Annotated in this window: 54 protein-coding genes (1 of these 54 running past the window's edge); 31 read left to right on the top strand and 23 right to left on the bottom strand. The window is 42.2% G+C overall.

Features of this window, described 5'->3' with window-relative positions; genetic code table 11:
* Positions 1–726, bottom strand: the 5' portion of a protein-coding gene (gene aroA, locus KDK67_RS00885; protein WP_250866960.1) for a 3-phosphoshikimate 1-carboxyvinyltransferase. It extends 558 nt beyond the left edge of the window; only the first 726 of its 1,284 coding nucleotides appear in the window; it begins with the start codon at positions 724–726; the stop codon falls past the left edge of the window.
* Positions 727–1,380: a thymidylate synthase gene (locus KDK67_RS00880; protein ID WP_250866959.1), complete on the bottom strand. Its 654-nt coding sequence runs from the start codon at positions 1,378–1,380 to the stop codon at positions 727–729. It lies immediately after the preceding gene.
* 95 nt (positions 1,381–1,475) lie between these two features.
* Here KDK67_RS00880 and KDK67_RS00875 point away from each other — a divergent pair, with 95 nt between their 5' ends.
* Together KDK67_RS00875 and hypF are read left to right on the top strand one after the other, a co-directional pair.
* Complete coding sequence (locus KDK67_RS00875; RefSeq protein ID WP_250866958.1) at positions 1,476–1,787, top strand: acylphosphatase; 312 nt, start codon at positions 1,476–1,478, stop codon at positions 1,785–1,787.
* A gap of 9 nt (positions 1,788–1,796) precedes the next feature.
* A complete protein-coding gene (hypF, locus tag KDK67_RS00870; RefSeq protein ID WP_338101218.1) occupies positions 1,797–3,752 on the top strand; it encodes a carbamoyltransferase HypF in 1,956 nt (651 codons plus the stop codon).
* A gap of 22 nt (positions 3,753–3,774) precedes the next feature.
* Here hypF and tatC (KDK67_RS00865) read toward each other — a convergent pair whose 3' ends face one another.
* Positions 3,775–4,500 carry a twin-arginine translocase subunit TatC gene (tatC, locus tag KDK67_RS00865; protein WP_250866956.1) on the bottom strand — a complete coding sequence of 242 codons (726 nt, stop codon included), beginning with the start codon at positions 4,498–4,500 and terminating at the stop codon, positions 3,775–3,777.
* A gap of 66 nt (positions 4,501–4,566) precedes the next feature.
* On the opposite strand from tatC (KDK67_RS00865), the gene tatC (KDK67_RS00860) reads away from it, so the two are divergent.
* From tatC (KDK67_RS00860) to tatA, 3 genes are all read left to right on the top strand, one after another.
* A complete protein-coding gene (gene tatC, locus KDK67_RS00860; RefSeq protein WP_250866955.1) occupies positions 4,567–5,319 on the top strand; it encodes a twin-arginine translocase subunit TatC in 753 nt (250 codons plus the stop codon).
* A 55-nt stretch (positions 5,320–5,374) separates the two neighbouring features.
* Positions 5,375–5,665: a twin-arginine translocase TatA/TatE family subunit gene (locus KDK67_RS00855; protein ID WP_250866954.1), complete on the top strand. Its 291-nt coding sequence runs from the start codon at positions 5,375–5,377 to the stop codon at positions 5,663–5,665.
* A gap of 75 nt (positions 5,666–5,740) precedes the next feature.
* On the top strand, positions 5,741–6,043 hold the full coding sequence (gene tatA / locus KDK67_RS00850) for a twin-arginine translocase TatA/TatE family subunit (protein WP_250866953.1): 303 nt from the start codon (positions 5,741–5,743) through the stop codon (positions 6,041–6,043).
* Between the two features lie 22 nt (positions 6,044–6,065).
* Here the strand turns inward: tatA and hypE are convergent, their stop codons facing one another.
* The 5 genes from hypE to KDK67_RS00825 are packed head-to-tail and all read right to left on the bottom strand — an operon-like array spanning position 6,066 to position 9,537.
* A complete protein-coding gene (gene hypE / locus KDK67_RS00845) occupies positions 6,066–7,118 on the bottom strand; it encodes a hydrogenase expression/formation protein HypE (RefSeq protein WP_250866952.1) in 1,053 nt (350 codons plus the stop codon).
* 23 nt (positions 7,119–7,141) lie between these two features.
* Positions 7,142–7,786: a hydrogenase nickel incorporation protein HypB gene (gene hypB, locus KDK67_RS00840; RefSeq protein WP_250866951.1), complete on the bottom strand. Its 645-nt coding sequence runs from the start codon at positions 7,784–7,786 to the stop codon at positions 7,142–7,144.
* A gap of 26 nt (positions 7,787–7,812) precedes the next feature.
* Positions 7,813–8,244: a hydrogenase/urease maturation nickel metallochaperone HypA gene (locus KDK67_RS00835; protein ID WP_250866950.1), complete on the bottom strand. Its 432-nt coding sequence runs from the start codon at positions 8,242–8,244 to the stop codon at positions 7,813–7,815.
* Between the two features lie 2 nt (positions 8,245–8,246).
* Entirely contained in the window at positions 8,247–9,317 is a 1,071-nt protein-coding gene (gene hypD / locus KDK67_RS00830) for a hydrogenase formation protein HypD (RefSeq protein WP_250866949.1), read from the bottom strand.
* The gene (locus KDK67_RS00825; RefSeq protein WP_250866948.1) at positions 9,307–9,537 is read right to left on the bottom strand and encodes a HypC/HybG/HupF family hydrogenase formation chaperone; all 231 of its coding nucleotides are present in this window, start codon (positions 9,535–9,537) and stop codon (positions 9,307–9,309) included. Before KDK67_RS00825 ends, hypD begins: the two co-directional genes overlap by 11 nt.
* Positions 9,538–9,699: 162 nt before the next feature.
* Between KDK67_RS00825 and KDK67_RS00820 the strand changes: the two genes are divergently transcribed.
* From KDK67_RS00820 to KDK67_RS00800, 5 genes are all read left to right on the top strand, one after another.
* Positions 9,700–10,821, top strand: a complete 1,122-nt coding sequence (locus KDK67_RS00820) for a hydrogenase small subunit (RefSeq protein WP_250866947.1) — start codon at positions 9,700–9,702, stop codon at positions 10,819–10,821.
* The gene (locus tag KDK67_RS00815; protein WP_250866946.1) at positions 10,818–12,611 is read left to right on the top strand and encodes a nickel-dependent hydrogenase large subunit; all 1,794 of its coding nucleotides are present in this window, start codon (positions 10,818–10,820) and stop codon (positions 12,609–12,611) included. Before KDK67_RS00820 ends, KDK67_RS00815 begins: the two co-directional genes overlap by 4 nt.
* Before the next feature lie 346 nt (positions 12,612–12,957).
* Positions 12,958–13,413, top strand: coding sequence for a hypothetical protein (locus tag KDK67_RS00810; RefSeq protein WP_250866945.1), 456 nt, complete (start codon positions 12,958–12,960; stop codon positions 13,411–13,413).
* On the top strand, positions 13,388–13,903 hold the full coding sequence (locus tag KDK67_RS00805; protein ID WP_250866944.1) for a hydrogenase maturation protease: 516 nt from the start codon (positions 13,388–13,390) through the stop codon (positions 13,901–13,903). Before KDK67_RS00810 ends, KDK67_RS00805 begins: the two co-directional genes overlap by 26 nt.
* Before the next feature lie 37 nt (positions 13,904–13,940).
* Positions 13,941–14,387: a DUF488 domain-containing protein gene (locus KDK67_RS00800; protein ID WP_250866943.1), complete on the top strand. Its 447-nt coding sequence runs from the start codon at positions 13,941–13,943 to the stop codon at positions 14,385–14,387.
* A gap of 4 nt (positions 14,388–14,391) precedes the next feature.
* Here the strand turns inward: KDK67_RS00800 and htpX are convergent, their stop codons facing one another.
* From htpX to KDK67_RS00785, 3 genes are all read right to left on the bottom strand, one after another.
* Positions 14,392–15,249: a zinc metalloprotease HtpX gene (gene htpX, locus KDK67_RS00795; RefSeq protein WP_250866942.1), complete on the bottom strand. Its 858-nt coding sequence runs from the start codon at positions 15,247–15,249 to the stop codon at positions 14,392–14,394.
* Between the two features lie 394 nt (positions 15,250–15,643).
* Positions 15,644–15,898 (bottom strand): hypothetical protein, encoded by a 255-nt coding sequence (locus KDK67_RS00790; RefSeq protein ID WP_250866941.1) that lies wholly within the window; start codon positions 15,896–15,898, stop codon positions 15,644–15,646.
* A 2-nt stretch (positions 15,899–15,900) separates the two neighbouring features.
* Complete coding sequence (locus KDK67_RS00785; protein WP_250866940.1) at positions 15,901–17,475, bottom strand: hypothetical protein; 1,575 nt, start codon at positions 17,473–17,475, stop codon at positions 15,901–15,903.
* 400 nt (positions 17,476–17,875) lie between these two features.
* On the opposite strand from KDK67_RS00785, the gene KDK67_RS00780 reads away from it, so the two are divergent.
* From KDK67_RS00780 to KDK67_RS00765, 4 genes are all read left to right on the top strand, one after another.
* Entirely contained in the window at positions 17,876–18,745 is an 870-nt protein-coding gene (locus KDK67_RS00780) for a helix-turn-helix transcriptional regulator (protein ID WP_250866939.1), read from the top strand.
* A gap of 83 nt (positions 18,746–18,828) precedes the next feature.
* Positions 18,829–19,335, top strand: coding sequence for an amino acid-binding protein (locus tag KDK67_RS00775; protein ID WP_250866938.1), 507 nt, complete (start codon positions 18,829–18,831; stop codon positions 19,333–19,335).
* Positions 19,336–19,347: 12 nt separating this feature from the next.
* Positions 19,348–20,343 carry a homoserine dehydrogenase gene (locus tag KDK67_RS00770; protein WP_250866937.1) on the top strand — a complete coding sequence of 332 codons (996 nt, stop codon included), beginning with the start codon at positions 19,348–19,350 and terminating at the stop codon, positions 20,341–20,343.
* A gap of 43 nt (positions 20,344–20,386) precedes the next feature.
* Positions 20,387–22,072, top strand: a complete 1,686-nt coding sequence (locus KDK67_RS00765; protein ID WP_250866936.1) for an ATP-dependent DNA ligase — start codon at positions 20,387–20,389, stop codon at positions 22,070–22,072.
* A gap of 47 nt (positions 22,073–22,119) precedes the next feature.
* Here the strand turns inward: KDK67_RS00765 and hmgA are convergent, their stop codons facing one another.
* The gene (hmgA, locus tag KDK67_RS00760; protein WP_250866935.1) at positions 22,120–23,364 is read right to left on the bottom strand and encodes a hydroxymethylglutaryl-CoA reductase (NADPH); all 1,245 of its coding nucleotides are present in this window, start codon (positions 23,362–23,364) and stop codon (positions 22,120–22,122) included.
* Between the two features lie 451 nt (positions 23,365–23,815).
* Here hmgA and KDK67_RS00755 point away from each other — a divergent pair, with 451 nt between their 5' ends.
* From KDK67_RS00755 to ahbC, 10 genes are all read left to right on the top strand, one after another.
* Positions 23,816–24,385: a hypothetical protein gene (locus KDK67_RS00755; RefSeq protein WP_250866934.1), complete on the top strand. Its 570-nt coding sequence runs from the start codon at positions 23,816–23,818 to the stop codon at positions 24,383–24,385.
* Between the two features lie 184 nt (positions 24,386–24,569).
* Positions 24,570–25,874, top strand: coding sequence for a TrpB-like pyridoxal phosphate-dependent enzyme (locus KDK67_RS00750; RefSeq protein WP_250866933.1), 1,305 nt, complete (start codon positions 24,570–24,572; stop codon positions 25,872–25,874).
* A 195-nt stretch (positions 25,875–26,069) separates the two neighbouring features.
* The gene (locus tag KDK67_RS00745; RefSeq protein WP_250866932.1) at positions 26,070–27,356 is read left to right on the top strand and encodes a DUF2157 domain-containing protein; all 1,287 of its coding nucleotides are present in this window, start codon (positions 26,070–26,072) and stop codon (positions 27,354–27,356) included.
* Positions 27,353–27,874: a GDYXXLXY domain-containing protein gene (locus tag KDK67_RS00740; RefSeq protein WP_250866931.1), complete on the top strand. Its 522-nt coding sequence runs from the start codon at positions 27,353–27,355 to the stop codon at positions 27,872–27,874. Before KDK67_RS00745 ends, KDK67_RS00740 begins: the two co-directional genes overlap by 4 nt.
* Before the next feature lie 244 nt (positions 27,875–28,118).
* Complete coding sequence (locus KDK67_RS00735; protein ID WP_250866930.1) at positions 28,119–30,359, top strand: ATP-dependent DNA helicase; 2,241 nt, start codon at positions 28,119–28,121, stop codon at positions 30,357–30,359.
* A gap of 82 nt (positions 30,360–30,441) precedes the next feature.
* The gene (gene hisD / locus KDK67_RS00730; protein ID WP_250866929.1) at positions 30,442–31,722 is read left to right on the top strand and encodes a histidinol dehydrogenase; all 1,281 of its coding nucleotides are present in this window, start codon (positions 30,442–30,444) and stop codon (positions 31,720–31,722) included.
* 156 nt (positions 31,723–31,878) lie between these two features.
* Positions 31,879–32,277, top strand: coding sequence for a DUF1699 family protein (locus KDK67_RS00725; RefSeq protein ID WP_250866928.1), 399 nt, complete (start codon positions 31,879–31,881; stop codon positions 32,275–32,277).
* Between the two features lie 206 nt (positions 32,278–32,483).
* Positions 32,484–33,236 (top strand): uroporphyrinogen-III C-methyltransferase, encoded by a 753-nt coding sequence (gene cobA / locus KDK67_RS00720; protein WP_250866927.1) that lies wholly within the window; start codon positions 32,484–32,486, stop codon positions 33,234–33,236.
* 29 nt (positions 33,237–33,265) lie between these two features.
* Positions 33,266–34,066, top strand: coding sequence for a uroporphyrinogen-III synthase (locus tag KDK67_RS00715; RefSeq protein WP_250866926.1), 801 nt, complete (start codon positions 33,266–33,268; stop codon positions 34,064–34,066).
* Positions 34,067–34,105: 39 nt separating this feature from the next.
* The gene (ahbC, locus tag KDK67_RS00710) at positions 34,106–35,305 is read left to right on the top strand and encodes a 12,18-didecarboxysiroheme deacetylase (RefSeq protein WP_250866925.1); all 1,200 of its coding nucleotides are present in this window, start codon (positions 34,106–34,108) and stop codon (positions 35,303–35,305) included.
* A gap of 53 nt (positions 35,306–35,358) precedes the next feature.
* Here ahbC and KDK67_RS00705 read toward each other — a convergent pair whose 3' ends face one another.
* From KDK67_RS00705 to KDK67_RS00690, 4 genes are all read right to left on the bottom strand, one after another.
* Positions 35,359–35,718, bottom strand: a complete 360-nt coding sequence (locus tag KDK67_RS00705) for a carboxymuconolactone decarboxylase family protein (protein ID WP_250866924.1) — start codon at positions 35,716–35,718, stop codon at positions 35,359–35,361.
* A gap of 6 nt (positions 35,719–35,724) precedes the next feature.
* Positions 35,725–36,255, bottom strand: a complete 531-nt coding sequence (locus tag KDK67_RS00700) for a ferritin (protein WP_250866923.1) — start codon at positions 36,253–36,255, stop codon at positions 35,725–35,727.
* A gap of 378 nt (positions 36,256–36,633) precedes the next feature.
* Entirely contained in the window at positions 36,634–37,506 is an 873-nt protein-coding gene (locus KDK67_RS00695; protein WP_250866922.1) for a DNA adenine methylase, read from the bottom strand.
* A gap of 196 nt (positions 37,507–37,702) precedes the next feature.
* Positions 37,703–39,247, bottom strand: a complete 1,545-nt coding sequence (locus KDK67_RS00690; RefSeq protein ID WP_250866921.1) for an ATP-dependent nuclease — start codon at positions 39,245–39,247, stop codon at positions 37,703–37,705.
* 389 nt (positions 39,248–39,636) lie between these two features.
* On the opposite strand from KDK67_RS00690, the gene cca reads away from it, so the two are divergent.
* Positions 39,637–40,977 (top strand): CCA tRNA nucleotidyltransferase, encoded by a 1,341-nt coding sequence (gene cca, locus KDK67_RS00685; protein ID WP_250866996.1) that lies wholly within the window; start codon positions 39,637–39,639, stop codon positions 40,975–40,977.
* A 9-nt stretch (positions 40,978–40,986) separates the two neighbouring features.
* On the opposite strand, the gene KDK67_RS00680 is transcribed toward cca, so the two are convergent.
* The 4 genes from KDK67_RS00680 to KDK67_RS00665 form a co-directional block, all read right to left on the bottom strand.
* Positions 40,987–41,826, bottom strand: coding sequence for a DNA-3-methyladenine glycosylase family protein (locus tag KDK67_RS00680; protein WP_250866920.1), 840 nt, complete (start codon positions 41,824–41,826; stop codon positions 40,987–40,989).
* A 57-nt stretch (positions 41,827–41,883) separates the two neighbouring features.
* Entirely contained in the window at positions 41,884–42,474 is a 591-nt protein-coding gene (locus tag KDK67_RS00675; protein ID WP_250866919.1) for an indolepyruvate oxidoreductase subunit beta, read from the bottom strand.
* On the bottom strand, positions 42,471–44,276 hold the full coding sequence (gene iorA, locus KDK67_RS00670) for an indolepyruvate ferredoxin oxidoreductase subunit alpha (protein ID WP_250866918.1): 1,806 nt from the start codon (positions 44,274–44,276) through the stop codon (positions 42,471–42,473). The genes KDK67_RS00675 and iorA overlap by 4 nt, the downstream gene beginning before the upstream one ends.
* 544 nt (positions 44,277–44,820) lie before the next feature.
* The gene (locus tag KDK67_RS00665; RefSeq protein ID WP_250866917.1) at positions 44,821–45,279 is read right to left on the bottom strand and encodes a pyridoxamine 5'-phosphate oxidase family protein; all 459 of its coding nucleotides are present in this window, start codon (positions 45,277–45,279) and stop codon (positions 44,821–44,823) included.
* A gap of 237 nt (positions 45,280–45,516) precedes the next feature.
* Between KDK67_RS00665 and KDK67_RS00660 the strand changes: the two genes are divergently transcribed.
* Positions 45,517–45,786 carry a hypothetical protein gene (locus KDK67_RS00660; protein WP_250866916.1) on the top strand — a complete coding sequence of 90 codons (270 nt, stop codon included), beginning with the start codon at positions 45,517–45,519 and terminating at the stop codon, positions 45,784–45,786.
* Between the two features lie 558 nt (positions 45,787–46,344).
* Here the strand turns inward: KDK67_RS00660 and acs are convergent.
* Positions 46,345–48,234, bottom strand: coding sequence for an acetate--CoA ligase (gene acs, locus KDK67_RS00655; protein ID WP_250866915.1), 1,890 nt, complete (start codon positions 48,232–48,234; stop codon positions 46,345–46,347).
* A 601-nt stretch (positions 48,235–48,835) separates the two neighbouring features.
* Complete coding sequence (locus tag KDK67_RS00650; RefSeq protein WP_250866914.1) at positions 48,836–49,714, bottom strand: glycine betaine ABC transporter substrate-binding protein; 879 nt, start codon at positions 49,712–49,714, stop codon at positions 48,836–48,838.
* A 776-nt stretch (positions 49,715–50,490) separates the two neighbouring features.
* Between KDK67_RS00650 and KDK67_RS00640 the strand changes: the two genes are divergently transcribed.
* The 5 genes from KDK67_RS00640 to KDK67_RS00620 all read left to right on the top strand — a co-directional run bounded on the left by KDK67_RS00640 (position 50,491) and on the right by KDK67_RS00620 (position 56,800).
* Positions 50,491–51,807, top strand: coding sequence for an AAA family ATPase (locus KDK67_RS00640; protein ID WP_250866913.1), 1,317 nt, complete (start codon positions 50,491–50,493; stop codon positions 51,805–51,807).
* A 19-nt stretch (positions 51,808–51,826) separates the two neighbouring features.
* Positions 51,827–52,426 (top strand): RloB family protein, encoded by a 600-nt coding sequence (locus KDK67_RS00635; protein WP_250866912.1) that lies wholly within the window; start codon positions 51,827–51,829, stop codon positions 52,424–52,426.
* 249 nt (positions 52,427–52,675) lie between these two features.
* Positions 52,676–53,023 (top strand): MarR family transcriptional regulator, encoded by a 348-nt coding sequence (locus KDK67_RS00630; RefSeq protein ID WP_250866911.1) that lies wholly within the window; start codon positions 52,676–52,678, stop codon positions 53,021–53,023.
* Positions 53,024–53,641 (top strand): 4Fe-4S binding protein, encoded by a 618-nt coding sequence (locus tag KDK67_RS00625; RefSeq protein WP_250866910.1) that lies wholly within the window; start codon positions 53,024–53,026, stop codon positions 53,639–53,641.
* A 111-nt stretch (positions 53,642–53,752) separates the two neighbouring features.
* On the top strand, positions 53,753–56,800 hold the full coding sequence (locus KDK67_RS00620; RefSeq protein WP_250866909.1) for an FAD-binding and (Fe-S)-binding domain-containing protein: 3,048 nt from the start codon (positions 53,753–53,755) through the stop codon (positions 56,798–56,800).
* 320 nt (positions 56,801–57,120) lie between these two features.
* On the opposite strand, the gene KDK67_RS00615 is transcribed toward KDK67_RS00620, so the two are convergent.
* The coding region (locus tag KDK67_RS00615; RefSeq protein WP_250866908.1) for an IS66 family transposase at positions 57,121–57,671 on the bottom strand (551 nt) is incomplete at its 5' end.

The following is a 57,671-nucleotide window of genomic DNA, read 5'->3' as shown; positions in this document are numbered from 1 at the left end:
TGAAGCCGAGGAAAAGTCTCCGGGAACTGTATACTCCTTGAGCCTGTACTTCTGGCTACCAGGTATTATAAACTTAAGGCTATGATTCTCTTCCAGATATATCTCAGCACCGGCTTTCTCCAGAATGTCCAATGTGACATCGATATAAGGTTTGGATTTCAGTTCTCCCTTTATTGAGAGTGTCGTACTGTTCTTTGTCAGTGGGCATGCAAGCAGAAGTGCGGATATGAACTGTGAACTTATGGAACCGTCTATCTTTGCGATAGCACCTTTTAATCCTCCGGTCACCACAATAGGTGCACACCCATTCCCTCGTGTTGATATGGACTGAACTCCAAGGTCGTTCAATACATTGAGCAGTGGTCCATTAGGCCTTGATCTTATGGAATTATCTCCTGTAAGAACGGTAGTTCCCTGGCCAAGGGCAGAAACGGCTGTCATAAAACGAAGCGTTGTTCCGGAATTGCCAACATCGATAACGTTATCAGGAGTTTGTGGTTCTCCATCAATACCGCTTATCAATAATTTATCTCCATCCTTCTCTATGTATGCACCTAACATCTCACAGGCCTTTATCGTTGATTGGGTGTCTGCTGAGATCAAAGGTCTGTGGATAATGGATTCTTTTGAGAGGGCTGCAACTGTGATAGCCCTGTGAGTGTAACTTTTTGAAGGAGGGGCAAAGATCTCTCCGTGCACTCCTGATCTTCCTACTGTAACTTTCATTTACTGCACCCCTTTAATGATCTTCTCGATCTTGTCCCAGTCATGGTCGTATATATGTGCGGAAACACTCATGGTCGTTATCGTTCCTGGGGCAAGGTCTACTTCCTCTGCAACATATTCGAGCAGTTTTGAAAGCCCATACAGGTTTGCAGGATATGCGCCGGCAAAATCATGGCTTCTGAACAATGTTGTAAGATGTACTTTTTCATCCCGTATTTTAAAATCATCAATTATCATGCATGGCACTTCATCCACTTCGGTATCGATCGTTGGTACCCATGTGACGGCAGTAGCCCTGCGTGTTGTCTTGTTGTCTGTCAGTTTCTCGATGACATACTCTATCTGGTCGACCTTACCATCCCAGTTCCTGAGCCGTTGACCGTAGGTGTATTCGAAATCCTGTGCATTTTCACCTGTAATAAGCTGTTTTGCATATTCCTCCAGCCTCTCATGGTTCCAGGCGCTATCCTCAGGTATCTCATTACTGTATGGGTCCTCGATAACCACCATAAGGTTCATGAATTCGCGTATCTGGCTCCCACGCTCATCGGTAATCACACTTCCATGGTTCCATATGACATTGAGTCCTCGATACCATGCATCGCTTATAGTCCGGGCTTTTATGATCCTTCCAATTGCAGCATCATGCGTCATGACAAATTCTCCACTAATGAACTTAAATAGGCATTATCCTTCTAATATAGGTATCTATTAAAAACATCTTAAAACATCGGGACGAATAAAAAACAATGGCTGGGGGTTGCAAGAGGATACTGGTAAGGGGTGTCGTACAGGGTGTGGGATTTCGCCCGTTCATCTATCGCATTGCTAAAAAATATGGTCTGCATGGTTATGTCAGAAACACCGGAGGGCGTGTGGAGATCGTAGTCGAAGGTAATATGTCAAATATCGATCGATTTCTATATGACCTCAATTTTAAAAATCCACCTCGGAGCAAGATCGATACAGTTGAGGTGAATGGATCGATCAATTCCAATTACAGGGATTTTTCTATCCTTGACAGTAGATCCGAAACAACTCCTGATTCGATAATGATATAGGATGTTGGTATATGCCCTAAGTGTCTCAATGAATTGTTCGATCCTTATGACAGGCGCTATCAGTACCCTTTCATATCCTGCACGGAATGCGGGCCTCGCTATACATTCTCACATGCACTTCCCTATGATCGGCAAAATACATCCATGGGTGCTTTTATTCCATGCGCTTATTGTGCTCAGGAATACATCTCCTGTTCAGATCGTCGTTTCCATGGGCAAACAATTTGCTGTTCGAACTGTGGTCCCAACATCACCTTTGCAGATAAAAATGGCAACTCCAGCTCTTTTGGTAATAGTGCGATCGTGGATTGTGCAAAAGCGATCGATTCAGGTAAGATCATTGCCGTTAAAGGATATGGAGGGTTCCACATTATATGTGATGCTTCAAAGGACAATGTGGTGGAATTGCTAAGGAGAAAACTCCAAAGACCACAGCAACCATTTGCAGTCATGGCAAAGGACATTGGGCATGTGAGGTCATTTGCCTTTGTTAATTCCGAAGAAGAAGAACTGTTGTGTGATGTAAGCAATCCTATAGTTGTTTTAGATAAAAGGGAAAATATACTGTCTCTGTCGTCGATCTCTCCGCAATTGTGCAATGTTGGTGTGATGTTGCCTTATTCTGGTATCCATCATCTTCTTTTCCATAACACTTTGGCTTCTGTGTATGTAATGACCTCGGCAAACCTACCCGATCTTCCAATGGTTCTGGACAATGATATTGCCATAAAGGCTATGGCAAAAATAGCGGACAATTATCTCCTGCATGATCTGAAAATAGAGAACCGGGTTGACGATTCTGTGAGAAGGTCCACTTCAAGGGGTCCGCTATTCGTTCGTCGCTCACGTGGATATGTGCCACGATCTTTAGATCTGCCTTTTATGATAGACCCCTCTGTGGGGGTAGGAGCGGAACTGAACACCACAATGACTTTTGCAACAGGTAATAAAGCTTACATATCCCAGCACATAGGCAACATGGCTCATTTTGAGGTGGCAACGTATTATCAGAAGTTATTCAATAGATTTGGAGAACTGACTTCGATCACACCTGAATCTTGGGGCTGTGACCTTCATCCCCAGTTCAGTACAACTAAATTTGCATTGGAGCATGGTGTTGATAATGTTGTGCCTGTTCAGCATCATCATGCACATGTTGTATCCCTTATGGCGGATGCTCAATTGGAAAAGGATTCTAGGATAATTGGTATAGCTCTTGATGGGGTCGGATATGGTGGGGATGGCAGTGTTTGGGGCGGGGAAATCTTAGAGACGACCTATACGGATTACAATAGACAGGCTCACTTAAAACCACAACCCATGGCAGGAGGGGATATTGCTTCATATTATCCCGGACGAATGGTTCTGGGGATGCTGAAGGATATTGTGGGTCGGGATGAACTATTGAAATTGGATCTGGGATTGAAGAATGGTCCAAAGGAAGCAAATGTTGTGCTGGACCAATTGGATAAGGATCTAAATACGGTCATGTCTACCAGTGCTGGAAGGGTTTTGGATGCAGCATCTGCACTTTTGGGAATCTGTAGTTATCGAAGTTATCAAGGTGAACCTGCCATGAAACTGGAATCAGTTGCAAGGGGGGGTATTAACTCTGATGTTGAGTTGCCGCTTGTCTTAAATAATGGGGTATTTGATTCCGGGATGCTTTTGCATGAGCTGTATGATCGGATCGGGGAGCATTCTGTTTCAGAGCTTGCATACGCCTTTGAAGACGCTTTTGCTTTGGGGGTGGCAGAGCTTGCACTAAGGTCGGCAAAAAAATGTGATGTTGATATCATTGGATTGACAGGTGGAGTTGCGTATAATGAACACATTGCTAAAAGGATAGCTGATGAGGTGAATGCTTCTGAAATAAGGTTTATTTCTCACAGAAGGTTGCCATGCGGAGATGGGGGTATATCACTTGGACAAGCCATCGTAGCAGGGCTGAGCAGGTGGGAATAATGATATTCGGCTCGATCTGACCTTAGTTCCTGTTACCACCGGTATATCTGACTATTAAAAGGCTCAGTTCAAAGAAGATGATAAGTGGAATTCCTACCATTATCTGGCTAATAATATCCGGTGGTGTTATTATTGCACCTGCAATAAGGCAGAATACATAGACATGTTTGCGGTACTCAAGGAGTACTTTATATTGTACGATGCCGGACCTTGTTAGCAGGGTAAGGAAAAGCGGTGTTTCGAACACTATTCCAAATATGAAGGATGCTTGTACTGCAAAAGAAATGAAACTGAATATCGAGTAAGTAGCAATGACCCCTGATGTGCTTGCGTTAAGGTATAGATAGTTAATGAACAGTGGTAACATGATGTAGTATGCATAGGCCACACCTGTAACGAACAAAGCTATCGCAAAAAATGCTGACATCGTCAACCATCGTTTGCTTATCTGTATCTGTATATTTCTGTTCTTTATAAGGGGGCTTATCACAAAAAAAAGCACAAGCGGAAGTAGGGCAAATAGTCCTATCACCAATGCTATCTTTATTTTGAGCAAGATCACTTCAAGGGGTGAGACATAGACAAGTTTTGCACCTTCTGGCAGCAGTCCTTCCTTGATATTTCTTATCAATGGGTTTGTAAACTGAAAAGATACTGAAAAAGTAGTAAAAAGGACGATTATGAATAGGTATAGCTTCTTTCGCATTTCAGCAGCTATTATGTTCATATCTTCTGTATAAGATGTCAACTTATTCTGCTCCTCTTATCATGTACTATGTTTTTATTGCATATATTCCAAACCTATTATGGTTATATGGAAAAGCAAAGATGTCTTGAAAGCGGATCTCGTGATATTTTTATTGGTGGTGTAGATGGCGACTTCGAAGAGCCGTTGATCTCCCATCTGGCAGAATTACGTGATCGTTCCATTGCGATCATCCTTGTCATGTTCCTCTTCATATGTGTTTTTTATCCGTTTTCTGAATTGATCTTGCAACAGATGTGGCATAAGTTCTTTCCTGATGTTATCGGGATGACCGTATACTCTCCGTTGGAATGGATATTCCTCAGGATCCGACTTTCGTTCTTGATGGCAGTCATATTTGTTTTCCCTTTAGTATTCTATGAAGGGTTCAGGTTTGCAGCAAGAGGCCTTTATCCCAATGAGCGGAGATTCTGCATAAGCATCGTTCCTGTATCATTCATTTTCTTTCTTTTAGGTGCGGGCCTTGCTTTTTTGTTCATGGTGCCAATGATATTTGATAATGTGGTGTTGTATTCCGGGATGATCGCAGATGATCAGATCTCGGTAGCAAAAGCCATTTCAGTGGTCATAACTCTGATCCTGGGGTCAGGTCTGATCTTCCAGATACCTGTATTGATGTTCTTTGCAACAAAAATGAATATTGTGGAGTGCAGATCACTGCGCAAAATGCGCATCCTTGTGTATAGTTCGATCCTGGCATTTGCATTTTCACTGTCTCCTGATCTAACTTTTATAGCACAGTTTGTTTGTGCACTTCTGATTGTTATTTTATTTGAGATTGGATTGCTGGTATCCAGATAAGTTTACAGGCAAAACAATATTTATTTAAAGAACGAACATCATTATTTTAATAAAGATGATAGGTTCTCTTGAAGTATTTGTTGTGCTGATCGCAACATTACTTATTTTTGGTCCTGACAAGATCCCGGAATTTGCACACTCACTTGGTAAAGCAGTAGGTGATTTTAAGAAAGCACAGCGTGCCACAGAATTGGGCTTGAACGATCTTGATCTTTATCATGATGTTGACAGAAAGGATGTTGACAGGAAGATCATGGAAATGGCAATATCTTCTGGTATAGATGTGCGTGGGAAGTCCAGTGATGAACTATTAGATCTTCTTGCGGATGTTGTGAAGGCGAAGTGATGGGTAAACCGACATTTTATAAGCAATATGTTCACAAATATATGTAACAGAATTATGTAATGGAGGGTGAAATTAATGATCGGAGGATTGGGGTCTGGCGAACTATTACTTATATTCGCAGGATTATTGTTACTTTTTGGTGCAAGTAAGTTGCCGGAACTGGCACGCTCAATGGGAACTTCCATGGGTGAGTTTAAAAAAGCACAGAAAGAATCGGAACTTTCATTAAAGGACTTTGAACGTTCTCTTGAAGATTCGTATTCCGGGGTTGAAAATAAGCCCGATGTGAATAAGGTGGCAGCAAACCTTGGTATCGATACTAAGGACAAGACCGATGAGCAACTTCTTTCTGAGATAAATGTACTGTTGCAGAAGTGAGCAGTTAAGGGAGTGAGGGATGTCAACATACTCTTGGAATGGGGTCTCCAACAGGCATGTTCAATTGACGCAGACTTCCAATGGGTGTTCTTAGTAACACCTTCCCCTGATGTTCTGCAACAACCTTTCCTATAATAGCTGCATCCTTTCCATATTTATGGCTATGCAGTAGCTCCAGTACTTCATCAGCATACTCCGGTCTAACGCCCATAATGGCTTTACCTTCGTTTGCGATCTCATATGGGTCCAGCCCCAGCATCTCGCATGCAGACCTTACTGCGCTTTTGATCGGAATATCCTCTTCCTCAAGGATCACGCCAACATTGCTTTTCTGTGTCATTTCATTGATACTGGCAGACAATCCTCCTCTTGTAGGATCTTTCATCGCTGTTATGGCACTTCTTCCATCATGTGTTGTTATTTGTAGCGACTTTTCCAGAAGATCGTTCAGTGGTGAAACATCAGATTCCAGTTTAGTATTGAAGTTGAACCCTTCCCGATGTGACAATAATGAAATTCCGTGGTCCCCTATGGTGCCCGTAAGTATTATCATATCTTCCGGGCTAAGGCCATTGTCCCTTATAATTCGGGGTGCAAAACCTATCCCGCTGGTGTTTATTATTATGGAATCCAGTTCATTTCTTGGTATTGTTTTGGTATCCCCGGTTACAATGGCAACCCTCGCCTCCTTTGCTGTAAGGTCCATGGATTGGATTATCTCTTCAAGTATCTCCCTTTCAAATCCTTCACTTACGACGATGGCACATGTCAAAGCAACTGGTCTGGCCCCCATTACTGTAAGGTCGTTCACAGTTCCGCAAACAGCCAATTTCCCAATATCTCCTCCTGGGAAGAACAATGGTTTTACAACATGGCTGTCAGTGGTAATGACAATTTCATAACTGGAATTAAAGTCTGCAGGTAAGGCAATGGTGGCACCATCATCAAGATCGTCAAGTCCGACTGTTCCTGCCGATCGGTTTGAAATGTTGCCTAGTATCGACTTGCTGATCAATCCCTGCATGACTTGACCGCCTGCACCGTGTTCCATTGTGATGATGTTTTTTTTTGTCATAATTCCTGCTTCGGTATGAAGTTTTAAATATAAGATGATATTTTCGAACACCACTGTTCGATACTTTCAGTATCGCGTATCGATGTCAACAGGATCGGGATGTTTGGATTCAGTTGTCTCACATCACGTTCCATTTTCTCGCAGTCTGCATAAACTGCTTCTGCAATGTCTGTTTTGTGGATCACTGCAACATCTGCGGATCTGAAGATCATTGGATGTTTGAGTACGATATCATCTCCTTCTGTAACGCTCACTATCACTATGCGTAGATGTTCTCCAAGTTTGTAATCTGTCGGACAGATGAGATTTCCTACATTTTCCATGAATAGGATGTCAATATCACGAAGGTTCATTGAGCTTAGGACATTTTCTATAAGGTTTGCATCAAGGTGACATTCACGTCCGGTATTCACAGGAATCGTTGTAATACCAAGCTTTGCAAATCTTGCGGCATCCATATCCGCTACTACATCGCCTGCAATTACTGCTATACGATAATGATCTCCAAGTATTTCTATTGCTTTTTCGATAAGGGTTGTCTTGCCTGACCCTATGGCACCCATTATATTGATAGCGAACACACCATTTTTGTCAAGAAGTTCCTTATTTTTCTCTGCAAGCATGTCGTTTGCTTTAAGCACGTCGTGACCTACATTTATTACATGCATTAACATCGTATCATTCTCTTAAAATATCATTGTTCAATATCGATACTCTGGATAATAAGTTCCCTGCCGCCGGATGCATGTAACATCTTCTCACATTTTGGGCAAGGCGTCTCAAAGAATGCTCTTATCCCATGGAATTCATCCGGCTCTTTGAGAAAATCCAAAATATTCCTCTTTTCTTTAGCTTCTCTTTTAGTTGCAGAATATATGACCTCGCCTTTTTCATAATATCCGCATTCACATTCCATATTCGGGAATATTGCTTGCAATACGATATCTGCATCCTTTGCAATGGTATCTGTCATCAGTGTTTTAAGACAGAACAATAACTGCTCCGGATTTATATGTGTCAGCTTTCCTACTCCAAGGGTTATAGTTCTGATTTCCTTTGCCTGGTTTGCCTCTGCTATGGACATGACATTTTTAACAACCTCGCAGGCAAGTGAATATTCGTGCATTTTCACACATTCCTGTACTGATACCAGTTGTAGCACATACCTTCCTGACTGACCATACAGGAACCTATTGGTGTCACAGGTGTACAATCTGTTCCAAAGAGTGGGCAATGATCGGGTTCTTCTTTGCCTTTCAAAATATCAGCACATCTGCATTTGTCAACATTGATACGTTCATACGATGTCTCTTTTTTGTAGGACCTGATCACATTTTCATGAACCAATACCGCATCATGATCTGCAAATTCATTCTTTAGCTTGAGTCCTGAGTTCTTAATAGTGCCAAGTCCTCGCCATTGTGCATCTGCAACATCAAAGACACTTGCCATCATTTCCTGTGCCTTCAAATTTCCTTTTCTTCTTACAACACTCGGATATGCATTTTCAACAATGGGTCTGCCTAAACGACTCTGTTCCAGCAACATGAGGATGGATAGCAGCACATCATTTGCTTCAAATCCGGCAGAAACGATTGGAAACCCCAGGTCTGCAAATTGCTGGTATGGTTGTATGCCTGTAATGGCACAAACATGCCCAGGGGCTATGAATGCATCTATGTTCGTTTCATCGAGCAGATGTAAAAGAGCTGGTGGGATCAGTCGGTGTGATGTGAGTAAACTGAAGTTCTTAGGGGGCTTGCGTAAAAGCGTGGCCGCATTGGTGGGTGCAGTAGTTTCAAATCCTATGGCAAAGAACACAACATCACGACTGGGATGTTCTTTTGCTATTGTAATTGCATCATCGATACTGTAGACCGTTCTTATATCGCATCCTTCTGATCGTGCTTCCATAAGATTCATTGAGCTTCCGGGAACGCGAAGCATATCTCCATAAGATGTTATTATTATGCCAGATCTTGCAAGTGCGATCGCAATGTCGATATCCTCAACTGGGGTAACACATACGGGGCAACCCGGACCGCTCAATATTTCTATTTCTTTTGGCAATACGTTCCGTAATCCATAGCGTGAGATCGTTCTTTCATGGGTACCACAGATATGCATGATGCGGATGGGCCTTGAACGATCACAAATACTTTTTAGCAGCTTTGCCTCCATGGACATATTATTCATCATTCTCCAATTGTTCAAGAATTTCTGATATTTCTTTTCTTTCATCTTCGGAAATTATGGAGATGGCATATCCCACATGAACCAGTATGTTCAGTCCGGGTATGATCTCTTCAGAGCCGGTAATAAGGTCAAGGTTCACTTTTCGTTCCACTCCTCCAAAATCTACCATTGCTGTATATTCGTCTAGCAGTTTTGTTATCTTCCCGGGGATTGCAATACACATCAAATAAATTGAAGGATTGCTGATATTTAAGTGTAAGCAACAATCTGTGCAAATGAAAACTTTAACTGTGTTTGTAGCAATAATATGATTAGATCAAAATTTTGATCTTAATTCTGGGGGTATGATCTGATCGAAAATGTGGGGAAAACCGATTTTCTTGGAATGGATCGACGAACATTTCTCAAGGTAGCAGGTGCAATTGGGGCTTCTGCATTCCTTGGTATATATCATTCTGATATTTCAAATGCGATTGAGATCTCAAAGACGAAAATAGTATGGATACATGGTGCTGAATGTACAGGTTGTTCGGAATCATTGCTGAATGCAGAAAACCCCGACATTGTACAGGCGATCCAAAAACTGAATGTGGATCTGGTCTATCACGAAACACTTCTGGCACAACAAGGCATTTTTGTTGATGGCAGACTTGCAGGTACCTCTGAGTTGAATTCTGAAATACTGCTGAATGATGCCATCGAGGAAGGCGGATATATACTCGTGGTCGAAGGTTCAATTGCCAATGGCCCCAATGGTTCTGGTAAATATTGCATGTATGGTGAACGTCCTTTTAAAGATATATTTAAAAAAGCAGCAGAGAATGCCGATATGATCCTGGCTGTGGGGATGTGTGCTACATACGGTGGAGTAAATGCAGCTGATAGTGCCATCACGGATCTCATGGACTTTAGGGGGGTTTCCTTCCTAAAAGAAGACCCTTCAAAAGGAATGCTTACTGAGCTTGGCATTAGCAAACCGGTTATAAATGTGCCGGGCTGTCCTGCCCATCCGGATTGGATGCTTCTGACACTTGCTGCTGTGATACTTGGAAAGATAAGGGTCCCTGATGACCTTGATGCTGTTCTGGATAAATATGATCGTCCTCTTGTTTTCTTCCCTGCCGACCACACGCTGCATGATAATTGCCCACGCAGGGGATTTTATGATGTCGGGAAACTGGATACCGACCTTTCAGGGGATGGTTGTCTATGGAAACTTGGTTGCAAGGGACCTTACACTCATTCGGATTGTGCTCTTCGCAAATGGAATGGTTCCGTAAATATGTGCACTCAGGCAGGGTCGCCGTGCATCTCCTGCTGCGAACCGGGTTTCCCTGACAGTTCTTCTCCTTTTTATGAAGAGGCCGAAGATAAGCCTGTTTTATTTGGGATGAATGCGGATTCTCTTGCTAAAGTGGGGGTTGGCACCGCAATACTTGCTGGTGCAGCCCACGCTGTTCGTAGGATCGTTGTTGATAAGGATGATGAAAAGGAGGGTGAGGTATGACCCGGGTCGTTGTAGATCCATTAACCCGTATCGAAGGGCATTTTCGTTTATCTGCAGAAGTAAATGAGCAAGGTGTGATCTCAGATATACAAAGTGCAGGTATGCTTTTCAGGGGATTTGAACGTATATTGTTGAACCGGGATCCACGGGATGCCGCACGCATTACTCAAAGGGTGTGTGGTGTCTGTCCCACTTCTCATGCAATGGCATCTGCCAATGCTCTTGATGATCTTTTTGGGATTGCTGATCAAGTTCCAAAAGATGCACTTGTTGCAAGGAATATCATACAGTCCCTAAATATGATGGCTAGCCATGCAACCCACATTTATGTATTATGGTTGCCGGATATCGTGAACCCTGCTTATAGGGATGTATTGGCCACGATTGGTGATACCGGGGCTGCATTGTGGAAAGAACTTCTTTATAGATTTGCTCCGATAAGCTATCGGCTCAATGGCGTATCTATTCCTCCGGGCAATGCGTATCTAAATGCTATAAAGGAAAAGAAAAGGCTTCAGGAAGCCATAGCTCTCATTGCCGGCAAAATGCCTCACCAGATGTCATCCGTAGTTGGTGGTGTCACCTATAGACCAACGGTTGCAGATATTGGCAAATTGACTTCATATTATCATCACGTCATGGATTTTATCGATGGTTCCACTCTCGGAGTGGATCATAGGACCTGGCTGGATAATACATTCAGGGCATCATCTCCTCAACGTGCAGTAGATTTTTTGATCGAACATCTGCAGGAGCTTGTAGAAAAGTCTTTGATCTCAAATGATTTTTCACATGTTGCGGGTTGGGGTGATATTGATCTGCTTGCAGCATTTGGTTCTGAGCTTATTGGTGAAAGATATTTAGGGCTTCCTGTCAGTTTTAAGTTTGATAGGTCGGGCGGATACAGTGATCCTTCAAAGATAGGGTTCTTATCTTACGGTGTTTACTATGACGTGGAGCATGGCGATGGCTATGATCCACTGGAATTTGGCAGGTCCGGTTTCCAGAAAGCTGCTTTTATTACTGGTTCCTTTGAACACAAAAAGTTTGACCACAGAAATGTGACAGAACAGATAGGTCATTCGTTCTATGTTGGTAAGCACAATCTTCATCCCTTGGAAGGGGTGACCGATCCTGTTCGGAATGCTGATGAGATCGATTATAATGGGAATGACGAAAGTAAATATAGTTGGATAAAGGCACCGCGTTATGATGGTATTCCGTGTGAGGTTGGTCCTCTTGCTCGTATGGTCGCAATGGAAGAGCCATTGACAATGGGCTTGATAAATATGTTTTCCAAGAATGGTCAGTCTGCTGCCAATACGTTTACAAGGATGATGGCAAGGGCACAGGAGATGTTACTTCTCTCTGATGAATTGCTCAAATGGGTGAGTTCGGACCTTGACCCAAATGGGAAATTCTGTGTCCCAACTGATCTTTCTATGGCTGAGAATTCCCAAGGTATCGGTCTATGGGAGGCTCCGCGTGGTGCTCTGGGGCACTGGGTCAGGACTGGGAGGGATTCAAAGGTGATAAATTATCAGATGGTTGTGCCAACCACATGGAATGCATCTCCAAGGGATGACCTAGGAGTTCCTGGTCCCATCGAGCAGGCCCTTCTTGGTACAAAGGTATCGGCAGTCGAGAATTTGCTTGGGATAGATAATGCGAATCCTACTGGTATATTGCATACTGCAAGGTCATACGATCCATGTATCGCATGTGCTGTGCATACTATCGATCTGACGAAGAAACTTGGTAATGCTTCTCGCACATTTAATATTGTCTGAGGAGTTGAGCGGGATGGTACAAGAAAATGAAATGGTTGTGAAAAGATATTCATTTTTAGAGCGACTGGCACACTTTGTTCATCTTGTCTGCTTGTTCATCCTGCTGATAACGGGATTTAAGATCTATATGGGATGGGATTTCATGACCTATCACATTGCCCTAGTTATTCATCTGTTTGCAGCGGTTTTATTTTTGTTTGTGAACTGGATCATTATTCCATATAATGTCCTGATGACCGAATGCCCTCGTTGTCCCATGTGTGCAACCGGGACTCACAATATGTTTCTCCATAAAATATCCCACATATCGCATAGGTATCTATTCGGGCCAACGGATATCAGGAGAATGAAGCAGATATTCCTCAATTATTTGGGGAAAGGTGGGTATCCGGCATTTACGATATATAATGTCAAACGTCGGGGCTATATTGATAAATTACATCCGGTAACCCAGTTTATGCTTTTCTTTGAAGGTGGTGCGGTCATGTTCATTGCCTTTTCAGGGATCGTTCTTTATGATCTCCAATGGGCTATTTTCGGATTGCCGGTAAGTGAATGGTTACTGTCGGCCAGTGAAATGATCGCCCCTTCTTTGAATATGAGTGCTCTGGCATTTATTCGAGTTATACATTTGCTCATGTCATATTTCTTCATAGTGGAATTGATAGTTCATGTGGGCATTGTGGAATTTGATCCAAAGGTATGGAAATATTATAAGGCAGTATTCCTGACCGGTAAAGAGGATCTTTCTGATCCGGACTATGTTGAGCTCATTGATGCAGAAAGAGATTCTTTGGAATGATCCTATGATCCGCATATTCGGCTGTGGCAATCCTCTCATGGGGGATGATGGGATTGGTGTCCATGTTATTGATAAATTAAAAAATATGTATTCTGACCTGCCGAATGATATTGAACTGATCGATATGGGTGCTTGTGGTCTTGATATGCTGAACTTTTTGGAAGGATCGGATCACGTTATCATAGTGGATGCGATCAAAAGCAATGGGGATATCGGTTCCGTACACAGGTTTGAACTGAACGATCTAAAAGAATACGTTCGTGATGGTATGTTCACCATCCATGATGTCGGTATTGTGGATGTGCTTTCCATAGCGGAGCACGTTCAGAAAATGCCTGATTCTATTGTTCTATTTGGAATTGAGATCGGTCAGGTGGATGATATCTCGTTTGTTCTTTCTGATAAAGTAAGGGCTTGCATTGATGTGGTTATTGATCTTATGTTCGATGAACCCTTTTTTAAAAGAGCATCGTTGAGTGACATAAGATAGAAAAAGTAATAAGCTTCCAATCCATTCAGTAGCCACAATGGAAGACGGTACTTTCTGCTATACCATAGGCTATGGTAACAGGTCTCTTGAATATCTTATTGATATGGTGCAAAGTTTCAATATCGTTCATTTGGTGGATATTCGCAGTTATCCGCATTCGGTGCATGAGGATTTCAATAAGGAGAACCTCGAGATAGTGCTTCCCAAGAACAATATTGTCTATTCTCATTGTCCTGGTCTTGGAGGTCTTAGGGATGGAAGTTATATGGATTATACAAAGACCGATGAGTTCAGTAAATATTACTCCCGTTTAGTGGATAAAATAGAGGCTGTCAATAAAGCGGGTTCAGGTATCGTTCTTATGTGTGCTGAAAAAAACCCGAAGGATTGCCATAGATACCATTTATCAAAGGTTCTTGAATATTCCGGAATAAAAATAATACACCTGACCGATCCTGGCCAGGTAGACCTTTTCAGGTTCTAAATTTTCACATCTCGTTCAGGCGGCGTATCCTTTCCTCTGTGGCCGGATGTGTCCTGAACAATTTCATCAATGAGCTTCCTCTTAGGGGATTGACGATGAACATATGTGCTGTGTTCTGGGATGGCTGAACATCGTTCTTTCTTGGCTGGTAGTTCTGTGCTCCAGATTCAAGTTTAGAGAGTGCACTGGCAAGTGCCCAAGGTTTCTGTGAAATGCGTGCTCCTTCTGCATCTGCACCGAACTCACGTGAACGTGATATTGCAAGCTGTATGATAGTTGCTGCCAACGGTGCCAGTATTGCAAGTGCTATGAATCCAACTATGTTGTTGCTTCCATCGTCGTCCCTGCTTCCGATACCTCCAAAGATGGCAGCCCATCTTGCCCAGGTGGCAAGCATTGTGATAACTCCGGCAATTGTCGCAGCAACAGCACTGATAAGTGTGTCCCTGTTCTTTACATGTGCCAGTTCATGAGCGAGCACGCCCTCAAGCTCTTCTGGTGTGAGGATGTTCATTATCCCTGTAGTCGCAGCTACTGCTGCATGTTTGGGATCTCTGCCAGTGGCGAATGCATTTGGCATCGATGTTTCCACGATGTAAACCTTAGGCATTGGGAGTTGGGCACGCATTGCAAGATTCCTCACAATATCGTAAAGTTGCGGATTTTCGTACTCTGTCACTTCTTTAGCGTGGTACATCTTCAGGACTATCTTGTCGCTATACCAATAACTGCCGAAGTTCAGCATAAGTGCGAACGCAAATGCGATGAACATTCCGGTAGTTCCGCCGATAAGACGACCTACAATGATAAGCAGTCCTGTCAAGGATGCAAGTAATAATGTGGTCTTAAGCATGTTCTTCATGTTTTACCTCAGTAGTGCGCATGTATCTTTTGTTCTTTGAAAAATCTGTAAATTTTAGATATTTACACCTACTATCATATCTATTGATTTGTAGTTCTATATAAATGCGTTGGGGTGGTACAGGGAGACGTAAATAATTTTATATTGGCAACCCAAATATATTGTCTGCAATACCCGTTTTGAGTGAAATGGTTCTCATCATGACACCTAAAAAAAGGATGGTGCCGAGGGCACAATCGAAAAACACATCTTCGGAAGCTTCGATGCAAAGCGAATGTAACTTCTAATGCTCTTTGCAATGCTCTTCCTTGTTAACATTATTATTCGTTGTTTTATCCCTGTAATGTAAAAAAGAAAGAAAAAAAGAAGGAATATAAAGTCGATATCTCGACTTTCATACCTCTTCGACTATCAGTTCTGTATCTTCTTCTATCTCAGAGATAAGAGCTTCAAATTCCTCAAGATCGCTCTCAAGGTCTGCTATTTCAGAATCTGTCAGCTCAACTCCCTCTTCTGCAAGTATCTCGTCTGCAACGGTGGTAGCTGTCTCTTCTTCTGTGGCATTGTCGGCAGGCTCTCCTACGCAACCGGAGAGTGCTAGTCCGACGAGAAGGATGGCAACAATTCCCAGATGTTTAATGCTCACCATGATCAGACCACCTCTGTTGAGTTGTCGTCATCGGAACTTTCATCTTTATCATCATCTTCGGTATCGTCGGAGTCTTCATCATCCATTTCTTCTGTGCTGTTGTCTTCAAGTTCATTCTCTTTTTCATCAGCACTGTCATCATCGGAGTTTTCATCTTCCATTTCTTCGGTGCTGTTGTCTTCCAATTCATTCTCTTCCTCATCAGCACTGTCGTCATCATCATCTTCGTCATTGTCGCTTATCTTTGGAGCAGCCCATTCAAGTTCAGTGCTCTCATCATCCTTCTCGATCTTGTAAGATCCTTCTCCTGAAAGGGACGTACTGCCTGTTCCTTCTGCTTTGATGGTGATGTCCTCTCCACGGACCATAACTGTGAGGCGGGACCCTTCAATTTTTGCTTCACCGGTGAAATTGTGGTAGACAAATGCATAGCTTCCGTCTCCTGTGCTGTCCTCATCGAACTGCTCGTAATCCCCATCAAGCTTAATTTCTGCGTCACCTGCAAGGTCTTTGATGACGATCGTGGCATTGGTTGCGGTGAACTCTACCTCAAGTTCTCCTGAAAGCACGATTGTTCCATCACCCTCAGCATCGATCAGACATTCACCTGCCAATGTCACATAGCCCTGTCTGAACCCTTTCATTTCCTGAACAAGCGCTCTAAGTTTTGTGTTGGCTTCATTAGTCAGTCTGATGGATTTACGGAGCTGTTCGCCAGCGTCATCTTCTCCATTCTGGTAAGCTTCTCTTGCATGTTCATGCGCCTGTTTAGCTTCCTCGATAAGCGCATTGTAATCGTCAAGCATTTCCTGGAGGTCTTCAGTATCTTCGCCGTCCTCGGTCAAACTGTCGATCTCATTCTGGAGTCTCTCTGAAACACCATCTGTTTTCTCAAGGTAGTTAACAAGGCCACTGTTGATCCTCTGTGCTCTCATCCTGTTCAGGTCCTTCTGAGCATCACTCCAGATCTTCCTTATGTCCCTTGTTGCTTCGGAGAGGTCCTTTCTGGTATCTGCAGCATCAACATCATCTATCTGTGCTTCAAGCCTGTCAATGTATGTGTCAATTGTCGCATTGACCTCTTCATTATAGCTTCCTTCTTCCTTGGTCGTTTCAAGACGGGTGATCATGTAATCAATGGTTCCGGTCAGGTATTCCTTTGCTGCGTCCATTGCTTCTGTGGCATTTAATTCACCTTTGGCCTGCAATGCTTTAGCATTCTGGAAATTACCTCTTAGTTCATCATAACCGGCCTTTGAAAGCTGAACTTTACTCCTTGCCCGGTCATTTTGCATTTCCTTTTCCTGGATCATTTCAGGTGTGATGTTCTCATCTTTATGTTCCTGTAATCTTATCCTGTCTGCATCCGTGGCCCCAACGCCATTATCCCCTTGATTGGCAGCAAACTTTGGTGTGATCTTCTCATCTTTGTGTTCTTGTAACTTTATCCTGTCTGCATCTATGGCTCCAACACCATTATCCCCTTGGTTGGCAGCAAAAGCAGTCACAGGAAGAAGACTTAATATCATCAGTATGGCACCGATCAGTGCAAACCCTTTCATTGTTTTATTCTTCATAATGGATCCCTTCCTTTTTTTCTATGTGATACGATCTTGATTATCGATGTAATGAACTTACAAGCTCAACTTGGATGCGTGGGATATAAGCTTACTTTAATTGATTCTCATAACTAAGATGATCTAAAGTATTATCTGGGGAATTAAAAGCATTTTTTTACTTTATAATACTTTATATTGAATTATTTTGTTAATTGAAGTTTAAAGTAAGGTTATTTTACGATATAAACCTATGATCTCACGTTTTTATCTGAAATCCCCGTCCCTTTATATTTATACTGTTTAGCTATTCAATATTTTCGGTGTTCCTATTATTTAGTATTCCAGAGATACAATTCGCTTCAATACTACTAATTCAGGAATAAAAAACTATAAAAGTAGAACCCGGCAATATAACACTGTGAAAGTCAGGACATTATTTGGGGTTTGTACATTTCTTACATTAATATTGCTTATTGTTCCTGTGGGAGCTGTTGGAACTGCAACGATACATGGGGCTATCTATGAATGGGACACCTTTGAACCTCTTGAGAATGTCTTAATTGAGGTCAATTCCACTCCTCCGCAGTCCATAGTTGCAAAGTATGGTGTCTATTCCCTGGACCTGGCTCCAGGTGACTATGTGATAGTTGCTACTTATTATACTGGTAATAGTCTCGTAGCGTCTGCACAGGAATCAATAACAATAACCGATGATGGTGATTACATAATCGACCTTCTTCTTCTTCCTTCCTATGAAAATGAGGACCTCGAAGATGCTGAAATAGCTAATTTGAGCGAAGCATTTGAAGCCGATTCGCAGCTGATCGAGGAGGATGCGGAAATCTCAGATCTGACCTATGTAGCGGTTCTGCTGATCTTTTTTGTACTCGTTTTGTCAGCATATGTGTATTCAAATAAGAAAGGGGCGAATGAAGGGAGTTTGGTCAATACTTCATCTGACTGGGATAATGATGCTACTTTACAAGATGGGTCCCTCTCCGTTGATGTGAGGGAAGATGGGCTGGTCGGTACTATTACCGATGATTCGGAAACCATTGATATTATCACTAAAGCTGAACCACCTGTCCTGCCTGATGACCTTCAGGAAGTTCTGGACATCGTTATTGCAAATGGTGGACGCATAACCCAAAAGGACCTGCGTGGGAAATTGAGATATTCCGAGGCGAAGGTAAGTCTGATAGTCTCTGATCTGGAAAACCGCGGACTTGTGGAAAAGTTCAAGAAAGGGCGGGGCAACATCATTATAATTCCTGACGATACGAAATAAGTTTTTTTGCTTCCGTACTATTTTAAGAACTGATGATATGGCTTATCAATACATTTATATGAAGAATGCCTAAGAGGGAACACATGAGAGTTTCAATGGACATTGAATTAAAGGACACTCCAGGACAATTGCTTCTGGCTTTGAATCCGATTTCGGAGCTAAAAGGGAACTTGAAATCGATCGTGCATCATCATGAAGAACGAACTCCAAGAAGTACCATTCCGGTACAGCTTGTTTTTGAGATCGAACCAGCCAATCTTGAGGTCCTTATAGGTCGTCTTGAAGAGAATGGAATTGGTGTTGCAAGGGTTGATGAGAAGCGTTTCACAGCACATGGTGCTGTCCTCCTGATAGGTCATATAGTTCATACTGATATACAGGATACCATTGATACTATTGATAAGACCGGTTTTGCAGAGGTCGTGAACATTTCTCTTTCAATGCCGCAGATAGATATGCGTTCATCTGCTTCCTTAAAGATAGATGCTGTGGGTAAGAATGAGCTTCATGAAGCGATATCGGTCCTTAGGCAGGTCGCGATCAAGAAGGATCTTCTGGTCATAGAACCAATTGAAGCTGAAATTTCATAAAGGTGATATTCAATGAGAAAAGTACGTGCATCCATTATTGGATTTGGTTCAGTTGGACAGGGTGTTGCAGAGGTCCTTCTGAAAAAGGGTGATGAATTAAAGTCTCTTGGTATCGACCTCGACGTTGTGGCCATCGCGGATTCCAAAGGCGCTGAGGTAAATCTTGCTGGTATAGACCTTAAAGCTGCACTTGGCAGAAAGCGGGAATTCGGTACTGTTGCTATCGATAATCTTACTGGGGAAGATGTCATCAAAAGTGTGGACCATGACATTGTGATCGAGACCACTCCTACTGATATAGAGACCGGTGGTATCGGCCTTGTTAATATGGTTGCTGCTTTTGAGTTTGGCAGACATGTGGTGACCTCTAATAAAGGTCCTCTTGCGTTGAAATATCGGGAACTTGTCGAAGCTGCGAATGAAGCTGACCGTAAGTTGCTCTTTGAGGCCACTGTCGGTGGTGCGATGCCTATCATCAATCTTGTGAGGGATACGCTTGCCGGAAATGAGATTCTCAGTGTGGAAGGCATCCTTAACGGTACATGTAACTACATTCTGACACGCATGATGGAAGAGCATGCTTCTTATGAGCAGATGCTTGCGGAGTCACAGGAGCTTGGTATTGCTGAGACCGATCCTACCTATGATGTGGAAGGTATCGACACGGCATGTAAACTTGTAATTCTTGCAAATTCCATATTCAATCAGGATGCAACCTATCAGGATGTGGATGTTACCGGAATTACCAAGGTAACTCTGGAATCTCTTTCTCTTGCTTATGATGAAGGCTATGTCATCAAGCTTATAGGTGAGGTCAAGAAGGATCGTCTTCGTGTTTCACCACGCCTTGTACCGGCATCCCATCCTCTGGCTGTGGGCGGTACGTTGAACGTTGCATCGGTGTGTACCGATCTTGCAGGGACCATTACGGTTACAGGCAGGGGTGCAGGTTCTATTGAGACTGCAAGTGCTATCTTGAGCGATATTGTATCCATCTACAAGGACTGATGGCTATCTGGTTACCTGATGGGAACGACAGGAATATCTATACATGACCGATTTCAAGGAATTCGCTGACGTTTGTAAACATATCGAACATATCTCAAGTTCACTGGAGATAACCGATGTTGTTTCGGATATGTTAAAGTCGGTGTCGGCGGAGGAACTTCCTGTCGTGACCCATTTTGTGATGGGGGATGTTTTTCCTGCATGGAGTGTTGAACAGCTTGGTGTGGGTACGAGCCTTTTGTATGGTGCCCTTTCGAGATCATCCGGTCTTTCCCTGAAAGATATTGAGGACCTTGTCCGTTCCACCGGCGATATAGGCGAGACAGCGGTAGCGGCACTTGGTAAAAAGAAAAAGAACCAGTCTACGTTCTCTGCATTCATGGGTGAGGAACCTTCCATCTCTATAATGGATGTCTTTGGTCGTTTCCTTGATATTTCCAGATCTTCAGGCTCAGGTTCACAGAGTAATAAGATGAGGAACCTGCAATTCCTTTTCAATTCATCCAGCTCTGAAGAAGCACGTTATCTTGCCCGACTGGCGATCGAGGACCTTCGTATTGGTGTCGGTGAAGGGATCGTTCGTGATGCTATCTCTAGGGCTTTCGATGTTCCGGCAGGGGAAATTGAACGTGGTTTTATGGTGACCAACGACCTGGGTCTTGTGGCAGTTGCTGCAAAAGAGGGTGGTATTGAGGAGATATCAAAGCTCAGGGTGGAGCTTGACCGTCCGATAAAGATGATGCTGGCACAGGTTACTCCGAGCATCGAGACGGCTATTAAGGACCTTGGTAAGCTGGCTGTCGAGTGGAAGTTCGATGGCGCAAGGGTTCAAATTCATAAGAATGGGGATTCGGTCAACATCTTTTCGAGAAAGCTTGAGAATGTGACATTATCTCTGCCGGATATCGTTGAGGCAGTGAAGCTCCATGTGAAGGCGGATTCCGCTATTCTGGAAGGGGAGGCTGTAGCGGTCGATGAGTATGGAGCCCCTCGTGCCTTCCAGGACATACTCAAACGCTTCAGGAGAAAGTATGATGTTGAGGCAATGGTTCGTAAGTTCCCTCTTACGTTGTACCTTTTCGAGATCCTCTATCTTAATGGAGATGTATTGATGGACCAGTCCTTTTTGAAAAGAAAGGAACAACTGGTCTCATGTGTGGAGAATTGTGATAGCATCAAGGTGCATAAGCATGTCCTTACAGATGTTGAGGACGAAGTGAACAAGATCTATACTGATGCGTTGGACGGTGGACACGAAGGGGTCATGCTCAAGAACCCGGAAGCTCCGTATTCTCCCGGTAAGCGGGGTAAGAACTGGCTCAAGATGAAGTCTGTCATGGAGACACTCGACCTCGTTGTCATTGGTGCGGAATGGGGTTATGGGAAGCGTGCAAATCTTATCGGCTCTTATGCCCTGGCATGTCTTGACCCGGAAGCTGGAACATTCCTTCCTATCGGCAAAGTGGCTACAGGTTTTTCAGATGAACAGCTTGCTGAACTCACTGAGACCTTCTCCGAGCTTATTGTTGGTGAATCGGGTCGGGAGATCGAGCTTAAACCTGATGTGGTGTTCGAGATCAAATTTGAGGAGATCCAGAAAAGTACGAACTATGGTTCAGGATATGCTCTCCGTTTTCCCCGGCTTGTAAGTGTGAGGGGAGATAAATCTCCGGAAGAGGCTGAAACGATAGATCGTATCGAGAGCATCTATTTATCACAAAGAGGGTAAATCCTTTTTTTAAAAAGGATGTGCCCTCTGTAAAAAGTTAAGCTGAATTAACGCCCCAGCTCTGCGTGTGCTTTTGCCAGATGTCCGGCAGCTTGTGCTCCTATCAGTGATATTTCACCTGCAAGGACCGCAGCGGCGATTATCTCTGCCAGTTTCTTCGAATTATGCCCGGGCACCTCTCCTGCTCCTGCAACTCCCAGCAGGTTAAGGCAGTCTCTCTGGGTGGCTATGCCTGTTCCGCCTCCAACAGTTCCTACCTGTATTGACGGGAGGGTGACTGCACAGTAAAGGTCTCCGTTCTCATTTACTTCCATTGTTGTTATGGCACTACTTCCCTCTACAACATGGGCAGCATCCTGACCACATGCCAGATAGAGTGCTACGATAATGTTTGCTGCATGGGCATTGAATCCCAATGCACCTGCCCTTGCTGAACCCAGGAGATTTTTCCTGTAATTGACCTCTTCCATCATCTTCGGGGTGGTCTTCAGTTTCTTCTCCACGATCTCCTTTGGAATTGTAACGTCTGCAGCAACGGTTTTTCCCCTGCCAAGTATATTGTTGATGGCAGCCGGTTTTTTGTCGGTGCACATGTTGCCTGAAAGTGAGATCGGGTAAGCTCCGAATTCTTCTGAGATAAAGTTGAGCACAGCATCGGTGGCAATGGTTACCATGTTCATTCCCATTGCGTCCTTGGTGTCATAGGCAAACCTTAGGAATACAGTATTCCCTGTGATGAATGAATCTACACTGAGCAGTTCTCCGAAACGTGTGGTTTCGCCTGCTTTCTCTTTCATATTTGTGAAAGTTTCCGGTTCTTTGACCCAATCCACAAAGTCCTTTACCTTGTTCACATTCTCCAGTTTGAATACCGGGGCACGGGTCATGAGGTCCTGGAATATCCTTACATTTGAACCGCCTGAAGCTGTAATTACTGTACATCCACGGTTGACGCTTGCCACGAGTGCTCCTTCAGTGGTTGCAAGGGGAAGCGTGAAGTCTCCGTTGGCATATTCTCCATTCACTTTTATAGCACCTGCAACACCAAGCGGGATCTGTATGGTGCCTATCATGTTCTCGATGTTGCGTTTGGTGGCTGCTTCAGCATCGATCGTATAGTTTTGTATGTGTTCGAACTTAATTCCATTCATCTTCTCAATGGCACATTTTCGAACCCTCACAGCTGTATCAGTGTCTGTATATGCATCTATTTTCCGGAGTGGCATTTCTCCTGAGACGACCTTTTCAAGCAATTCATCTTCTTTCATTGTGGTTTCGGTTTTTGATGCCATTAGTGTTCCCTGCAATATTATTTTTTTAGAATGTATCAATAGTGTGATGAATTATCGAGTGGTATTGAACCTGGTCAAAAATTTTCGATGAACAAGTATTATCTGAATCCATTATGGTGCTTCCTGCTTATATGTGTTGGTGGCATTTATATATTAATATATTACAAATGATATCTTTATACGTCTTGGCATTTTTATTCCGATCTATTATAAATACGGATATGGGCTGTGGATTCATCCTCATGATGATGATTACTATCTAAATTCTTGTAGATAAACTTAAATACAAAAATGCCACTTATTTTATGGTTATCATATATATGATATTGATGAAATCTCGGGGACTCATATATTTTTGAATGATTATTGTGTGTCGGTCAGGAATGGTATTACCTGTTATTTTTGTATCATATTCAACAATTTGAAAACGTGTTTAAATGGGTGTTATTGTATGATGGATGCGAATGGTTCTATGGGGCATCATATTTTCAGTTTGAGCTCTGCGTCTTCTAAAGAAGAATTTAACATGTGGCGTAAGGAGTGGCTTGTTGAGAATGCGAAGACAAGGCAACTAGATGACCATAGGTATGCTGCTGATCATCAGGTCACCAATGGTTTCTGGTCCTGGTATCTTGAAAAACACAAAGATCTGACCTGTAGGTACAACAATCTCTATTCCGATATAACTGCAAGGGATTGCAGGGAACTGGAAAGAGATAAGCCGGAAAGTATGAACTTGTCAATTTCATCTGGATATGTCGACCTTGATCATATCAGACAAGAATTTATCAAGCACGACAGGAACACGATCGAATGTATAGCTACAAGTTTAAAGAAGATAGGTCTTGTTAAGGAAGCTGAAGCGCTTTTGTCCTCAAACCCAATTGAAAAGAAGACCATCTACGTTCTTGACAGGTTCTTTGATGCTTTACATAATAAGAATTTCAATGACCTGCAAATAATCGATTTCTACCTCGAACTGATTCCGGAAGAGCGTGTCTCACTTGGATGCAAACCCTAAGGCTTAAATGGTTGAAGCGCTCGGATGTTTTTAACTTCTGGAGTTGGAGGAAGCAGAGCATCCATGGGTAATTTTGTTTTATTTTGTAAGTTGTAGCTATTGATTCAACTCAGAACACAACATCTATATATCATAATTTAAACTACATCATAGTACTTATTTGTGCATTATATGAGGAATATCTATGGAACCTACTAAGATCCTACTTGATGAAAACGAGATGCCAAAAAAATGGTATAATATCCTTCCGGATATGCCCACTCCATTGGCTCCTCCACTTAATCCTGCAAATAATGAGCCACTGGCACCAGAGGACCTTGCTCCTCTTTTCCCTATGGAGCTCATCAAACAGGAAATGAGCAGTGAGAAATACATTGATATTCCGGAAGAGGTTCTTGAAATATACAAGCTCTGGAGACCTGCTCCTCTATTCCGCGCACACAGGCTTGAAAAATTGCTTGACACACCTGCAAAGATCTACTACAAGTATGAGGGCGTCAGTCCTGCAGGCAGTCACAAACCAAATACTTCTGTTGCACAGGCTTACTATAATATGAAGGAAGGCACAGAGAGGATAACCACCGAGACCGGAGCTGGTCAGTGGGGCAGTGCACTTTCACTTAGCTGTAATTATTTTGATATCGAATGTAAGGTCTACATGGTACGCTCAAGCTTCGAGCAGAAACCATACCGTAAATCCCTGATCAATCTCTGGGGTGCAAAGGTAGTACCTTCGCCAAGTCCTGATACTGAGTTCGGACGTCACATGCTTGAAAAATATCCGGACACTGCAGGCAGTCTTGGTATTGCTATTGGAGAAGCTGTAGAGGATGCTGTGAAGCACGACAATACCAAATATGCCCTTGGCAGTGTGCTCAACCATGTCATGCTACATCAGACAGTTATAGGTCTTGAAGCCCAGAAACAGCTAGATAAGGTCGAGGAATATCCTGATATAGTCATCGGTTGCTGTGGTGGCGGAAGTAACCTTGCAGGTATCAGCCTTCCATACATGAGGGATAAGATCGAGGGCACCCATGATCCACGTATCATTGCTGTGGAACCTTCTGCCTGTCCAACCCTTTGTGACGGCAAGTTCCAGTATGACTATGGTGACATGGCAAAACTGACCCCCCTCCTTAAGATGTATTCACTCGGATACGATTTCATGCCACCTGCCATCCATGCAGGGGGCTTAAGATACCACGGCTGCTCACCTATAATCAGCCAGTTGACCGCAGATAATCTTATGGAAGCTACCAGCTATCATCAGGTAGAGGTTTTCGAAGCAGGTGTTATGTTCGCCCGCAGCGAAGGTATTCCACCTGCACCAGAGTCCAACCACGCTATCAAATGCGCTATCGATGAGGCTCTCAAGTGCAAGCAGACCGGAGAAGAGAAGACCATTCTGTTCTGCCTTAGCGGACACGGTCACTTCGATATGTATTCTTACGACAAGTATTTCAGTGGTGAACTGAGCAACGAATGATCCGGGAAAGCGGCTTAACAGCTGTATTTTCTTACTTTCTATTTTATTTTACTCTCTTCTATTTTTTTGTTTACTTTGTTGTTCCCGTATCGATCTTTTTATGGCAAGATATCTTGATCTTGATCATTTTTCTTTATTTATCATAACATCGTAACAAAAACATTAAATACTCTTAAATTCTTTAATATCCTCATTATGGGGGATAATGAGCATAAGACCTGGCTTCGAGAAGAGGTCGAGGATTGGAGCAGGGATGGAATCGTTGACGATCATCAGGCAAAGCTTATCTTGTCGAGATATGGGCTGGCCAAGGCGCCTTCTGGAACTGAAAAGATCAGTCTGAATAAAAATCCATCCAAGCTCATTACAGTCGTTTCAATATTGGGTGCCTTTCTGATCGGTATTGGGGCGATACTGTTTGTTGCCTCGAACTGGCAAAAGATCCCTACTGTTGTAAAAATGATACTCTTGGTTGGTACCACATATGCCACTTACTTCGCTGGCTGGAATTTGAAATTTAATAGGAAAACACACCCTGAAATGGGTGATGCAATGCTTTTCCTTGGTTCATTGTTCGTGGGTGTAACAATATTCCTGATTGCCCAGATCTTTCATGTGAATGCGAATGAGCATTGGCTTATACTGGTATGGTTCCTGGCCATACTTCCTTTTGGTTATGCTTTCAGATCGTCAAGCATCCTGTCATTGAATATTTTCACATTTGCTCTTTGGACAATGTTCTATATCTCACAGACCCGGGACCTGCTACTGAGCAGCTTCGAGATATTCATGTTATACCTTTTATTTGGTATCAATCTCTATGGATTTGGGCAACTGCACATGAAATTTGAAAAATATGCAAATTTCAGGCTGATCCATCAGGGTTTTGGTCTATTCTTCATCCTGGCTTCATATTTTTACTTCAGTTTAGAAATACCATATAGGTTCATATTGACCCGATTCACCCCAATCAACTGGCAGGTCCAGATGCTTTTCCTGATATTCATGATAACGTCCCTTATCTTTTTAGCATCGAATGTTTCAATGTACCGTAAGATCAAAAGCACAAAATACGAAGTCATTGTACTTGCAATTGCATTTTTAGGCTGGATAGGCACATGGTCGTTAACTTTCTTCATAGATGCATTGACCACACCAATTGTGAAATCTGGTCATACTTACATGGAAATGGACCCAAAAACAGCTACAATATTATTCATAGCATTTAATCTGATCTTTTTCGTACTATCCATTGGCAGCATCCTTATCGGATATTATAAAGCCACAGTACCCTTTGTCAATATCGGGATGGGTTTTTTTGTGTTGGGTGTTTTGAATCTGTATTTTACAACGCTTTACGAGTTGTTGCCCAGATCTCTTGCCTTCATTGCCGGAGGGATCATTCTCGTAATTCTGGGGTGGTATCTGGAAGATAAGAGACGATCGATCATAAACGAGATCAAAGGGGACAATGTAATATGAATTCGAAGAGATTTCTTTTGCTTATGGCTTATTCACTGATCATCATCTCATTGATATTCCTGCCTAAAGCGGTCACACTAAGTTTAGGCAAAGATATTTTACTAAAGACCGAACCCGTAGACCCGAGGGATATATTCCGAGGAGATTACGTTACCCTGAACTATGAAATTTCAACGATCGATCTGGATATAATTCCGTATGATCATGATTTTGTGGCAGGGGAGCCAATATATGCTATCCTTTCTGAAAAAGAGAAATATTGGACTATCGATTCAGTAAGCCATACAAAACCCGATACCAATGGTGAAGAGGTCTGTATGAAAGGAACGATCAGATGGCCCAATGGCAACATTATGAATGTCAGGTGGGGAATCGAAAGTTACTTTGTACCGGAGGGGGAGGGCATACCTATACAGAAACAGATCGAAAACACATCCGTGGTCGTTTCAGTTGGTCCGGGATGTTCTCCTGTAATAAAACAACTTTTGATAGACGATGAACCTGTAACATTTGAATGAATATTGTCTTCGCTTAAGCTGATCTTAATATTGAGGTCAGTTTTGGATGCATACTGGTTAATGTATTTGTCATATTTTAGGGCAGTTCGAATACATTTATTTTTTGTAACAGGTGGATACAGAATAGTAGAACCTATGCTTTTATATCTTCGATTCAATTGAAGATATAGCAGCTATCACCAGTTTTTAAGAAATTACTTATACAATACTGAATCAAATGTTCTAACAGTGATGTGAATTTTCCATGATGATACGAGAGCTTGACATTCCAGAGGATATTATTGGATTTTATGAGGATTCCGGCATTAAGGAACTGTATCCTCCTCAGGCTGAAGCAATAGAGATGGGTCTACTTGAAAAGAAGAATCTCCTTGCCGCCATACCCACAGCTTCAGGTAAGACGCTCCTTGCGGAACTTGCAATGATAAAGGCTATTCGTGAAGGCGGTAAAGCTCTCTATATCGTTCCTCTTCGTGCATTGGCCTCTGAAAAGTTCGAGCGTTTCAGGGAACTTGCACCTTTTGGTATCAAGGTTGGTATCTCTACGGGGGATCTGGATTCAAGGGCTGACTGGCTGGGAGCTAACGATATCATCGTTGCCACATCTGAAAAGACCGATTCCCTTCTTCGCAATGGCACTTCATGGATGGATGAGATCACCACTGTTGTTGTTGATGAAATACACCTGCTGGATTCTAAGAACCGCGGACCTACTCTGGAGGTCACGATCACTAAACTGATGCGCTTGAATCCTAATGCACAGGTACTGGCACTTTCTGCCACCGTAGGGAATGCACGGGAGATGGCAGACTGGCTCGGTGCGGGTCTTGTGCTTAGCGAATGGAGACCTACTGACCTTCATGAAGGTGTGTTCTTCGGAGAAGCCATCAACTTCCCTGGAAGCCAGAAGAAAATAGACCGGCTCGACAAGGACGATGCTGTGAACCTTGTTCTGGATACTATCAGAGCAGAAGGGCAGTGTCTTGTTTTTGAAAGCAGCAGGCGAAATTGTGCGGGGTTTGCAAAGACCGCATCTTCAAAGGTTGCGAAAATTCTCGATAATGATGCAAAGATCAAGCTGGCAGGGATAGCTGATGAGGTGGAGTCCACAGGTGAGACCGACACTGCCATCGTACTTGGCAATTGCATTCGCAAGGGTGTTGCTTTTCATCATGCGGGCTTAAACTCGAGCCACAGGAAGCTTGTGGAAAATGGATTCAGGCAAAACCTCATCAAGCTTATTTCCAGCACACCTACATTGGCAGCGGGGTTGAACCTGCCTGCAAGACGTGTTATAATCAGGAGCTATCGCAGGTTCGATTCCAATTTTGGTATGCAGCCGATCCCGGTACTCGAATATAAACAGATGGCAGGACGAGCAGGTCGGCCTCATCTCGATCCGTATGGGGAGTCGGTTCTTATCGCGAAGACATATGACGAGTTTGCACAGCTTATGGAGAACTATGTTGAAGCTGATGCGGAAGATATATGGTCGAAGCTCGGGACAGAGAACGCACTGCGAACACATGTGCTGTCCACAATCGTGAACGGTTTTGCTTCCACGAGGCAGGAGTTGTTCGATTTTTTTGGAGCTACTTTCTTCGCTTACCAGCAGGATGCATGGATGCTGGAAGAGGTCATCAATGACTGTCTGGAATTCCTCATCGATAATGACATGGTGAGTGAAACCGAGGATATCGAAGATGCAAGTAAGCTGCTCTTAAGAGGTACTCGGCTTGGCGGTCTGATATCCATGCTCTATATAGACCCGCTTTCAGGTTCAAAGATAGTCGATGGTTTCAGGGATGCGGGTAAGGATGCTGTCAAAGTGACAGACATGACCCTTCTGCATCTTGTTTGCAGTACTCCGGACATGAGGCAGCTCTACCTTCGTAATACCGATTATACGATAGTGAACGACTATATCGTGGCTCATAATGATGAATTCCATGATATTCCTAATCAGTTCAAGGAGACCGATTATGAATGGTTCATGGGTGAGGTGAAGACCGCCATGCTTCTTGAAGAGTGGGTCTCCGAGGTATCTGCTGAGGACATCACCCGGCATTTCAATGTGGGGGAAGGGGATATTCATGCCCTTGCAGATACTTCGGAATGGCTGATGCATGCTGCTGCAAAACTGGCAGAGTTGCTGGGTGTGGAATATTCTTCACATGCGTACAGTCTTGAGAAAAGGATACGTTACGGTGCAGGGCTTGATCTCATGGAACTTGTGGGCATAAAGGGTGTGGGACGTGTGCGGGCACGTAAGTTGTACAATGCGGGCTTTGTTTCGGTTGCAAAACTTAAGGGTGCTGACATGTCGATATTATCAAAACTTGTCGGGCCTAAGGTCGCTTACAATATACTGTCCGGTATCGGTGTTCGGGTCAAGGACAAGCACTTTGAAAGCATACCTATAAGTTCAAATACTCTAGATACAATACTGGACAAAAACCAAAAGACATTCAATGATTTCCAGTGATGTTGAACTATCCATTTTTGGTTTCTGTTCGTAAATGCCAATTGTTATTGTTTTTTGTCACTGGTTAAAACGAGATGATCATATGCTGTATAAACACCTATCGGAAGTCACTGACGAAGAGATGGAGAAGCTTCTCTGCCGCACCGGAGATATGATGGACGTTGCTGATACTGTTTCATCAATTCTAAAGGATGTGCAGGAGAAAGGCGATGAAGGCCTGCGTGAATATACTAAGAAGTTCGACAGGGCTGACATTCATGATATTGAGGTCAGTTCCGAAGAGATCGAGCAGGCAATGGAAGAGGTCGATGCTGAACTTCTCAGCCATCTTAAGGTTGCAGCGGAGAACATCAAAAACTTCCATACAGCACAGCTTCCACAGAAGACATGGTACATAGAACCGTCTCCTGGGATCAAACTTGGTCAGATGGCCACTCCGATAGCATCGGTAGGTGCCTATGTTCCAGGTGGTCGTGCTTCTTATCCATCCACTGCACTCATGACCATAATCCCTGCAAAGGTCGCAGGAGTAAAGAATGTCGTTATGTGTACTCCCCCTGGTTCTGATGGAAAGGTAAATCCGCTTACTATCGTGGCAGGCAAAGTGGCTGGTGCAGATCATATCTATAAGGTCGGTGGAGTTCAGGCGATCGCTGCAATGGCCTACGGTACTGAGACGGTATTAAGCGTTGATAAGATCGTGGGACCTGGAAATGTGTTCGTGACAGTTGCCAAGATGATGGTCCGGGATAAAGCGGAGATCGATTTCCCGGCAGGTCCGAGTGAAGTGCTTATCATTGCAGATGATTCTGCAGATGCTGCTATGATAGCATCTGATATTCTCGCACAGGCAGAGCATGATCCAAAAGCGGTTTCCGTGCTCGTGACCACATCATCTGAACTTGCAGAACAGACTAACACCGAGGTCAAAAAGCAGGCTGCTATTGCTGTACGCAGGGAGATCGTTGACCAATCTCTTGAGAATGCAGCTATCCTCGTTGCGGATTCCATGGATGAATGTATAGGAATATCCAATGATTTTGCACCGGAACACCTTGAGATCATGGTTAGAGATGATGATGCAGTTCTCGATAGGATCGAGAATGCAGGTTCTATCTTTATCGGTAATTATGCTCCGGTTGCAGCAGGTGATTATGCATCGGGTACGAACCACGTCCTCCCCACAGCCGGTTATCCCAGGATATATTCCGGTCTGAATATTCACCATTTCCTGAAATATTCCACCATACAGAAGATAACGAAGGAAGGCTTAAGCTCCATCGGAGATACGATAATATCCCTTGCTGAAAAAGAAGGGTTGCAGGCGCATGCCGATTCCGTAAAAATTCGCCTCAATGATTGATCAGTTTCGAGGGCATCAAATTAGAAGGTTCATGGGACTAATTTGAGATGCCCAAACTTAAAAAAACGTTTCAATCGTTAATTATTTAATAGGTTACTTAGTATCAATTAATTTATTAAGTTTGGTAGGACTGTTTGAATATAATGAGGTGTTCCTATGAAAATTAGAATCGTAAGCAAAAGGAAAGAAATTGAAAAACTTGATACTAACGAAAAGATCATCCATCTTGCATTCAGACCCTCCAATGAAGATATCTTTAACCTTGTAAAGAGATGTAAAGATGTCGAGGTAATTCAGATACCGACTTCATATAGGCGTACTGTATCCAAATCAATTGAAATGTTCATGGATATGCAGAACATCAAGCTTATTGTAGGGGATGTCTGGGGTCACAGAAAGGATATCAATGAATACTATACTGTATCTCCGGCTATTGCTGAAAGGATCAATGCTCTGAGATCTGAAGGGATATCAGATGATATTATAGCTGAAAAACTTTCACGTGAAGGAAAGTTGAACAAGGAAATGCTATTTTATATTCTGAGCCAGGGCTGATCATATCACAGTTGTTGCCTATGATCAGGCAACATTTCTCATTTTATTCATTATATTCTTATTTCTATGTCTTATCTAACAGTGATTCATTTTCTTTGGCTGCTTCTTTATGGACATTTTTGAGATGGCAGAAATCACATATATCAATCTATTTATTATATCAGGTAATTACATCTCCAAAACACTAATTGAGGATATCTGGTAATATGGCTCAACAATACGGAAAAGTATATCTTGTAGGCTCCGGTCCCGGAGACCCTGAACTGATGACCTTGAAAGCACGCAGGCTTCTTGACACTGCTGATGTTATCGTCTTCGACCAGCTTCCCGGGGAAAAGATACTGGCTTCCATGCCCGAGGCTGCAGAGAAGATCGATGCAGGTAAACACGCAGGGGACCACAATCTGACCCAGAGTGAGATCAACGATGCTATCGTGGAAAAAGCAAAGGAAGGTAAGATGGTGGTCCGTCTCAAAGGCGGAGATCCTTACATGTTCGGACGTGGCGGCGAAGAGGCTGAAGAACTGGTGAAAGCAGGTATCGAGTTCGAGATAGTTCCGGGCATTACATCTGCTCTTGCAGCTACGGCTTATGCTGGAATTCCTGTTACACACAGGGATCATGCTTCAATGGTCACTTTCATAACAGGCCATGAGGACCCTACAAAAGAGGAAACTGCTCTTGACTGGAAGACACTTGCTGCTTTTGGAGGTACCATCGTTATCTTCATGGGTGTCAAGATGCTCGAACGTAACATGGGCGAGCTGATGAAGAACGGAAAGGACCCAAAAACCCCAGTTGCAATGGTGGAGAGGGGAACACGTCCGGATCAGCGTGTGACCATCGGTACTGTCGAGACCATCGCAAAGATATCAAAGGATGAAGGGGTAAAGGCTCCGGCACTTACTGTTATCGGCGATGTTGTCAAGCTTCATGAGATACTGGGTTCCCAGATCTGAAAATATTGCTATTTATTGATGGTGATAAGATGGACCAAAACGGAAAGAAGCCTGTAATAGCTATAATGAGACCCGAGGTCTATGTGGTAAAGTCACGTGAACTTGCAGAATCATTTGGTTTTGAAGTTGTGGCTATCCCAATGATAGAACTTGAGGATATGAAGGACGAATATTTCGATGCATTTGCAGAGAACGTGTTTTCCGGAAGATCCGATTATGTTATATTCACCAGTGCCAATGGCATCGACCATACCCTTTCCAAGATACCCGAGGACAAGCACAGCGAGTTCATCGATGCTCTTAACAAGACAAATGTGGTAGCTATCGGTCCGACAACTCGTAAACAGCTTGAAGATCTCGGAATAGCTGTAATGGGGATGCCGGGAGTCTACAGTTCAGAAGGGCTTGTGGAATATCTCTGTCCTGATGTTAATGGTAAACAGATAGATACTGCAAGGAGCGCTTACGGTTCCACATTTTTGATCTCGGGCCTGAGGGACTGTGGTGCGAACGTGCTTGAGACAAAGGTCTATACACTGACAATGCCAAACGGAGCATTGCAGAACGAGCTTATAACTAAAAGTCTCAATGGTGAGATCGATGTATTTGCATTTACCAGTTCCATGATGGTCAGAAGCTTCTTCGACCGTGCAGGGGCTCTTTGTGAAGGCGAGTCCATAAGGGAAGTACTTGAGAATTCCCTTGTGGCAGCTATCGGTCTTCCGACTGCCAATACATTGAAGGAATATGGTGTGGAAGTGAATGTCACTCCTGATGAGTACACCTTCAAAGAGATACTAAGGGTCGCAAAAGCGGCTCTTGAAAACTGATCACATAAAAAACGAAATTATACATGCAGGAGGATAACTATGATAGGAATCTCAAAACTCTATTGCGGAACTGTTGAGCCATCGGATGCCCTTCGTTACGGGCGTGATTCAAAAAGACTTCCGTCACACCTGCTTCAATTCTCAAAGGATAAGAAACCGGTAGTCGTCTGGAATGTGACCCGTCGTTGCAATCTTAAATGTGTACATTGCTATGCACATGCAAAGGACATGGAGTTCGAGGACGAACTGACCACCGAGCAGGGTAAGGAACTGATAGATGACCTGGCAGAGTTCGGTTCTCCTGTGATGCTTTTCTCCGGCGGTGAACCGCTGATGCGCAAGGACCTGCCGGAACTTGCTGAGTATGCGATCTCCAGGGGTATGCGTGCGGTAATCTCCACCAATGGTACACTTATCGATAAACCCATGGCAAAGAAGTTCAAGGAGATCGGTCTGTCCTATGTGGGCATTTCCATTGATGGTCTGCGAGAGACCAACGATAAGTTCCGGGCTGTCGAAGGAGCTTTCGATGCTGCAATGGAAGGGCTTCGCAATTGCAGGGAAGAAGGCATCAAGGTAGGACTTAGATTTACTATCAATAAACAGAACGTGGCTGATATTCCTGCTATCTTCGACATGATCGAGGAAGAGGATATTCCACGTATCTGCTTCTACCATCTGGTCTATGCCGGACGTGGGACCAAGCTTGTGGAAGAGGACCTCTCCCATGAGGAAAGCCGCAAGACCGTTGACCTTATCATGGACCGCACAAAGCAGCTTCATGAGAAAGGCATGCCTGTGGAAGTCCTGACAGTGGACAATCACTGTGACGGTCCGTACATCTACATGAGGCTTGTAGAGGAGAATCCAGAACGCGCAGAGGAGGTCTATGAACTTCTCAAGATGAACCGCGGTAATTCCACTGGCATTGGATTTGGTTGTGTTTCATGGGACGGCTCAGTTCATCCTGATCAGTTCTGGAGGCATTACACCTTTGGTAATGTGAAGGACAGGAAGTTCAGTGAGATATGGACTGACCTGAACGATGAGCTCATGGCAGGTCTCAAGGACAGGAAACTCCTTATCAAAGCGAACGCTGACAGATGTGCAAAATGCAAGTGGTTCGATGTGTGCAACGCTAATTTCCGTGTACGGGCTGAAGCCGTGTATGGCAATGTCTGGGCAGATGATCCTGCATGTTATCTGACAAAAGAAGAGATAGGTTATGATGAAGAGTGAGCTTTTCACTCTTCTATTCTTGTTTTTAAAAAAGAGAAGGCTTATATCAAGCCTTAGAATCCAATCTGTTCCATTTCCGGCAGTACGTCACTGCTGATGTCAGTAAAGTTCTGGATGCCACCAGCCCATGCTGCCATCATCATTGCGTCCAGGACCTCTGTCCTTGTTGCACCGTGATTTTTGAGCTTCACAAGGATCTTCTTTGCACTGTTAGTGTTGTTCTTTGAACATGCTATGGCGAAGACCATCAGGTGTTTGTTCTTCATTGAAAGCCCTTCTTCCCTGTCCTTCCAGATGGCCTTGTAGAAACCTGCAACTCCCTGCCCGAAGTCATCATCCATCTTTTTGGCCATTCTGATGGCTTTTGGCATGGTTCCCTTTACTTGCTTAACGCCTTCTATATTTTCTGTCATTTATTATCACCTGATCTGTGTCCAGTTCGCTACTCCGGCAGGTGGATTGAACACTCTTGCTGCAAGGTCCTTGTCGATCATGAAAAGCCCGTTTCCTTCCTCGCCTGCAAGTTTAAGTTTGTCAATGATCTCATTATCATTGCCTTCCTCTTCTATCTGTTCGGTAATATACCACTGGAGGAAGATGTTGGTTGCATGGTCCTTTTCTTCAATGGCAAGGTCTACCAGGTCATTGATGGAACGGGTGATGAACTTCTCGTGTTCAAGGGTAGCATTGAGCATGTCAAGGGTGGTGCCGAATTCCTGTGCCGGCTTGTCAATTGCCTGAAGTTCTACCTTTGCTCCCTGATCAACAATGTAGTTGTAAAATTTCATGGCATGCAACATCTCTTCCTGATACTGTACCATGAACCAGTTGGCAAATCCGCTAAGCCCGATGTTTGAACTGTAGGCTGACATTGCCATGTAAAGATGAGCGGAATACATCTCCTTGTTGATCTGACCATTCAATGCTTTAACCATTCTTTCACTGATCATGTGATTTACTCCTTTTTATAGAAATTGAATTACTATCCGATAAACAGGCTCCACAATCAATGTGGTAAATTCCCCAAAAAGCCTGTGGGTAGTTGTTTTTAGCTTTGTGGCTAACAGTAGAATATTAGTTATCATCTGTATAAATGGTTATCTGTTTTGCAACGACTTTAATTTGATACAATATTTATGTATCTTTGGCTTTGTGGAAATTATCATCTATAATCTCAACCGGGTATTCTTCAACTATTGTCCTTTGAACAATATCTGCGTGCAAGTTTTTTACGTTTGGAATGGCAGGATTGGGCTAGAGATACACTTTTTGATTAGTTGCTATATGGGAATAGCTTGCCTAAAAAAGCTCAGACAAATATAACAACATTAATCAACTGAATTGTTCAGTAAAATTGGTTCTCGCAAAAATACAGTTGATTCCTCAAATTTGACCTCATCTGAAAAAAATAAAAGTTCAGTTCCCATTTTATTAGAAGTATTTTGTGAAAGAGTATAACTTAAACATTTTTGATTTTCGTACAATCGGATTATGCAATCCTGATAGTCATAAGAAATCATCCATTTGTTATTCAGCTTTTTCACATATTCACTTAATGTAGCATGATCATTTTCTTGAAAGAAGTTCATATATAAATCTGCACCTTTATTATAGTAGGGCGGATCGAGATAGATAAAAGTATCTTGTGCATTTGCCTTAAATTTCTCTAAAAAATCAATGCCATCAAGATTAGAAATACTAATTTGTGAATGATAATCAGATATTTTTTTGATGCGCGATATTAGATCATTCTTGTTGAATCTAGCATCAATTTTATATTTTCCTTTCTGTGCTACCCCCCCAATAACTCCACCTTTAATAATTCCAGATATATTAGTGCGATTAAGGAAAAATGTTGATGTCGCTAAATCAAAATAGTCATCAGACCCATTCTTTTGAATTTCCTTACAATCATGCCATGTTTCCAGAGAAACATCACAATTTTCAATCCAAGAACAGAAACGATCAGTTTGCTCAATAATAGCTTTCCAAAAAGAATAGATTGAATAATCAAAATCATTGATATAAATATGATTGACATAGCCTTCAAATAACAATTTCAATGCTAAACCTGCTCCACCAGCATATGGTTCTGCGTAACTATCCCCTATCATCTCATTTTCGTAAAATAGATTTGAAACAAACTTGAAAATACGATTTTTTCCACCAGGATATCTCAAAGGAGAACAAAATCTACTCACAGTTCATCTACTCCACAAGTTTTTAAAAAAATAAAATCCACAATGTATAATACTGTCATAATCTGTTCCGTGTTTGTTCATGTACATTATGCTATGATTTGATAAACAGTTTTTGAATAGGCAATTTGAAGCAGTTCCTATTTTCATTAATATTGTCTGCCATTATATTAAATTAGACTTCTTAATTTATTTTAGATTAGCCAAGAACTATGCCTAACTCATGTTCGTATCTCAATAAGGTTTCATCAAACTCATTCAAAAAAGATTCTACTTCTTGGTTGTCTTCCATCCATTTATTAATCAATTTTGCACTATTTCTACCCCAATAACTTTTTTGCATCCCATACCACTGTTTTGCTTTTTCCCTATCAGAAATGTCATTATAACTAATATCTTTGAAAACAAACTGTTTTGTATAATCACTACCGATTTCTGCCCAAAAATTATCAGAATCACTAAGATTAAAAAGGTATTTAGCAAGAAGTCTTTCTGGCGATTCACTACCAGGCAAACGTAATATATTTTTTGCTTTAACACCCTTAAGAGATGCATCACCATCAAGAATAATCAATGATTGTGGATAACTGAAACATGGTACTTTTTTTCTTGCAAGTTCTTTTAAATTCTCACACCCAAATGTTACATCTACATAATTCAATTTTTTGTTTCTTTTATTTTTTAGTAATGACTTTAAAAAGATACGAGCTTCGTCATCCTCACAGTAAACAGTTATTTTCGATTTCTTAGTAGCTTTTCCAGCAATTACATGAAGCCTATTATTAATTGATTCAAATTGTAAATTCTCAATTGGAATTATATTATTATCTCTTTTTTCAAGATATACGACATTAATTTGTCCTGAAATCTTTTCATCTGAATTCAGTTTGCAAGCCTCTTCAAGAATCGGAAGTGAATGAGTTGTGAAAAGTATTTGTATATCGTACTTTGAAGCAAATTTTCTTAATGCTGCCAACAATTTAAGTTGTGATGCTGGATATAGAGTGGCATCTAATTCATCAATTGCAAGTATACCCCCAGCATAACCCTCCCTGCCCATTAGACGTTTAAAAGAAAGTATTGCCAACAATATTTTGCCAATATTATCTTGTCCAGCTGAATTCATTTTCCAGTCATAAAAAGATGTGTTTGCCCCAAGCGTATTTTTTTGGTGGCTTGCAAGATAATTTGCACTTTCAATTTTGACATCTGGAATTATAAGGATTTTATTGTGCCATTCCTCATAAAATTTGAATTCTTCTTCAGTTAGTTCAATATCATTACTTGAATCAAGATTACTATCCTCACCAATTGGAAAAAGTCTAGATAAACTCAAATAAATGACTGGCTTTTGGACATAACCAGAGCCTTTCGACCTATCACCCTTTTTCCAAAAACGAATATCTCCTGGCGCTTTACTCCTCCGTATACTTTCAACTGTGTATTCTGGAAAATCATCTTGATCAAAATATAAAGTCCATTCGTGTTTTTTAGGTTTATCAAAAGTAGCAGACAATTTGAATTTCTCAGCAAAACCAGATTTAAACCTTCCACCACAAAGTGGCTTTTCCCCAGATAAAGGATGCTCTTTATCTGGAATTGAAAACGGTTGACTTAGCATTCCTAATAAAGTAGTTTTCTGAGTTCCATTCTGCCCTGCTATAACTGTCAATCTACTTCCTAAATGAAATTCAACATCATTAAAACCTCTAAATTGCTTAATTGATATTTTATTAATTTTCATTTTTATCACATTTCGCCAAAAATAAGAGCACAAATTCTAGTTATACTTATACAGAATTAATCACAGTATTTGAGCAATACTATACTCTAAGACTTTATGAGTATGCCTACTTTTTTACATAAGTATATGTTTATTGTATATAGTATACACGATTCTAAAAAAATTAATTGCATACAAATCTAACTTTGTTAGTCTTTGTAGAAATCCTCATCTATAAGCTCAACTGAGTCACTACATCTTTTAGAAGAATAAGTCCTATTTGTCATGCCTCTTTCTCTTAATATTAATGAAAAAGTACTTTGATATTTCCAAAAACCATCTTCAATCTCAAATGGTTTATACCTTTGAACGATAGTACCCCTAAGAACACGATTATCGAGAGAATTAACATGGAATCCCTCAAAAAAAGCATTCTGGAAAAGATAAAGCCAACTGAAAAGGAAAGGGAACACCTGACCAAAGTGGCCGATGAGCTGATGTACAAGATCGATTGCCTTACATTCAAGGTTGGCCTGACGGATGTACAAACACAGCTTGTAGGTTCCGCTGCCAGGGGTACGTGGATATCCGGCACGCATGACCTTGACATATTCATCACATTTCCAGATGATACCAGCCGTGAAGACCTTGAAAGCTATGGTCTGTCAGTTGGCAGGCAGGTGGCAAAGGAGGCGGAACATTGGGATGAGCATTATGCTGAACATCCTTACGTGAAGATGCGATACAAGGGATTCGATGTCGATCTGGTTCCGTGCTATGGTGTTTCCAGTGCAAGTTCTATTATCTCAGCAGTTGACAGGACACCTTTCCACAACGAGTTCATCAAGGCCAATCTGAACGGGCTTGAGGACGATGTTCTGCTTCTCAAGCAGTTCATGAGAGGGACTGGAGTTTACGGTTCAGAGCTTAAGACCGAAGGATTTTCAGGCTATCTGACCGAGCTTCTGGTAATCAATTACGGCTCATTCGAAAAGGTACTGGAAGCAGCATCTAATTGGAGGCCCGGTCTGCTTCTCGATATTCTGGAACACGGGAAACTGAAGTTCGAGGACCCTCTGGTAGTCATAGACCCTACTGACCCGAAAAGGAATGTGGCGGCTGCACTCTCTCTGGACAAGTTCTGCACATTTGTTGATGTGGCTCGCAGTTTCCTTGGCAGTCCGGACGAAAGCCTGTTCTTCTCATCCTTGATACCACCAATATCTGACATTGAGATCGTTGAACGGCTGGAAAAGAAAGGTTCAACACTGCTGGCCATCGTCTTCAAGACACCGGATGTGGTTGATGATATATTCTATCCACAGTTCGCTAAAATGGAGAACTCGGTGGTCCCAATGCTCGATAAGAACGAATTTACCGTACTCAAGGCTGGAAAATGGAGTGGCGAGGATTCTGTTGTGATGCTGGAACTTATGTCAGGCACTTTGCCTAATGTCAAAATGCACAGAGGTCCTCCGGTATGGGTACGTGATCATGCCGAGAAGTTCAGGGACAAATACGTTGACAATGAGGATGCTTACTCATTTACAATCAAGGACGGTTTCTATGTGGCTGAAATTCCACGAAAACATACCTCTGCAAGAGAGCTTCTTGAAAAAGAACTTGCAAACTGTTCCCTTGGAAAGCACATCTCCAAAAGTGTAAAGGCTGGCTTTGAAATTCTCGAAGGTGAGCAGGTCCTTGAACTGAAAGAGGATGGGTTTAGAAGCTTCCTCAATGGATGGTTATAAAACGGAAGTTTAGATAAGACCTTCAAGTCGTTTCTGGTAGAACAGGTATTGCTGTGCATAACCGCAGTATTCGCCGAAATAATGCCTGCCCCAATTACCTATTTTTGATTTTGTGGCATTGCCTTCAAAATAGGGGTCGTTCCCGTAATAGGCCTTTACTATTTTCTCTACATGGGTATCCACAGGGAATCCTTCCATTTTCTCAAAAGCGAAGAGCAGTATGCAATCAGCCACCTTTTCCCCGATACCCTCCAGTTTCATCAGTTCGTTCTTAGCTTCGCCATAGTCGAGACTGAACAGTTCATCGAGTACAATATCGCCATTGGCGACAGCATTCGCAGCTTTGATTATCCTTGCCGTGCGAAATCCCATCTTGCATTCACAAAGATCATCGCAAGTGGCTGATGCGAGAGCTTCAACTTTCGGGAAACTGTAATGACCGTTCTCAATTTCTTCCCCGAAGAGTGCTGAGAGCATGGATATGTTCTTCTTTATACGGGGGATGTTCGAAGCGGTTGCTAGCATGTAGGAGATCAGACATTCCCTGGGATCCTGGCGTATGAGTCGCAATCCTCTATATTTGTTGATGGCGATATCCATATGCTCGTCCTTGTTTATCTGCCTGAATATTGCCGGCAGGTCATCATCCAGTCTAAAATACCTATGAAAAAAGGCCTCATCAAGAGAGGAATCTACCCGGAGGTCGCCGGTCTCAGGGTTCTGGCTTATACGTGCCACAGCACCATTGACAACGCCTGTCCACCAGTCGCCGTCCCTGTCCCAGCGGAATACCTGACCGCAGTCCAGGGTATATTCAAGGTTGAAATCTTCTGTTTTGATGGTGTACATCTGTGAACAACTGCTAATAATTATTAGCAAATAAAAATAAAAAGTGAAGCTATGGTCTTATTCGACCATACTTCTTCCCATCTCAAAAGCTTTCACGTTGGTATCAATGGTCTTTGGCGGTACCATCTCCTTTACGCGTTCCAGCAGTGTTTCGGTCTTGATCGGCAGGAAGTTGGAGACTGCACCTACAAGAACTACGTTCATAGCCTGTCTGCTTCCGGCCTCGGCCGCTTTTTCGGTTGCGTTGAACGCAATTACCCTGTGTGTCTTTTTGAGTTCTGCTACGATGCTTTCAACATCAGGATACTGTGCCTTTCCAGTGGTAACTGTCACCGGATAAACTGCTTCAGTGTTCATGATGACAACACCATCGTCTGCGAGTGAATCGATATAGCGCAGTGCTTCTACAGGCTCCAGTGCAAGAAGACAGTCTGCACCTTTGAGGGGGATCATGGATCCAAGGTCACAGCCGATACGTACATGGTTGACTACTGAACCGCCACGCTGTGCCATTCCATGAGTTTCCGCTGCACGAACTCCGTAGTTCTCAATAACTGCGGACCTTCCGATGATATCTGAAGCGAGGATCGCTCCCTGTCCACCGACACCTGATATTACAAGATCGAACTTGGATGCCTTACTGCTCATTTCTGAACCTCCTTTATCGCATCGAATTTACATACTTCTGCACACAGTCCACATCCTGTGCACATTGCATTGATCGTGGATTTCTTGGTCTCCTTGTCAAATTCAATTGCAGGGCAGCCAAGGTTCACACACATCCTACAGCCTACACACTTATCGTGGTCAACCTTGAATGGTATCAGCCTGACACCTGTTCTGCGTGCGTAGATGATGCAGGGCTGTTTTGATATGATCACTGATGTGCCTTCGTAATCCTTTGCACATTTGAATGCTTCTATCGTTGCTTTCACATCGAAGGAATCGACAACTTCGACGAATTCGGCACCGAGTCCGCGACAGAGCTGCTCAAGGTCGATCTCCTTTGTGGCCTCACCTGTGGATGTAAGTCCCATGCCAGGATTTGGCTGGTGACCGGTCATTGCGGTGATACGGTTGTCCAGAATTGCAACTGTGATGTTCGCCTTATTATATACTGCATTGAGCAATCCGTTCATTCCGGTATGGAAGAACGTTGAATCTCCAATGGAACAGCAGATAGGCTGCTTTTCACCAGAGTGATAGATGCCTGATGCAACGGTGATACTTCCTCCCATGCACAAGGTGGTGTCCACGGTCCCATTCTGTATGCCCAGTGTGTAACATCCAATATCACTTGGGAAGACCGCATTCTTGCCAAATACCTTTTTCATGGCATAGTAGGTAGCCCTGTGGGAACAACCTGCACACATTGCAGGGGGTCTTGGTGGCAGTTCCATCTCAATCTCCTTGATCTCCGGCAGACCTGATTCGATGCCGAAAACATCTGCGATGGCCTTTACGCAATGGTCAACATTAAGTTCGCCGACCCTTGGAACAGTGCCATCTGTCTTTCCGATGATCTTGACATTGCTTTCCATGTCCTTTGCAATGATCTTGCAACGGTCTTCCACAATGGGCTCAAGTTCTTCGATAACGAGAACTGTATCGACCTGCTCGTACATCTTTTTGATAAGACCTTCAGGGACAGGGTATGCACCGATCTTCAAGTATGATGCGGATACACCCAGGTTCTCAATAGCTTCCTTTGCATAGACCGAAGCAATACCTGCTGCGATGACTCCGATCTTGGAGTTCTCATTGAGGGTAAGTTCGTTCCACGGGGATGTCTCAAGCTCTTCCCTGATGCCATCCTGTATTGAAAGAAGGTGTGGATGCCTGACAACCGCATTGCTTGGGACCATTACCCAGCGGGATGTGTCCTTCTCGAACTTGGCTTGCACTCTGTGTTCAGTGATCTCACCAAGTTCGATATCTGCCTTGCCGTGTGATATTCTGGTGGTCGGTCTGAATATGACCGGAAGCTCGAACTTCTCGGAAAGCTCAAAGGCATAAGGTATCATGTCCTTTGCTTCCTGTGGGGTGGAAGGGTCAAGACATGGCATGAGTGAGAACTCTGAATATATGCGTGTGTCCTGTTCATTTTGGGATGAGTGACATCCCGGGTCGTCAGCCACAATGACGACCATTCCGCCCTTGACTCCCATGTAGGACAGTGTCATAAGAGGGTCTGCTGCAACGTTCAGACCTACGTGCTTCATGGTGACCACAGAACGCACACCAGTCATGGCAGCTCCTGCAGCAACTTCCATTGCAACTTTTTCATTAACGGACCATTCGACATAAAAGTCGCGTTCCTTCATTTTGGACAACGTATCTACGATCTCAGAAGAAGGCGTACCCGGATATCCGGAAATGACACGTCCTCCTCCTTCCACGATCCCTCGTGCGATCGCTACGTTCCCAAGCATATACTCGCGTGTGCTCATTATTTATCTCCTGTCATTCTCATAAATAGGCATTATTAATAAATATGTGGGTGGTATCGGGCAGGAGCTTGTTTTTTGGGATGTCGGTTGTTGTACGTTGGTGTATATGTTTTGTTCATGGAAAAAATCAAGAGCATTGCCTATAAACTTGGTCATTACATATCATAAGACCAGATCATCTCATTTTATTTTTTTAAAATTTCAGATAGTATTGATATTATGACTGATTTTCTCTGAAAAATCACTTTAACATTTTTGAATGAAATGTAAAAGCTGGGAGATTATGCTGAGGATGATAAGCCTTTTACGCTTAATGCACATGTAAGAGAACGCTTGAATCAATAAGGAAAATTTGTCTCAAATGCTTTATCTTATGTAGCTTTGCTGTCGCGTTTGTCTTTTTTCTATGGAAATTAAACGAGAATTCCGAGAGACAAATGCGACAAGTGAAAAGCGACAGCATAAGTGCCACCGGCATCAATTCCAAGTCCGTATTTCATACTGTCCCTATTCCTTCTTCATTAAAACAATTGGTTTAATTAGATCATTCATCATTCATTCCATATTGTCTGCCATGCAAATCATCTATGTCAATACGGATGATTGCCACTCTCTTGAGGTCTAGATCATCAATACTGTATTCTTTATTGTGGTAGCGATCAATAATGATCTTAAGACCTTCTTTTATTTCTTTTTCATCTTCCAGAATTGTTGCAGTTCCGTAGCCTACAATGCTTTGGTATTTCATATAATATGAACAGGGTTCATCTGATGGAAGAGTTTCATAAAAAGTATCCACTTCAAAACAAACATTTTTATTTTGTTTTATAAGGTTGATCTTAGTACCTTTTCGGGAACTATGTAAATATATTGTATTATCCTTGTATCCGAATGAGATTGGTACGATGTAAGGCTTTTCATTACTACAAAGTCCCAACCTTAGGTATTGTGCATCTAAAAGTATGTCTTCAAGTGCTTTGTTATCTCTTATTTTTTTACCCATTATACCAAATCCACTTGCTCTAATACAATTTTACAAATAAGAAAATTACTCTCTTTCTTTATATGTACCTAAGCTATTGGTAGTTTCCAAAGGCATGTGCCTTTTCCAGTAGTGTTAGTATATGTGCCATTTTAAAAATATATTCAAATTTAGACCTTTATCTGAAAGAGGGGTGATGCGATTAATGCTATATCACTATTATATTTTGACAATTGTTCAGAACCAATAAGGCAGTATGTGGAATATCCAGAGCATAAATTTGATGGCAAGGTTGAGATTCTTGAGAGGAGGCATGTTTATGCTGATTCAATTGTTTGCATTGGCAAGGAGGAAAACAATATTGATATGCAGGAGCCTGAAGGGGATAGGGTTGGATCATACTTGAATATTGAGAAAATTAATGAATGGGTGCTTTGTCTGACTCTTGATGATGTTTGGGAAATGGGGATTGAACACAGGAGTACGTTGAAACAACTGAAGGACAGAGTTAGGGAAGGGGGATTTTAGTCTAAATACTAAGGGATAAGGAAAGTAATTGATAGCTTTCTCTAAAATTGATATGAAATAGAATTATTAATGCCTGAAGAAACGTCTAAAATTTATCTATGACTGAAATTGAAGTTCTCAAAAACAGAGGGGATGAAGGAGGAATGACATCCCCACTCCCAATTATTTATTAAGTAGAACCACCACCACCACAGTGTTCGTGTTTTCAGACCGTACCACCGGAGTCGTGAATGACACATGGTTCTTAATATATAATAATAAATTAATAGCATATTAACTTATCGAATATACTTCTAATGATATAATGCTCATTATTATGAAATAAGAATAAGATTCGGTGTTGTCTACTTTCCCAGAAGCCTGAACGAAGCAAGACAGCTGGTACTGCTGAGAGTTATAAGCAGTTTACGTTGAATGCTCATGTAAGGGAAAGGTTAAATCAATGGGAAAAGCTTGTCTCAAATGATTAATTTTTGTGGAGATTTGCTGTAAGTGAGGTGATGAGCTACGCCCATCACCTCGTTTCGCACTCCATAAGCAAGATCTGGCTGCAGGAACTCAATCCTCCAATGAGGACACATCCCCAGGATCCATTCCAAGCTCCTGTGCCTTAAGCAACCTTCTCATGATCTTCCCGCTGCGGGTCTTTGGCAGTGAGTCAACAATTTCGACCTCAGAAGGCATTGCAATTGGACCCAGGTTCATCCTTACATGATACATAAGATCAAGCCTCAGTTTATCGGAGGAGTTGAAGCCCATGCGAAGTATGACGAAAGCTTTGATGGAATCCCCTTTAAGAGGATCAGGTTTTCCTATTACAGCAGCTTCAGCCACGGCCTCATGGGATACAAGTGCACTTTCGACCTCTGCACTTCCAATGTTGTGACCGGCAACGATAAGGACATCGTCGGCACGTCCCTGTATCATGATATAACCATCCTCATCCCTTACGGCAAGATCACCTGCACTGTAGTAATTCTGGATCGTTGTCCAATACTGACGATATCTTTCATCATTACCATAAACGGTCCTCATCATGGAAGGCCAGGGTTGTTTTATTACAAGGAAACCACCTGTTCCTGCAGGCACCGGGTCACCATTCTCATCTACAACATCAACAACCACACCTGGCACGGGTCTTCCCGTGAATCCCGGTTTCATGGGCTCTCCAACAGCTGTGGTGAGCATGTGCATGCCCGTTTCAGTCTGCCACCAGGTATCCAGAACAGGACATTTTTCCTTACCGATCACACGATAGTACCACTTGAACGCTTCTGGGTTCAGAGGTTCGCCAACCGAACCCAGGATTCTCAGGGAACTCAGGTTGTACTTCCCGGGCCATTCTTCTCCCATCCTCATGAACATGCGTATCGCTGTTGGTGCCGTATAGAAGACGCTCACATCGAATTCCTCTATCATGCTCCACCATACTCCCGGATCCGGGTAGTCAGGCGTTGTCTCAGAAATGAGGATCGTTGCACCCATGGAAAGAGGACCATAGACAATGTAGCTGTGACCTGTGATCCATCCGGGATCTGCAGTACACCACATGACATCGTTTTCCTTGAGGTCTAAAACGTTCTTTGTGGTGTAGTATGTGCCTACCATGTAGCCACCGCAAGTATGAACTATCCCCTTGGCCGGACCGGTTGTTCCACTGGTGTAGAGAATGAACAGGGGGTCCTCGGAATCCATTATCTCGGGCTCACACTCCTTCTCCACATCTTCCATTATCTCATAGAAGTCCACCTCTATCTCAGAAAAGAGTTCCATTTGAGGTGTCATTCTTCTCAGGACCACTATCTTCTCAACACATGAGGCATTGACCACAGCTTCATCCACAAGGGACTTCAGGTCAATGCGCTTACCACGCCGAAGGCTTGCATCTGCAGTGATGACGATCTTTGCCTGTGCATCTTTTATCCTGGAATGCAATGCTTTGGCACCAAAACCTCCGAACACGACACTATGGATCGCACCGATACGTGCACATGCCAGCATGGCCACGATCTGTTCAGGAACCTGTGGCATGTATATGCATACCGTGTCACCTTTCTCAACGCCCAAAGATTTGAGACCATTGGAAAATCTCATGACATCGCGGTAAAGCTGACGATATGTGATAACCTGTTCTGCTCCGTTATCACCCACCCAGATCATTGCGACCTTGTTCCTTCTCCCGTTGAAGACATGGCGGTCAAGGCAATTGTGGGTGATGTTCATTTTAGCATTGGTGAACCATTTTGCATAGGGATGGTCCCATTCCATCACCTTGTCCCACTTTTCGAACCATTCAAGTTCCTCTGCAACATTTTCCCAGTGTTTTTCAGGATCCTTGAGAGATTCACTATAAACCTTTTCATAATCCTGCATCCAGGAATTTTCCTTTACCGATGGATCAGGTAAATAGCTTTTACTGTCCAGCTTAACGTCAAATTTTTCAGACATGTTCTATCTATTCCTAACTGTTATTCATTATATATTTCACATGACCTGACCTAGTTTCAGATCAATTGAACTCAGCTCTGGAACCATAGAAGAAACTCCACAAGGCAAAAATTAAGCCGGTTGATATGGATGTTCATGGAACCAAATAAGGAAGAGATAATGAAACCATAGGTTAATAGTTCCCATCCATCATGAATAATAATGGAAGATACATATGCCTGTTGTGGTCTCCGGATTGAAATGAAGAAGATGGGATTCTCTAAGGGTACATTGCATTACATGGAGCAGAATATCGGGAGTGATAAGCCATTTACTCTCAATGCACATGGGAAGGAGAGGTTGGAGAGTTGGGGAGTGTACTGATTAAAAATATTTAGCCCAGTAAGATATATGATTAAAGATATGGATTAGGAAATTTATCTTGTAGCTTATAACCGTAGTGCAGTTATGTGTTTTATATGTAATAATACTACAATATGAAAACTACGGTTCTGTAGAAATCCTATTCAATAAAAAAGATACAAAATTGTCCGTAGGAAATGATCACTTCTAATCCTTGTATGCTATGTACAAATTAATAAAAAAAGAAATTAGAGAGAAGTTATAATTCTTCTCCCAGCCATTCGTTTACCTTTTCAGGATTGTCCTCTATCCATTTTGCTGCTGCATCTTCCTGAGTCAATCCCTGATCAAGATCCAGCATGATGGATTCTATATCAGAGAGTTCCATTTCATATCTTGAAAGAATTTCATAGACATCTGGCCTGTCCTCAGACAAATCTTTTCTTGCCACGAGAACAATATTGTCACCTTCACCATAGACATTCTCCGGGTCTTCCAGGAATTTCAAGTCCATGCGTGAAAATGCCCAATGTGGCTGCCAGAGTGTTACAACCATCCACTCTTCATTATCGATTGAATCCTGCAGCTCAATTGCCATTCCAACGGTACTGCTTGCACTTAGTACATAATCAAGGTTGTATTCTTCAATTGCAACTTCAGTAGTTGCCATTATTCCTGCACCGGGTTCAATTCCCTGTATAACTCCCTCGAACTTGTCCTTATTTTCATTAAGTTCGTCTATGGAGTCAATAGTAACATACGTTGGAACGACCAATCCGATCTTTGCACCGCTGCTTATGTTCTTGACGTAATCAAGGTCATCCGCATATCTGTCCCAGTACAATCCCTGGGTCGTCGGTAACCATGCACCGGCAAAGAGGTCGATATCTCCCTGTGCAACTCCCTGGAAAACAGCTCCAAGATCAGCGTTTACAGTTTCAACTTCATATCCTTCAGACTCAAGTACCTGCTTTAGCACAAAGGTATTTGCCCTCACATCATCCCATGGAGGATAACCAATAATGACAGGTTCTGCTTCTTCAGATGGTGTTTCATCTTCCTGTTGGACACATCCTGCACCAACAAGGCTTATTGCAATTAGCAATACCAGTAATAATGACTTTATTTTTCCATTCAATATATCACAAACACTATTTTTTTTTATTTATGAGGTAATATGCGGTATTTCTACAATAAAAATAAAAGCTGAGTAAAACCAATTTTAGGTTATAATTAAATTAGTTTTCTTAATTAAAAACATATGCCATAGTATTTGTGGCTTAAGTTTGCTTTAAATATTTTTGATGGAGTCTGATATATAGTGAACAAATACATTACAGGAATATCGATAGTATCGCCTGATGTGGTAGGTGTACCGTAGATATTTTTCTGCATGATACCTTGAACGTTTTCAGATGCAAGAATTCAATGATTATGTAAATATCTAATAATAAAAAGTCCCTTGTATATGTTTGTATCAGATACAAAGGATGATGAACGAAGACATGTGGTCATTATCTGCAATTGATAGTGGTAAAGCGAGATTGACTCCATTCTATATGGCAAATGAATAAAGGGATGACTCTGATCTGTTGAGGAAGAAGATCATTGACATGTCTATACTGAATGGGAAAAGATGGGATTCTCCAAGGGTACTTTGCATTACATGAAGCAGAATGTTATGAGTAATAACCCGTTTACTCTCAATGCTCATGTGAGTGAGATCGGGCAGGGTTGTTTTTTGGGATGTCGGTCGTTGTACGTTATTGTATATGTATTGTTGAAACTTATTATTCATATTTCAATATTCAATGTTCTTAAGTGAGAGGGGAATTGCATATTATGCATTATTTTACGGAAAAACTGTAAATTAATCAATTTTATCTCAATTATTCCCCATAAATGGTGGTAAAAATGAGATATATGTGTATTTATTGGTTATCTTTATCTACTCCTTCTATCATAGCATGTAATATGATACTAGAATTTTCGGTTGAAAATTTTCTATCTTTTAAAGACAGAGTTACTTTGAACATGGACTCCAGTTCAAGCAAAAAAATATCTCAAAATCTAATTAATTTAGATGATGGAAATCACCTTTTAAAATCAGCATTGATATATGGTGGAAATTCTGCGGGCAAGTCTAATTTAATGAAAGCAATTAGTTTTATGAAAAGTATGGTCAAGAATTCCCATACTTTTAATGTAAATTCCAAAATTCCAATCGTAACTCCATTTAAGTTAAGCGAAGCTTCAAATAAAAAACCAAGTAAGTTTGAATTAATCTTTACTTGTAGCGGTAAGACTTATAGATATGGTTTTTCCTGCAATTCAACAAAAGTGTTTGAAGAGTATTTGTTTGAAATATCAAAGAAAAAAGAAAAACTTGTATTTTCAAGGACTAATACAAAAAGTTTCAATTTTGGCATTGATGCCGAAAAACAAAAATTGTATCCATCTCAAACTATTGATAATACTCTTTATCTTTCACGTGCGACCCAATTAGGTTATTATAAAACAAAACATATATTTGAGTATATTTCAAAAAATATAATTGTTAACATGAATTTAACTCATGGAGATTCTTCTAATAACTGGATGGATTATACAATTACTAAAATAAAAGAAGATTCTCAATTCAAAAAAAAGGTACTTGATATTTTGAAGAAAGCTGATTTTGGCGGTATCGAAAACTTTTTAGTCAATGTCCAAAAAATTCCTATCAAAAAAGTCACTTTCGGATTTTCAAATGAAAATTCTAATTTTGAAAGCACCGATGATATGGAGGATGTATATAAAGTTAAGACAATGCATCGATCAGATGATGGTAAAATCGTTTATTTTGATTTGATTGATGAATCTGAAGGCACAAGAAAAACCCTCTCTATTTTAGGTCCGTTGTTAGACATAATGGAAAAGGACAAAGTGCTTTTCATAGATGAATTAGGCTCAAGTCTTCATCCAGAAATTACTCGTATGATCGTGAAGCTTTTTAATAGCAAAAATAACAAAAACGGGCAATTGATTTTTACAACTCATGATACTACTTTGCTTGACAATGAACTTTTTAGAAAGGATCAAATCTATTTTTGTTCCAAAGAGCAGAATAGTTTTACTACACTAAGTTCACTTCTCGATTACGATATCCGGCAAGATATTGATTTTGAAAGAGCTTATCTTAATGGCAGAGTTGGTGGCGTCCCCTTCATTGATGAAACATTGTATGAATAAGCATTAAAGAGGCTGTACTATGGTAAGAAGGGAAGGTACAAGATCAATTACTCAGATGTGGATCTTTTGTGAAGGGGAAAAGACTGAGATTCATTATTTTGAGCATATGAGATCGGATTTGAGAATTAATAAATTAAAAATTAAGGTAAAATCATCGGATGATCAGGATGCTCTTAGTGTTATAAAATATGCATTAGACGTTTTAAAGCATAGCAGAGACTATGTGCCAGGAGATTTGATATTCTGTGTTTTTGATCGGGATGAGAATTCTTCTAAAGAACTTAGTCAAGCAAAAAAACTCGCATCTGCTGAAGATATCCAAATAATATTTTCTAATCCATGTTTTGAATTCTGGATTCTTTCTCATTTTGAGCGTTATGAAAGACCACTTGATAATAAGTTGCTAAAAAGAAAATTAGTACAATTTTTAGGACAATATCAAAAGAATGATTCTCAAATATATGAAAAGACTAAAGATCGTATTGATATTGCAATGAAGTATTCAGAAGAAGTAGTATCACTGCATGAGAGTAGTGGTGTTGACATCATAAGCCGTGATAGTAATCCTTCAACATTGGTTCACCAACTGATTGAGAAAATACGCACATTTGTCAAATAAATCAAATTTATCTCTTTCGGTTTTTTAGCAAAGTGTCACCGTTTGATATTTGTTTCTATTCTGCAGCATCAGCTTTTATCTGAGTAGTATCAATTCTTTATCTAAAATTTTTATCAACTCTCTATTACTGCCAAAACACCACAGTTATCCACGGTACTGCCAAAACCATCCTTCATTCTTCATTACTTAACCACGTTTATATGCAGCTGTGATAATGTAGCAGTACTGACAATTAATGGCGGTGATTTAATGATAGACTTCGCATGTAAAGAATTCAAAATTAAAGATGTGATAAAATGTGCTCTGAACCTGACACGGGCTGACATGAAAGTGTTGGAGTACTTCTTTGAAGAACCCGATAATTGGAGCAAAACGGAACAGATAGCAATCCTTGTGGAACTCGACCTTTCAACGGTACAGAGGTCTGTCAAGAAACTGCATGAGAAAGGAATACTCACAAGATCACAGAATAATCTCGATGGAGGCGGTTATTCATTCATTTACAAAATAAACAACAAGAAAGAGATCAAGGAACTGATAATGGGAATTGTCAGCAAATGGGCGGCAAAAGTGGAACAGGAACTGGAGGAATGGTAAATGCTTAAGATAACTCCTTATCTTGGTCCACTGGTAGTGATCGTTTCCATTGCAGGTCTCTGGTATCCGATGCTTGGTTACTTCATGCTCCTTGTCATGGGAACATTGTTCATTAGCAGTATCTTCAGAGGCCGTTGGTTCTGTGGAAATCTCTGTCCACGTGGGAGCTACTTCGATTACGGGATAATCAAGATCTCAAAGAAAAGAAAGATCCCCAAGGTCCTGTCAAGTATGTGGGTCAGGATCCCGGTATTCAGTCTCATGATGGCTTTCATGTTGTACCGTATCTCAGTAACGATTGCAGCACAGAATACCATTGAACTTATTGGTATGATCTTTGTGTCAATATGTCTTGTGACGACAGTCATTGGTACAATGCTTGGAAGCTACTTCAACACAAGGTCCTGGTGTAACTTCTGTCCAATGGGAACAATGCAGAGGATCATCGGCGGTAATAAATACCAGCTTAAGATGGATCATGAGTCATGTGTTGACTGCAAGCTCTGTGAAAAGGTCTGTCCGATGGAACTTGAGGTTCGTGATATCGGTAACAAGCCGGATTGTATCAAATGTGGACGATGCATTGACATATGTCCCAAAGATTCACTGAAATTTTAAATGGAGATAATTTGTTTCCAATTTATTTTTTTTTTAAATTGGACAAAATCTCCATGTCATATTTAAAGCGTTTATATTGAAAAACGACCCTACTTTTAAGGGGGAGATTGTGTGACAAAAAATATAGCAAACCTGAATTCCTCTCAGCAGGAAGAAATTGCCGCCATATTTGGCGACCGTGTGAACTTAAGCAAAAGAGAAAGACACTTCTATTGTCATGATGTTGGCGCATTGCCGTCAATGGCAAAGATGATGTTAGGCAATACCGATCCTGCCGCGATTGTAAAATTGCGTACCGAGGATGATATTGTCAAACTGATGGAATTCGCACGAAAATATTCTATTCCTGTTGTCCCCCGTGCAGGTGCATCATCCGGTTATGGTGGTGTCATTCCTACAAAGGGTGGTATCGTTGCAGACGTCAATCTGCTGAACGACATTGTATCCATCGATACTGACAACATGACAGTGACCGTTGGAGCAGGCATCGTTTGGGAACGCCTTGAAAGAAAGCTCAACAAAGAGAATCTTTCTGTCTGTACCATGCCTTCAAGTGCTCCGGCAGCAACGGTTGGTGGCTGGCTTGCACAGAACGGTATAGGATATGGCAGCTATGAATATGGCTGGTCCCAGGACACAATGGTCTCCGCAAGGGCAGTATTGCCAAACGGCGAGATAAGGGATTTCTCAGGCGATGAAATGGATGCCCTCATCGGAAGTATGGGTACTATCGGCATCATCACACAGATTACCCTTAAGATAAGAAACAAAGAAGACACTGCTATAATCTCTGCGGAATTTGCAGATCCGGCATCCATGCAGAAAGCTGTTCAGGCAGTAAAAGAAGCAAAAGTGCCACTGTGGTCTATCTCATTTATAAATCCCGATTGGGCAGGCATGAAGAATGAAATGCCGTTTTCTACCCATCATGGCGAACCGGTGGTCGAGGACAGGCCGGAATTGCCCAAGTCATATATTTGTAACTTCATTTATCCTGAATCAAGGGATGTAAGTGCCCTTGAAAATATTATCACCAGCAGTGGCGGCAAAGTCCTTTCTGATGCCATCGCCAAACATGAAGCCGGAGAATGGTTCCGTTCCATGAAGGTAAAGAGGCTCGGTCCTTCCTTCATTCCTGCAGAAATAATCGTGCCTCTGGACAAGGTGGGCAAAGTTGTCAGCGAGATCAAGCAGAAGATCGATCTGCCTGTGCTAATGGAAGGTATGGTGGCAAAGGATGGTAATGTCATACTGCTTTGTTTCATACCTCACTCTGAAAGGTCGTTCAAGTTCAACCTCGCATTCACGTTGGGTATCAGCATCGTCAAGATCGCTGAAGAGAACGGCGGAAGGATATATGCTTCAGGTCTTTATTTTGCAAAAGAGGCAGAGAATGTCTATGGTAACCGTCTTAAGAAGATGCTTGACCTTAAGCAACAGGTCGATCCTGATGACATAATGAACCCTGAGACTATTTCAGGTAAAGGTATTCTCAAGACCGGAATTACATTATCAAAAGCATTCGAGCCAATAATGAGGTTCGTAGGTAATCGTAGCGGTGTCGGGGTCGAGAAGTTCAGAAAACAGAAGGACATTGAAGCAGACATTGTTTCTCATGCATACACCTGTGCTCAATGTGGTTACTGTGTCGAGGAATGTGACCAGTACTATGGTCGTGGCTGGGAATCCCAGTCCCCCAGAGGCAAGTGGTTCTTCATCAAGGAATACCTCGCTGGCAGGGACAAGATGACACAGGAACAGGTGGACACGTTCCTTGCCTGTACCACCTGTGAACTTTGTGACCACAGATGCCAGCTCGATCTTCCAATAAATGACTCCTGGATGACCCTGAGGAATGAACTGGTGGTTAACCGTGGTATGATGACCATCCCACCGTTCGAGATAATGGCTTCCAGCCTGCTCAAAGAGCGTAACATCTGGGGAGAATATCTCAAGAACAGGGAAGAATGGATCCCTGAGGACCTTAAGCCAAAGATCAAGGACAAGGCCGAATACGCTTACTTCGCAGGATGTACTGCATCCTTTGTCGAGAAGGACATTGCTGAGGCTTCAGTCCGTCTACTCACAGATGCAGGTCTGGAGATAACCTATCTCGGAAAGGAAGAGTCCTGTTGTGGTATCCCTATGCTTGCAGCCGGTAAGTGGGATGTTTTCGAGAAGATCATGAGGATGAACATCGAGAACATGAAGAAGAAGGGTGTTAAGACCGTTATCACCTCCTGTCCTGCATGCTGGTTGGTATGGGACACATTCTATCGCCAGTGGGCGGAGAAGCTCGGTATCGAATACGACTTCGAGGCCAAACACTATTCACAGGTGCTGGAGGACAAGCTAGATGTGCTTTCTGAGAAGTTTGTCAAGCCGCTCGACAAGGTCGTAACCATACACGATGCATGTCACATGGGTCGTGCAGGTGGCATATACGAGCCACCAAGGAATCTCATAAAAGCAGTGCCAGGTGTTGACTTCCGTGAAATGGAACATAACAGGGAGAACGGTCATTGCTGTGGCTCGGTACTCACACTGGTCGCTGATCCGGAAGTTGCGAATGTTATTGGTAACATGCGACTGAAGGAAGCCGAGGACATCGGTGCCGAGGTCATGGTCGCAGCCTGTCCGTGCTGTCAGGTACAGTTGAGGATAGCTGCACAGAACAGTGGCAGTTCTGTGAACGTTCAGGACCTTTCGGCAACGGTTGCCCGCAGTCTTGGGTATGATATACCTGACACCACGAGCGCTGCACTCACAGCCTGGGTAACTTTCGACCAGATGATCCATCTGCTAAAGCCTGAGAACATGACCGATCTTATGGTAGAGCTGCTTCCAGAGATGATGGCTGCAATGCCCGCTCCGCTGCGGGGTATGATGAAGATGGTAAAGTATGTACCAGGCATGGACCTCATGATGAAGCCAATGATGCCTGTTATGATGCCAATGCTTCTGCCAGGCATAATGCCAAAGGTCATGCCGGAGATGCTTGAAGCTGTGGGAAGGCGTGTTCAGATGTCTGATGATCTGAGAGAGCAGATGCCTGATCTTATGCCAGAGGCGATGGGGAACCTGATGCCGAACATGCTTCCACAGATCATTCCACTGTTGACACCGAAGATGATCAAGTATATTAAAGAGGAATATTGATATTTTTGTGTGTTATTTATGGCATGTTTAGCATGTCATAAATTTTTCTTTTTTTATTCCTTGAAAAATAACAAAACTATCAATCTGAGGGACAGACTTGGCTGCTATTCTTCAGAAAAAAGGATATGTGATAGTGGAATGTGGTTGGTTAATGGTCTGTATAAGGAACCAATGGTAGAGATGTGTAATGGGTTACAGAATTACTAAAAATCAAAACGGAATAATTATTGTGTTATAAAAATAAGGTAACTATTCAGCCTACCTATCGTCAATCCTGTATGACCGACTATAATACACAAAATTAATTTGCAATCCTAAAATCAAACAATTGTTGGAACAAATGGCTTTCCAGCAATTGCATCTTGAATTGCATCCATTACAGAAAGATGATTCTTCTTAACAGTAGAAATGTAGCTTCTTAGCCGACAGAAAATTAGAGCTCCTTGCACACTTCGGAACGTACCGGATATCTTCTGTTGTACTTTCACCATCCTCACATCTCTTTCTGCAAGATTGTTCTCAAATGGAACTTTCAAATCGTGCATAAACCTGAGAATGTCATTTTTGTAACCAATAAACCTATCCAGCAGATTTTTTGCCGTGGTTTGTTTATTTCTTCCACGTTTCTTTGATTGTATTTGGAGTGGTGGATTCTCTTCCAACCCAGTATGAACTATACGATTATAACAATCTTCGAATTCTTTTATCTTCTGTTGTTTCAGGTTCCTAGATATTTCTCGGACTTTATCTACAGAGGATTTGATATTGATGAGCAGATCACCCATATCTTTCGACCACAGTTGTTCATCATTCTCACTTATACCGGTTAGTTCTCGCAATAAATGAGCATTACAGATCGAATGATTGCAGT

Origin of the sequence: Methanococcoides seepicolus (genome assembly GCF_023684405.1) — an archaeon.
In the GTDB taxonomy this organism is placed as follows: domain Archaea; phylum Halobacteriota; class Methanosarcinia; order Methanosarcinales; family Methanosarcinaceae; genus Methanococcoides; species Methanococcoides seepicolus.
Note: the sequence above shows the minus strand (reverse complement) of the source record. Positions and strands in the feature narration are given on the sequence as shown.

Excerpts from the sequence above, each read along its gene's own strand:
- tatA (WP_250866953.1), top strand. The coding sequence starts at position 5,741 with ATGATCGGAGGATTGGGGTCTGGCGAACTATTACTTATATTCGCAGGA.
- hypB (WP_250866951.1), bottom strand. The coding sequence starts at position 7,786 with ATGCATGTAATAAATGTAGGTCACGACGTGCTTAAAGCAAACGACATG.
- KDK67_RS00725 (WP_250866928.1), top strand. The coding sequence starts at position 31,879 with ATGAAAATTAGAATCGTAAGCAAAAGGAAAGAAATTGAAAAACTTGAT.
- KDK67_RS00810 (WP_250866945.1), top strand. The coding sequence starts at position 12,958 with ATGAAGCAGATATTCCTCAATTATTTGGGGAAAGGTGGGTATCCGGCA.
- KDK67_RS00875 (WP_250866958.1), top strand. The coding sequence starts at position 1,476 with ATGGCTGGGGGTTGCAAGAGGATACTGGTAAGGGGTGTCGTACAGGGT.
- ahbC (WP_250866925.1), top strand. The coding sequence starts at position 34,106 with ATGATAGGAATCTCAAAACTCTATTGCGGAACTGTTGAGCCATCGGAT.
- KDK67_RS00735 (WP_250866930.1), top strand. The coding sequence starts at position 28,119 with ATGATGATACGAGAGCTTGACATTCCAGAGGATATTATTGGATTTTAT.
- KDK67_RS00675 (WP_250866919.1), bottom strand. The coding sequence starts at position 42,474 with ATGAGCAGTAAGGCATCCAAGTTCGATCTTGTAATATCAGGTGTCGGT.
- cobA (WP_250866927.1), top strand. The coding sequence starts at position 32,484 with ATGGCTCAACAATACGGAAAAGTATATCTTGTAGGCTCCGGTCCCGGA.
- KDK67_RS00745 (WP_250866932.1), top strand. The coding sequence starts at position 26,070 with ATGGGGGATAATGAGCATAAGACCTGGCTTCGAGAAGAGGTCGAGGAT.
- KDK67_RS00825 (WP_250866948.1), bottom strand. The coding sequence starts at position 9,537 with ATGTGTATTGCAATCCCCGGGAAGATAACAAAACTGCTAGACGAATAT.
- KDK67_RS00715 (WP_250866926.1), top strand. The coding sequence starts at position 33,266 with ATGGACCAAAACGGAAAGAAGCCTGTAATAGCTATAATGAGACCCGAG.
- KDK67_RS00855 (WP_250866954.1), top strand. The coding sequence starts at position 5,375 with ATGATAGGTTCTCTTGAAGTATTTGTTGTGCTGATCGCAACATTACTT.
- acs (WP_250866915.1), bottom strand. The coding sequence starts at position 48,234 with ATGTCTGAAAAATTTGACGTTAAGCTGGACAGTAAAAGCTATTTACCT.
- KDK67_RS00705 (WP_250866924.1), bottom strand. The coding sequence starts at position 35,718 with ATGACAGAAAATATAGAAGGCGTTAAGCAAGTAAAGGGAACCATGCCA.
- KDK67_RS00630 (WP_250866911.1), top strand. The coding sequence starts at position 52,676 with ATGATAGACTTCGCATGTAAAGAATTCAAAATTAAAGATGTGATAAAA.
- KDK67_RS00640 (WP_250866913.1), top strand. The coding sequence starts at position 50,491 with ATGAGATATATGTGTATTTATTGGTTATCTTTATCTACTCCTTCTATC.
- KDK67_RS00790 (WP_250866941.1), bottom strand. The coding sequence starts at position 15,898 with ATGGTGAGCATTAAACATCTGGGAATTGTTGCCATCCTTCTCGTCGGA.
- hisD (WP_250866929.1), top strand. The coding sequence starts at position 30,442 with ATGCTGTATAAACACCTATCGGAAGTCACTGACGAAGAGATGGAGAAG.
- KDK67_RS00635 (WP_250866912.1), top strand. The coding sequence starts at position 51,827 with ATGGTAAGAAGGGAAGGTACAAGATCAATTACTCAGATGTGGATCTTT.
- KDK67_RS00785 (WP_250866940.1), bottom strand. The coding sequence starts at position 17,475 with ATGAAGAATAAAACAATGAAAGGGTTTGCACTGATCGGTGCCATACTG.
- KDK67_RS00805 (WP_250866944.1), top strand. The coding sequence starts at position 13,388 with ATGCAGAAAGAGATTCTTTGGAATGATCCTATGATCCGCATATTCGGC.
- KDK67_RS00625 (WP_250866910.1), top strand. The coding sequence starts at position 53,024 with ATGCTTAAGATAACTCCTTATCTTGGTCCACTGGTAGTGATCGTTTCC.
- KDK67_RS00775 (WP_250866938.1), top strand. The coding sequence starts at position 18,829 with ATGAGAGTTTCAATGGACATTGAATTAAAGGACACTCCAGGACAATTG.
- hypD (WP_250866949.1), bottom strand. The coding sequence starts at position 9,317 with ATGATGAATAATATGTCCATGGAGGCAAAGCTGCTAAAAAGTATTTGT.
- KDK67_RS00755 (WP_250866934.1), top strand. The coding sequence starts at position 23,816 with ATGATGGATGCGAATGGTTCTATGGGGCATCATATTTTCAGTTTGAGC.
- KDK67_RS00690 (WP_250866921.1), bottom strand. The coding sequence starts at position 39,247 with ATGAAAATTAATAAAATATCAATTAAGCAATTTAGAGGTTTTAATGAT.
- KDK67_RS00815 (WP_250866946.1), top strand. The coding sequence starts at position 10,818 with ATGACCCGGGTCGTTGTAGATCCATTAACCCGTATCGAAGGGCATTTT.
- KDK67_RS00820 (WP_250866947.1), top strand. The coding sequence starts at position 9,700 with ATGGATCGACGAACATTTCTCAAGGTAGCAGGTGCAATTGGGGCTTCT.
- KDK67_RS00880 (WP_250866959.1), bottom strand. The coding sequence starts at position 1,380 with ATGACGCATGATGCTGCAATTGGAAGGATCATAAAAGCCCGGACTATA.
- KDK67_RS00680 (WP_250866920.1), bottom strand. The coding sequence starts at position 41,826 with ATGTACACCATCAAAACAGAAGATTTCAACCTTGAATATACCCTGGAC.
- iorA (WP_250866918.1), bottom strand. The coding sequence starts at position 44,276 with ATGAGCACACGCGAGTATATGCTTGGGAACGTAGCGATCGCACGAGGG.
- tatC (WP_250866955.1), top strand. The coding sequence starts at position 4,567 with ATGGAAAAGCAAAGATGTCTTGAAAGCGGATCTCGTGATATTTTTATT.
- KDK67_RS00750 (WP_250866933.1), top strand. The coding sequence starts at position 24,570 with ATGGAACCTACTAAGATCCTACTTGATGAAAACGAGATGCCAAAAAAA.
- htpX (WP_250866942.1), bottom strand. The coding sequence starts at position 15,249 with ATGAAGAACATGCTTAAGACCACATTATTACTTGCATCCTTGACAGGA.
- KDK67_RS00770 (WP_250866937.1), top strand. The coding sequence starts at position 19,348 with ATGAGAAAAGTACGTGCATCCATTATTGGATTTGGTTCAGTTGGACAG.
- KDK67_RS00665 (WP_250866917.1), bottom strand. The coding sequence starts at position 45,279 with ATGGGTAAAAAAATAAGAGATAACAAAGCACTTGAAGACATACTTTTA.
- hmgA (WP_250866935.1), bottom strand. The coding sequence starts at position 23,364 with ATGGCATCAAAAACCGAAACCACAATGAAAGAAGATGAATTGCTTGAA.
- KDK67_RS00800 (WP_250866943.1), top strand. The coding sequence starts at position 13,941 with ATGGAAGACGGTACTTTCTGCTATACCATAGGCTATGGTAACAGGTCT.
- hypE (WP_250866952.1), bottom strand. The coding sequence starts at position 7,118 with ATGACAAAAAAAAACATCATCACAATGGAACACGGTGCAGGCGGTCAA.
- KDK67_RS00740 (WP_250866931.1), top strand. The coding sequence starts at position 27,353 with ATGAATTCGAAGAGATTTCTTTTGCTTATGGCTTATTCACTGATCATC.
- KDK67_RS00765 (WP_250866936.1), top strand. The coding sequence starts at position 20,387 with ATGACCGATTTCAAGGAATTCGCTGACGTTTGTAAACATATCGAACAT.
- cca (WP_250866996.1), top strand. The coding sequence starts at position 39,637 with ATGGAATCCCTCAAAAAAAGCATTCTGGAAAAGATAAAGCCAACTGAA.
- KDK67_RS00700 (WP_250866923.1), bottom strand. The coding sequence starts at position 36,255 with ATGATCAGTGAAAGAATGGTTAAAGCATTGAATGGTCAGATCAACAAG.
- KDK67_RS00835 (WP_250866950.1), bottom strand. The coding sequence starts at position 8,244 with ATGCACGAATATTCACTTGCCTGCGAGGTTGTTAAAAATGTCATGTCC.